At 63.8% G+C, this 56454-nt stretch carries 51 protein-coding genes, 1 tRNA gene and 2 pseudogenes (2 of these 54 only partly in view); 27 read left to right on the top strand and 27 right to left on the bottom strand.

The window, feature by feature from the left end; genetic code table 11:
* The 7 genes from AC1DHL_RS18725 to argA all read right to left on the bottom strand — a co-directional run.
* On the bottom strand, positions 1–303 hold the beginning of the coding sequence (locus AC1DHL_RS18725) for an ABC-F family ATP-binding cassette domain-containing protein (RefSeq protein WP_478102860.1). It extends 1722 nt beyond the left edge of the window; only the first 303 of its 2025 coding nucleotides appear in the window; it begins with the start codon at positions 301–303; the stop codon falls past the left edge of the window.
* Positions 304–460: 157 nt separating this feature from the next.
* Complete coding sequence (prmB, locus tag AC1DHL_RS18720; protein WP_478162931.1) at positions 461–1324, bottom strand: 50S ribosomal protein L3 N(5)-glutamine methyltransferase; 864 nt, start codon at positions 1322–1324, stop codon at positions 461–463.
* A complete protein-coding gene (gene dapE, locus AC1DHL_RS18715) occupies positions 1321–2496 on the bottom strand; it encodes a succinyl-diaminopimelate desuccinylase (protein ID WP_478162930.1) in 1176 nt (391 codons plus the stop codon). The genes prmB and dapE overlap by 4 nt, the downstream gene beginning before the upstream one ends.
* A gap of 16 nt (positions 2497–2512) precedes the next feature.
* On the bottom strand, positions 2513–3661 hold the full coding sequence (locus AC1DHL_RS18710; protein ID WP_478102866.1) for a PilT/PilU family type 4a pilus ATPase: 1149 nt from the start codon (positions 3659–3661) through the stop codon (positions 2513–2515).
* 81 nt (positions 3662–3742) lie between these two features.
* The gene (gene dapD / locus AC1DHL_RS18705) at positions 3743–4567 is read right to left on the bottom strand and encodes a 2,3,4,5-tetrahydropyridine-2,6-dicarboxylate N-succinyltransferase (protein WP_478162929.1); all 825 of its coding nucleotides are present in this window, start codon (positions 4565–4567) and stop codon (positions 3743–3745) included.
* A gap of 8 nt (positions 4568–4575) precedes the next feature.
* On the bottom strand, positions 4576–5775 hold the full coding sequence (gene dapC, locus AC1DHL_RS18700) for a succinyldiaminopimelate transaminase (RefSeq protein ID WP_478102869.1): 1200 nt from the start codon (positions 5773–5775) through the stop codon (positions 4576–4578).
* Positions 5776–5927: 152 nt separating this feature from the next.
* Positions 5928–7274: an amino-acid N-acetyltransferase gene (argA, locus tag AC1DHL_RS18695; RefSeq protein ID WP_478162928.1), complete on the bottom strand. Its 1347-nt coding sequence runs from the start codon at positions 7272–7274 to the stop codon at positions 5928–5930.
* 136 nt (positions 7275–7410) lie between these two features.
* Between argA and hrpA the strand changes: the two genes are divergently transcribed.
* Positions 7411–11196, top strand: coding sequence for an ATP-dependent RNA helicase HrpA (gene hrpA / locus AC1DHL_RS18690; protein WP_478162927.1), 3786 nt, complete (start codon positions 7411–7413; stop codon positions 11194–11196).
* A 48-nt stretch (positions 11197–11244) separates the two neighbouring features.
* Here hrpA and AC1DHL_RS18685 read toward each other — a convergent pair whose 3' ends face one another.
* From AC1DHL_RS18685 to lptF, 6 genes are all read right to left on the bottom strand, one after another.
* Positions 11245–11403 carry a DUF3309 family protein gene (locus AC1DHL_RS18685; protein ID WP_478102873.1) on the bottom strand — a complete coding sequence of 53 codons (159 nt, stop codon included), beginning with the start codon at positions 11401–11403 and terminating at the stop codon, positions 11245–11247.
* 110 nt (positions 11404–11513) lie between these two features.
* Positions 11514–12686, bottom strand: coding sequence for a pyridoxal phosphate-dependent aminotransferase (locus tag AC1DHL_RS18680; protein WP_478162926.1), 1173 nt, complete (start codon positions 12684–12686; stop codon positions 11514–11516).
* Positions 12683–13624: a CysB family HTH-type transcriptional regulator gene (locus AC1DHL_RS18675; protein ID WP_478102876.1), complete on the bottom strand. Its 942-nt coding sequence runs from the start codon at positions 13622–13624 to the stop codon at positions 12683–12685. The genes AC1DHL_RS18680 and AC1DHL_RS18675 overlap by 4 nt, the downstream gene beginning before the upstream one ends.
* Before the next feature lie 64 nt (positions 13625–13688).
* Entirely contained in the window at positions 13689–14057 is a 369-nt protein-coding gene (locus tag AC1DHL_RS18670; protein WP_478162925.1) for a sirohydrochlorin chelatase, read from the bottom strand.
* Between the two features lie 12 nt (positions 14058–14069).
* Positions 14070–15176: an LPS export ABC transporter permease LptG gene (lptG, locus tag AC1DHL_RS18665; protein WP_478102880.1), complete on the bottom strand. Its 1107-nt coding sequence runs from the start codon at positions 15174–15176 to the stop codon at positions 14070–14072.
* Positions 15173–16279: an LPS export ABC transporter permease LptF gene (lptF, locus tag AC1DHL_RS18660; RefSeq protein ID WP_478102881.1), complete on the bottom strand. Its 1107-nt coding sequence runs from the start codon at positions 16277–16279 to the stop codon at positions 15173–15175. Before lptF ends, lptG begins: the two co-directional genes overlap by 4 nt.
* A 21-nt stretch (positions 16280–16300) precedes the next feature.
* Between lptF and AC1DHL_RS18655 the strand changes: the two genes are divergently transcribed.
* From AC1DHL_RS18655 to AC1DHL_RS18640, 4 genes are all read left to right on the top strand, one after another.
* On the top strand, positions 16301–17806 hold the full coding sequence (locus tag AC1DHL_RS18655) for a leucyl aminopeptidase (protein WP_478162924.1): 1506 nt from the start codon (positions 16301–16303) through the stop codon (positions 17804–17806).
* Positions 17803–18240 (top strand): DNA polymerase III subunit chi, encoded by a 438-nt coding sequence (locus AC1DHL_RS18650; RefSeq protein WP_478102884.1) that lies wholly within the window; start codon positions 17803–17805, stop codon positions 18238–18240. Before AC1DHL_RS18655 ends, AC1DHL_RS18650 begins: the two co-directional genes overlap by 4 nt.
* Complete coding sequence (locus AC1DHL_RS18645) at positions 18240–18659, top strand: hypothetical protein (RefSeq protein ID WP_478162923.1); 420 nt, start codon at positions 18240–18242, stop codon at positions 18657–18659. Before AC1DHL_RS18650 ends, AC1DHL_RS18645 begins: the two co-directional genes overlap by 1 nt.
* A 121-nt stretch (positions 18660–18780) precedes the next feature.
* Positions 18781–19998, top strand: coding sequence for a branched-chain amino acid ABC transporter substrate-binding protein (locus tag AC1DHL_RS18640; RefSeq protein WP_478102887.1), 1218 nt, complete (start codon positions 18781–18783; stop codon positions 19996–19998).
* 87 nt (positions 19999–20085) lie between these two features.
* Here AC1DHL_RS18640 and AC1DHL_RS18635 read toward each other — a convergent pair whose 3' ends face one another.
* The 4 genes from AC1DHL_RS18635 to AC1DHL_RS18620 form a co-directional block, all read right to left on the bottom strand.
* The gene (locus AC1DHL_RS18635; RefSeq protein ID WP_478162922.1) at positions 20086–20421 is read right to left on the bottom strand and encodes a hypothetical protein; all 336 of its coding nucleotides are present in this window, start codon (positions 20419–20421) and stop codon (positions 20086–20088) included.
* Positions 20422–20589: 168 nt separating this feature from the next.
* Positions 20590–20680 (bottom strand) — tRNA-Ser (locus AC1DHL_RS18630).
* A 59-nt stretch (positions 20681–20739) separates the two neighbouring features.
* Entirely contained in the window at positions 20740–21672 is a 933-nt protein-coding gene (locus AC1DHL_RS18625) for an SPFH domain-containing protein (protein ID WP_478162921.1), read from the bottom strand.
* 36 nt (positions 21673–21708) lie between these two features.
* On the bottom strand, positions 21709–22140 hold the full coding sequence (locus AC1DHL_RS18620; protein WP_478102899.1) for an NfeD family protein: 432 nt from the start codon (positions 22138–22140) through the stop codon (positions 21709–21711).
* A 108-nt stretch (positions 22141–22248) separates the two neighbouring features.
* On the opposite strand from AC1DHL_RS18620, the gene AC1DHL_RS18615 reads away from it, so the two are divergent.
* Positions 22249–24519 (top strand): Orn/Lys/Arg family decarboxylase, encoded by a 2271-nt coding sequence (locus AC1DHL_RS18615; protein ID WP_478102900.1) that lies wholly within the window; start codon positions 22249–22251, stop codon positions 24517–24519.
* A 106-nt stretch (positions 24520–24625) separates the two neighbouring features.
* Entirely contained in the window at positions 24626–25180 is a 555-nt protein-coding gene (locus AC1DHL_RS18610) for a fasciclin domain-containing protein (protein ID WP_478102902.1), read from the top strand.
* Between the two features lie 21 nt (positions 25181–25201).
* Here the strand turns inward: AC1DHL_RS18610 and AC1DHL_RS18605 are convergent, their stop codons facing one another.
* Both AC1DHL_RS18605 and fabI read right to left on the bottom strand, forming a co-directional pair.
* Complete coding sequence (locus AC1DHL_RS18605) at positions 25202–26116, bottom strand: DNA ligase (protein WP_478162973.1); 915 nt, start codon at positions 26114–26116, stop codon at positions 25202–25204.
* A 63-nt stretch (positions 26117–26179) separates the two neighbouring features.
* Positions 26180–26968, bottom strand: a complete 789-nt coding sequence (gene fabI / locus AC1DHL_RS18600; RefSeq protein WP_478162920.1) for an enoyl-ACP reductase FabI — start codon at positions 26966–26968, stop codon at positions 26180–26182.
* A 37-nt stretch (positions 26969–27005) separates the two neighbouring features.
* Here fabI and AC1DHL_RS18595 point away from each other — a divergent pair, with 37 nt between their 5' ends.
* The 13 genes and pseudogenes from AC1DHL_RS18595 to AC1DHL_RS18535 all read left to right on the top strand — a co-directional run bounded on the left by AC1DHL_RS18595 (position 27006) and on the right by AC1DHL_RS18535 (position 43554).
* Positions 27006–28805: an extracellular solute-binding protein gene (locus AC1DHL_RS18595; protein ID WP_478162919.1), complete on the top strand. Its 1800-nt coding sequence runs from the start codon at positions 27006–27008 to the stop codon at positions 28803–28805.
* Between the two features lie 28 nt (positions 28806–28833).
* Positions 28834–29862: a microcin C ABC transporter permease YejB gene (locus AC1DHL_RS18590; protein WP_478102906.1), complete on the top strand. Its 1029-nt coding sequence runs from the start codon at positions 28834–28836 to the stop codon at positions 29860–29862.
* Positions 29855–30907, top strand: a complete 1053-nt coding sequence (locus AC1DHL_RS18585; RefSeq protein ID WP_478162918.1) for an ABC transporter permease — start codon at positions 29855–29857, stop codon at positions 30905–30907. Before AC1DHL_RS18590 ends, AC1DHL_RS18585 begins: the two co-directional genes overlap by 8 nt.
* Positions 30904–32517, top strand: a complete 1614-nt coding sequence (locus AC1DHL_RS18580; protein ID WP_478102910.1) for an ABC transporter ATP-binding protein — start codon at positions 30904–30906, stop codon at positions 32515–32517. The genes AC1DHL_RS18585 and AC1DHL_RS18580 overlap by 4 nt, the downstream gene beginning before the upstream one ends.
* A gap of 20 nt (positions 32518–32537) precedes the next feature.
* Positions 32538–33760, top strand: a pseudogene (locus tag AC1DHL_RS18575) (YbfB/YjiJ family MFS transporter).
* A 149-nt stretch (positions 33761–33909) separates the two neighbouring features.
* Entirely contained in the window at positions 33910–34533 is a 624-nt protein-coding gene (rimP, locus tag AC1DHL_RS18570; RefSeq protein WP_478103038.1) for a ribosome maturation factor RimP, read from the top strand.
* Between the two features lie 17 nt (positions 34534–34550).
* Entirely contained in the window at positions 34551–36035 is a 1485-nt protein-coding gene (gene nusA / locus AC1DHL_RS18565) for a transcription termination factor NusA (RefSeq protein WP_478102912.1), read from the top strand.
* A 24-nt stretch (positions 36036–36059) separates the two neighbouring features.
* Entirely contained in the window at positions 36060–38984 is a 2925-nt protein-coding gene (infB, locus tag AC1DHL_RS18560; protein ID WP_478162917.1) for a translation initiation factor IF-2, read from the top strand.
* A gap of 21 nt (positions 38985–39005) precedes the next feature.
* On the top strand, positions 39006–39377 hold the full coding sequence (rbfA, locus tag AC1DHL_RS18555) for a 30S ribosome-binding factor RbfA (protein ID WP_478102915.1): 372 nt from the start codon (positions 39006–39008) through the stop codon (positions 39375–39377).
* Between the two features lie 2 nt (positions 39378–39379).
* Positions 39380–40324 (top strand): tRNA pseudouridine(55) synthase TruB, encoded by a 945-nt coding sequence (gene truB, locus AC1DHL_RS18550; RefSeq protein WP_478102916.1) that lies wholly within the window; start codon positions 39380–39382, stop codon positions 40322–40324.
* Positions 40321–42153 (top strand): translational GTPase TypA, encoded by a 1833-nt coding sequence (gene typA, locus AC1DHL_RS18545; RefSeq protein ID WP_478102918.1) that lies wholly within the window; start codon positions 40321–40323, stop codon positions 42151–42153. Before truB ends, typA begins: the two co-directional genes overlap by 4 nt.
* A complete protein-coding gene (locus tag AC1DHL_RS18540) occupies positions 42153–43073 on the top strand; it encodes a DMT family transporter (protein WP_478102919.1) in 921 nt (306 codons plus the stop codon). Before typA ends, AC1DHL_RS18540 begins: the two co-directional genes overlap by 1 nt.
* 67 nt (positions 43074–43140) lie before the next feature.
* Complete coding sequence (locus AC1DHL_RS18535) at positions 43141–43554, top strand: YXWGXW repeat-containing protein (RefSeq protein WP_478162916.1); 414 nt, start codon at positions 43141–43143, stop codon at positions 43552–43554.
* Between the two features lie 66 nt (positions 43555–43620).
* On the opposite strand, the gene AC1DHL_RS18530 is transcribed toward AC1DHL_RS18535, so the two are convergent.
* The 5 genes from AC1DHL_RS18530 to smpB all read right to left on the bottom strand — a co-directional run bounded on the left by AC1DHL_RS18530 (position 43621) and on the right by smpB (position 46614).
* Positions 43621–44001, bottom strand: coding sequence for a COG4315 family predicted lipoprotein (locus tag AC1DHL_RS18530; protein WP_478102922.1), 381 nt, complete (start codon positions 43999–44001; stop codon positions 43621–43623).
* A gap of 44 nt (positions 44002–44045) precedes the next feature.
* The gene (locus AC1DHL_RS18525) at positions 44046–44777 is read right to left on the bottom strand and encodes an anti-sigma factor family protein (RefSeq protein ID WP_478162915.1); all 732 of its coding nucleotides are present in this window, start codon (positions 44775–44777) and stop codon (positions 44046–44048) included.
* A 13-nt stretch (positions 44778–44790) separates the two neighbouring features.
* Entirely contained in the window at positions 44791–45297 is a 507-nt protein-coding gene (locus AC1DHL_RS18520) for a sigma-70 family RNA polymerase sigma factor (RefSeq protein ID WP_478162914.1), read from the bottom strand.
* A 226-nt stretch (positions 45298–45523) separates the two neighbouring features.
* Positions 45524–46123, bottom strand: coding sequence for an LbetaH domain-containing protein (locus AC1DHL_RS18515; RefSeq protein WP_478102926.1), 600 nt, complete (start codon positions 46121–46123; stop codon positions 45524–45526).
* Positions 46124–46134: 11 nt separating this feature from the next.
* The gene (smpB, locus tag AC1DHL_RS18510) at positions 46135–46614 is read right to left on the bottom strand and encodes an SsrA-binding protein SmpB (RefSeq protein WP_478102927.1); all 480 of its coding nucleotides are present in this window, start codon (positions 46612–46614) and stop codon (positions 46135–46137) included.
* A 62-nt stretch (positions 46615–46676) separates the two neighbouring features.
* Between smpB and AC1DHL_RS18505 the strand changes: the two genes are divergently transcribed.
* Both AC1DHL_RS18505 and AC1DHL_RS18500 read left to right on the top strand, forming a co-directional pair.
* Positions 46677–47123 (top strand): type II toxin-antitoxin system RatA family toxin, encoded by a 447-nt coding sequence (locus tag AC1DHL_RS18505; RefSeq protein ID WP_478162913.1) that lies wholly within the window; start codon positions 46677–46679, stop codon positions 47121–47123.
* A complete protein-coding gene (locus AC1DHL_RS18500) occupies positions 47123–47458 on the top strand; it encodes an RnfH family protein (RefSeq protein WP_478162912.1) in 336 nt (111 codons plus the stop codon). The genes AC1DHL_RS18505 and AC1DHL_RS18500 overlap by 1 nt, the downstream gene beginning before the upstream one ends.
* Positions 47459–47470: 12 nt before the next feature.
* On the opposite strand, the gene AC1DHL_RS18495 is transcribed toward AC1DHL_RS18500, so the two are convergent.
* Positions 47471–47980: a DUF4124 domain-containing protein gene (locus tag AC1DHL_RS18495; protein WP_478162911.1), complete on the bottom strand. Its 510-nt coding sequence runs from the start codon at positions 47978–47980 to the stop codon at positions 47471–47473.
* A 171-nt stretch (positions 47981–48151) separates the two neighbouring features.
* On the opposite strand from AC1DHL_RS18495, the gene guaB reads away from it, so the two are divergent.
* Together guaB and guaA are read left to right on the top strand one after the other, a co-directional pair.
* On the top strand, positions 48152–49621 hold the full coding sequence (guaB, locus tag AC1DHL_RS18490) for an IMP dehydrogenase (protein WP_478162910.1): 1470 nt from the start codon (positions 48152–48154) through the stop codon (positions 49619–49621).
* 10 nt (positions 49622–49631) lie between these two features.
* Positions 49632–51245, top strand: a complete 1614-nt coding sequence (gene guaA, locus AC1DHL_RS18485) for a glutamine-hydrolyzing GMP synthase (protein WP_478162909.1) — start codon at positions 49632–49634, stop codon at positions 51243–51245.
* A gap of 21 nt (positions 51246–51266) precedes the next feature.
* On the opposite strand, the gene AC1DHL_RS18480 is transcribed toward guaA, so the two are convergent.
* Together AC1DHL_RS18480 and AC1DHL_RS18475 are read right to left on the bottom strand one after the other, a co-directional pair.
* Entirely contained in the window at positions 51267–51704 is a 438-nt protein-coding gene (locus tag AC1DHL_RS18480) for a PaaI family thioesterase (RefSeq protein WP_478162908.1), read from the bottom strand.
* Between the two features lie 91 nt (positions 51705–51795).
* Positions 51796–53188: pseudogene (locus tag AC1DHL_RS18475) on the bottom strand (L-serine ammonia-lyase).
* Between the two features lie 106 nt (positions 53189–53294).
* Between AC1DHL_RS18475 and AC1DHL_RS18470 the strand changes: the two are divergent.
* The 3 genes in view from AC1DHL_RS18470 to AC1DHL_RS18460 are tightly spaced (at most 25 nt apart) and all read left to right on the top strand, a layout consistent with a single transcriptional unit that may run on beyond the window.
* Positions 53295–54113, top strand: a complete 819-nt coding sequence (locus tag AC1DHL_RS18470) for a type IV toxin-antitoxin system AbiEi family antitoxin domain-containing protein (protein WP_478162907.1) — start codon at positions 53295–53297, stop codon at positions 54111–54113.
* Positions 54110–54976 carry a nucleotidyl transferase AbiEii/AbiGii toxin family protein gene (locus AC1DHL_RS18465; protein WP_478162906.1) on the top strand — a complete coding sequence of 289 codons (867 nt, stop codon included), beginning with the start codon at positions 54110–54112 and terminating at the stop codon, positions 54974–54976. Before AC1DHL_RS18470 ends, AC1DHL_RS18465 begins: the two co-directional genes overlap by 4 nt.
* Positions 54977–55001: 25 nt before the next feature.
* A protein-coding gene (locus AC1DHL_RS18460; RefSeq protein WP_478162905.1) for a type I restriction-modification system subunit M crosses the window boundary here: on the top strand, positions 55002–56454 show its 5' portion. The gene runs 947 nt beyond the window's last position; only the first 1453 of its 2400 coding nucleotides appear in the window; its start codon is at positions 55002–55004; its stop codon lies off the right edge, out of view.

The following is a 56454-nucleotide window of genomic DNA, read 5'->3' as shown; positions in this document are numbered from 1 at the left end:
GGCGAGGGCGAGCGCCTCGCGCAACTCGACCAGCCGGGTGTCGCCGCCAACCACGAAATCGGTCGCGGACTCGTCGGTTTCGGGCATGTTCTGCGCGACCTGCGCCATGCGCCACTGCTTCGGCAGGGAGAAGTCGCCCCCATCTTCATGAAGCGAGCCGTTGAAAAGCGCGAACAAGGTCGACTTGCCGGCGCCGTTGCGCCCCACCAGGCCGACCTTTTCGCCGGGATTGATGGTGACGCTGGCGCCGTCGAGCAGCACTTTGGCGCTGCGGCGCAGGATGACGTTCTTGAGGGTGATCATTTCAGTTTTCCACCACGCATCGTGCGATGTGAGACGCATGAGACTGGCGCGCGCGAGGCCAGAAATACCGCGGAGCCGGCTCCGCCGGGCCGCTGGTGTTGCCCCCGGCCGGGGGGTGGCGAAGCGACACGAAGTGCGCGCAGCCTGGGGGCGAGCTTCATTTGAGAGACTCGCGCGGGACCAGCAGGACGTGGTCTTCTCCCGCGCTCGTAGGGAGCCACATCACTTCGAGCTGCGGAAAGGCCGCTTCGAAGTAGGGGCGTTCGTTGCCGATCTCGAGGACCAGCACGGCGGATTCGCTCATCCGGGCCGGCGCTTCGGCGAGCAGCCGGCGGATGAAATCCATGCCGTCGGCGCCTCCGGCCAGGGCCAGTTCGGGCTCGGCGCGATATTCGGCGGGAAGGGCGCTCATGCTCTGCGCGTTGACGTAGGGCGGATTGCAGAGGATGAGGTCGTAGGGGCCGCGCACGCCGGCCAGGCCGTCGGATTCAATCAGCGTGATGCGCGCGTCGAGCTGATGCCGCGTCACGTTGATCGCAGCGACTTCGAGCGCCGTGGTGGAAAGATCGGCGGCATCGACGGTGACGTCCGGATAGGTCATCGCCGCCAGCACCGCGAGGCTGCCGTTGCCGGTGCACAGGTCGAGCACGTTGCGCGTATGTTCGCCGAGCCACGGGTCGATGCTGCCGTCGGCCAGCAGTTCGGCGATGAAGCTTCGCGGGACGATGGCGCGCTCGTCGACGTAGAAGGGCATGCCTTGCAGCCACGCTTCCCTGGTCAGATAGGCGGCGGGCTTTCGCGTCTCGATGCGTTGCGCAAAGAGCGCGGCGATGCGCGCAGCGTCGGCAGGCGCCACAGGGCGATCCGCGACGCCGTCCAGATCGTCGAGCGGCAGGCCAAGGCGCCAAAGTACGAGCCAGACGGCTTCGTCGAACGCGTTGCTCGTACCGTGCCCAAAGGAAACGCCCGCATCGGCCAGCTGCTGGGCACCGGCCTCGATCAGTTCGATGACAGTGCTCATACGTGAAGCAGTGCTTCGAGCCTGTCCAGGGTGCGGCGGTAGATGTTCTTGAGCGGCTCGATCTCGGCGACCGCGATGTGCTCGTCGATCTTGTGGATGCTGGCGTTGGTCGGCCCCAGTTCCACCACCTGCTTGCAGATCTTGGCGATGAATCGCGCATCGCTGGTGCCGCCGCTCGTCGACAGTTCGGTCTCGATGCCGGTTTCGTCGCGGATGGCCTGCTGCACCGCCTCGACCAGTTCGCCCGGCGTCGTGAGAAAGGGCAGGCCGCCGATGGTCCAGGCGAGGGTGTAGTCCAGGCCGTGCGTATCGAGCACCGCGTGGACGCGTTGTTGCAGCGATTCGGGTGTGGATTCGGTCGAAAAGCGGAAATTGAAGTCGATCACCGCCGCGCCCGGAATCACATTACTGGCGCCGGTGCCTGCGTGGATGTTGCTGATCTGCCAGCTGGTCGGCTGGAAGTAGGCGTTGCCGCTGTCCCAGCCGCCGGCCTGGTTGATGGCGACCAGTTCGGCCAGGGCCGGCGCGAACGCGTGCACGGGGTTCTTCGCCAGATGCGGATAGGCGATATGCCCCTGCACGCCCTTGATGGTCAGCTTGCCGCTCATGGTGCCGCGGCGGCCGTTCTTGATCATGTCGCCGCAGCGCTCGACGGCGGTGGGTTCGCCGACGATGCAGTAGTCGATGCGCTCGCCGCGCGCAGCCAGCGCGTTGCAAACCACGACGGTACCGTCGTTCGCGGGGCCTTCCTCATCGCTGGTCAGCAGCAGGGCCAGGGACAGGCGAGGGTTCGGCGTGGCGGCGAGGAATTCCTCGATCGCGACGACGAAGGCAGCCAGCGACGTCTTCATGTCGCAAGCGCCGCGGCCGTAGAGCTTGCCGTCGCGGTGCGTGGGTGTGAAAGGATGGCTGGTCCACTGTTCGAGCGGACCGGTTGGCACGACGTCGGTATGGCCCGCAAAGGCGATCGTGCGCGACTCGCTGCCTGCAGCGCCGGGGCGCACCGCCCACAAGTTGGTCACCCGGAAGTCCGAAGGGCCGCTTTCGATGGTTTCGAGCTGGAATCCAAGCCGTGCCAGGCGTTCGCCGAGTAGGCCCTGGCACCCCGCGTCGTCGGGGGTGACCGAGGGTCGTGAAATCAGTTGTTCGGCAAGCTGGAGCGTTCGGGACATCGAAAGGGCAGTTGGCTCACAGACGCACGTCGAGCGTGATGTCAGTGAATGTGGGTTCCTCGACCTGGTCGAGGATGGAGCGTTCTTCGTGCCGCGCGGCGGGTGCCTTGCGGTTCTGCAGGCGCCACATCAGGTTGGTCGGCGAATCGGCTTGCGCCAAGCCTTCCTCGCGGGTGACGAGATTTTCGGTGATCAGGCGGGCGATGTCTTCCTCGAAGGTCTGAGACCCTTCGGCCATGGACTGCTCCATGGCTTCCTTGACCGCCGAGAAGTCGCCCTTGCCGATGTGCTCGGCCACCAGCGCGGTGTTCAGCAGCACTTCGAGCGCCGGCACGCGCGCGCCGTTCGGCGTGCGCAACAGGCGTTGGGCGACGATGGCGCGCAAGGCGCCGCCGAGGTCCCCCAGCAGGGTGGCCCGTACTTCCACCGGATAGAAGCTCAGGATCCGGTTCAGCGCCCGATAGCTGTTGTTGGCGTGCAGCGTGGCGACGCAGAGGTGGCCCGATTGCGCGTAGGCGATCGCGGCCGTCATCGTCTCGCGATCGCGGATCTCGCCGATCTGGATCACGTCAGGCGCCTGGCGCAACGCGTTCTTGAGCGCGATCTGGAGCGACTGCGTGTCGCTACCCACGTCGCGCTGGTTCACCATCGACTTCTTGTTGGTGAAGGTGAATTCGATCGGTTCCTCGACCGTCAGGATGTGGCCGGTGGCATTCTCGTTGCGGTAGTCGAGCATCGAAGCCAGCGTGGTGCTCTTGCCGGCGCCGGTCGAGCCGACCATGAGGATGAGCCCGCGCTTTTCCATCACGAGCGTCTTGAGAATCTCGGGCAGGTTCAGGTCTTCGAAGGACGGAATGACCGAGGCGATGTGCCGCACCACCACGGCATAACTGCCCCGCTGGCGCATCGCGCTGATGCGGAAGTTGCCGGCACCGTCGAGGCCGATCGCCATGTTGAGCTCGCCGGTGCGTTCCAGCTCGGCGATGCGGCTTTCGTGCACGACTTCGGCCAGCAGGCTGAGGGGGGCTTCGGGGGGAAGCACCTGCGCGTTGATCGGCATACAGTTGCCGTTGATCCGGATCAACGCCGGAGAGTTGGCCGAAAGGTAGATATCAGACGCCTTGCGTTCTGCCATCAAACGAAGAATTCGCTCCATCGTGTTCATCGGCTCTCTCTCCTCGACTCTTGGTTGTAAAACTGGCCTCGCATCGGGCCGCCCCCTCAGGCGGCCGTCCGCGTACTTTTCTTAGTCGCGCAGCAAATCGTTGAGCGACGTCTTTGCGCGGGTTTGCGCATCGACGCGCTTGACGATGATTGCTGCGTACAGGCTGTACTTGCCGTTGTCCTTCGGCAAGGTGCCGCTGATGACGACCGAGCCTGCCGGCACGCGGCCATAGGTCACTTCGCCCGTGGTGCGGTCATAAATCGGCGTGCTCTGGCCGATGTAGACGCCCATCGACAGCACCGAGTTTTCCTCGATCACCACGCCTTCGACCACTTCGGAGCGCGCACCGATGAAGCAGTTGTCCTCGATGATGGTCGGGCCGGCCTGCAGCGGCTCCAGCACGCCGCCGATGCCGACGCCGCCGGACAGGTGTACGTTGGCGCCGATCTGCGCGCAGGAGCCGACGGTGGCCCAGGTGTCGACCATGGTGCCTTCGCCGACATAGGCCCCGATGTTCACGTACGAAGGCATCAGGATCGCGCCCTTGGCGATGTAGCTGCCGCGGCGCGCGACGGCCGGCGGCACGATGCGCACGCCGGCTTCCTTCAGTTCGCCGGCCGACAGGTGCGAGAACTTGGTCGGCACCTTGTCGTAGAAGCCGAGCGAGCCGGCCTGCATCTGCTCGTTGTCACGCAGGCGGAACGACAGCAACACGGCCTTCTTGATCCACTGGTGCACGGTCCATTGACCGACGCTTTCGCGGGTTGCGACGCGCAGGGTGCCGTTGTTGAGATCGGCGATCACGTGCTCGACCGCATCGCGGACTTCCTTCGGCGCACTGGTGGCGGAGATGTTGGCGCGGTCTTCCCACGCGGCGTCGATGATCTGCTGGAGTTGTTGGGTCATGGAAAAGCTCAGTTCTGGATGAATTTCACGATGCGCTCGGCGGCTTCTGTGCACTCGGCCGTATCGGCTACCAGCGCCATCCGGATGCGCCCGCGGCCGGGATTGGTGCCGGCCACGTCGCGGGCGAGATAGCTGCCGGGCAGCACCGTCACATTGTATTGAGCGTAGAGCGCCCGGGCGAAGGCCGGGTCGTCGCCTTGCCACGAGGCAGGGACGCCGGCCCAGAGATAGAAGCTCGCGTCGGGCAGGCGCATGTCGAGCACCGGCTCGAGCAGCGGCGTCACGGCGGCGAACTTGGCACGGTATTGGGCACGGTTCTCGACCACGTGGGCTTCGTCGTTCCAGGCGGCGATGCTGGCCGCGGCCACCGTGCCGCTCATCGCGCTGCCGTGATAGGTGCGATAGAGCAGGAAGGACTTGATGATGGAGGCGTCACCCGCCACGAAGCCGCTGCGCAGGCCCGGCACGTTGCTGCGCTTGGACAGCGAGGTGAGGGCGATGAGGTTGCGGAAATCGCCACGACCAAGCTTCGCGGCCGCTTCGAGTCCGCCCAGCGGCGGTTCGTCGCGGAAGTAGATTTCGCTGTAGCACTCGTCGGCGGCGATCACGAAGCCGTACCGGTCCGACAGGGCGAAGAGCTTTTGCCACTCGTCCAGCGGCATCACGGCGCCGGTCGGATTGCCGGGCGAGCAGACGAACACGAGCTGCGTGCGCGCCCAGACGTCCGCCGGCACGCTGTCCCAGTCGACCGCGAAATTGCGCGACGGCACGCTGGGCACGTAGTACGGCTCGGCGCCCGACAGGAAGGCCGCGCCTTCGTAGATTTGATAGAACGGATTGGGCGACAGCACCACCGGGGTCGGCGATCGGGTCGCATCGACGACGGTCTGGGCCAGCGCGAAGAGCGCCTCGCGCGATCCATTGATGGGCAGCACCTGGGTGGCCGCGTCCAGGTCCAGCCCGTAACGGCGCTGCAGCCAGCCGGTGAAAGATTGGCGCAGCTTGAGTTCGCCGGCAGTCGCCGGATACACCGCGAGGGCGCCCAGGCTGTTGGAGAGTGTCTCCTTGATGAAGGAGGGCGTCGGATGCTTGGGCTCGCCGATGCCCAGGCTGATGGGCGCGAATTCGGGGTTCGGCGTGACGCCCGCAAAAAGTTGGCGCAGCCGCTCGAAGGGGTAAGGCTGCAGTTTGGCGAGCAGGGGATTCATGGGCTCGAATTATCAGGGAGCGTGGGTAGCAAAGTGCCAACTGATTCGACCCTCCGGGGAACACCGCGGAACCGGCTTTGCCGGGCCGCCGGTGTTGCCCCCGGCAGGGGGTTGGCGAAGCGACACGAAGTGCGCGGAGCCTGGGGGCGAGCTCAAAGTTTCTTGACCAGCACCAGGCTCTTGCGGTCCCAGTTGTACTTGCGCTTGCGTGCCTCGGGCAGCCAGTCGGGGTTCACCTGCTGGAAGCCCCGCTTCAGGAACCAGTGCATGGTGCGCGTCGTCAGCACGAAGATGCTTTCGAGTCCCTGGGCCTTGGCGCGCTGCTCGACGCGCTTGAGGATGCGCTCGCCGTCGCCCTGCGCCTGCGACTGTGGCGACACGGTCAGCGCCGCCATTTCGGCCGTCTTGGCTTCCGGATAGGGATACAGCGCCGCGCAGCCGAAGATCACGCCGTCGTGCTCGATCACCGTGTACTGGCCGACGTCGCGCTCGATTTCCGTGCGGCTGCGCTTCACCAGCGTGCCGTCGCGCTCGAAGGGCTCGATCAACTGCAGGATGCCGCCGATGTCGTCCGCCGTCGCTTCGCGCAGCGATTCGAGCTTTTCGTCGATCACCATGGTGCCAATGCCGTCGTGCACGTAGACCTCCAGCAACAGCGATCCATCCACGCTGAACGGCAGGATGTGGTTGCGCTCGACGCCGGCCTCGCAGGCCTTCACGCAATGCTGCAGATAGAAGGCTGCGTCCGTCGGTCGCTGCGGCCGCGAGAGGGTGGCGAGCAGCTTTTTCGCCTCGTCGAGCGGCAATTCGGTGTCGACCGGGTTGTCTTCGCTGACTGGCAGGCTGGTGTCGACCGGAATGCCCGGAATCTCGGTCAGGAAGATCAGCTTGTCCGCCTGGATCGAGATCGCCACGCTGGTCGCGACTTCTTCCATGGTCAGGTTGAAGGCTTCACCGGTCGGCGAGAAGCCGAAAGGCGACATCAGCACCATCGCACCGAATTCAAGCGCGCGGCGGATTCCGGCGGCGTCGACCTTGCGCACGAGACCCGAGTGCTGGAAATCGACGCCGTCGACCACGCCGACCGGCCGCGCGGTGATGAAATTGCCCGAGATCACGCGGATCGTCGAGCCTGCCATCGGCGTGTTGGGCAGGCCTTGGCTGAAGGCGGCCTCGATCTCGTAACGCAGTTGCCCCGCGGCTTCCTGGGCGCAGTCCAGCGCGACCCCGTCGGTGATGCGGATACCGTGCGAGTACCTCGCCTCGTGGCCCTTGGCATGCAGTTGTTCGTTGACCTGGGGCCGGAATCCGTGCACCAGGACCACCTTGACACCCATGCTCTGGATCAGCGCCAGGTCCTGCGCGATGTTCTGCAACTTGCCGGCTGCAATCGCCTCGCCGGCCATGGCGACCACGAAGGTCTTGCCACGGTGCATGTGAATGTAGGGCGCGACCGAGCGAAACCAGGGCACGAAAGTGAAGTTGAAGACGGTGGACATTGGCAGGAGCAGGAGGACGAAAAGGCCGGTCGCAAGATAATCGGCGATTTTCCCCGAACTGCCCGCCTTGTCTTCGTCTCCTCTTCGAATCGAGTTCCCTGAATCCCTGCCGGTGTCGGCCCGGCGCGACGAAATCATGGCCGCCATCGACGCGCACCAGGTCGTGATCGTCTGCGGCGAGACGGGTTCGGGCAAAACCACCCAGTTGCCAAAGATTGCCCTGGCGCTGGGTCGGGGCAAACTCAATGCGCCGCCCGGCAAGGGCCGGCTGATCGGCCATACGCAGCCGCGCCGCATCGCCGCTTCGTCCGTCGCCAAGCGCATCGCCGAAGAATTGAAGACCCCGCTGGGCGATGTGGTCGGCTTCAAGGTGCGATTCCAGGATCGCCTGTCGCGCGATGCATCGGTCAAGCTGATGACCGACGGGATCCTGCTGGCGGAAACGCAGACCGATCCGCTGCTCAAGGCCTACGACACGCTCATCATCGACGAGGCGCACGAGCGCTCGCTCAACATCGACTTCCTGCTGGGCTACCTGCGCGAAATCCTCCCGCGCCGGCCGGACCTGAAGGTGATCGTGACCTCAGCCACGATCGATGCCGATCGATTTGCGCAGCATTTCGCCTCGGCGAAGGGGCCTGCGCCGACGATCATGGTGTCGGGGCGGACCTATCCGGTGGAGCAGCGCTACCGGCCCTTCGAGGAATCGCGGGACTACGACCTCAACGATGCCATCGCCGACGGCGTCGACGAACTCTGGCGCGATCCGCACAACGCCGGCGACATCCTCGTCTTCCTGCCCGGCGAGCGCGAAATCCGCGAGGCGGCCGACCATTTGCGCAAGCACCTGAGCCACCAACCGGTGATGCGCAACGCCGAAGTGCTGCCGCTGTTCGCACGGCTCTCCCAAGCAGAGCAGGATCGCATCTTCGACGGCCACACCGGCCGGCGGATCGTGCTGGCGACCAACGTTGCCGAAACGTCGCTGACCGTGCCGGGCATTCGCTACGTCATCGACGCCGGCACGGCGCGCGTCAAGCGCTACAGCTTCCGCAGCAAGGTCGAGCAGTTGCTGGTCGAGCCGATCAGCCAGGCCGCGGCCAACCAGCGCGCGGGACGCTGCGGCCGGGTGGCCGACGGTATTTGCATCCGCCTGTACGACGAGAAGGACTTCGAGGGCCGGCCGCGCTTCACCGACCCGGAAATCCTGCGCTCATCGCTGGCGGGCGTGATCCTGCGCATGAAGTCGCTGCACTTGGGCGACGTCGAGCGCTTTCCCTTTCTGGAAGCGCCGCAGCGGCGCGCGATCGCCGACGGCTATCAGTTGCTCAACGAACTGGGCGCCGTGGATGACGCCAATGAGCTGACGGCCACCGGCGCAGAACTGTCCAAGCTGCCGCTCGATCCTCGGGTGGGGCGGATGATCCTGGAGGCGCGCGCGCGCGGCGCGCTGGAAGAAGTGCTGGTGATCGCGAGCGCCTTGTCGGTGCAGGATGTCCGCGACCGGCCGATGGACGCCCAGCAGCAGGCTGACCAGGCACATGCCAAGTTCGACGACGAGAAGAGCGAGTTCAGCGGCTATCTGCGCCTCTGGAAGTGGATTCACGACGCGCGCGGCGGCCATGGCGACACGCACAAGCTCAGCAACCGGCAGTACGAACAACTGCTGCGCCAGAACTTCATCAACGTCCGGCGCGTGCGCGAATGGCGCGATATCCATTCGCAGTTGCTCACGGTGGTGACGGAGCACAAGTGGCGCATCAACGCCCAGCCAGCCGGCTACGAGGCATTGCATTTCTCGATGCTCTCGGGCCTGCTCGGCAATGTCGGCTGGAAGCTCGAAGACGACGAGGCCTACCTCGGTGCGCGCGGCATCAAGTTCTACCGGCATCCCGGCGCGCATCTCAAGAAAAAGCCCGGGCGCTGGATCGTCTGCGCGGAACTGGTCGAGACCACGCGCCTCTTCGGCCGCGGCATCGCGAATATCGAGCCGCAATGGCTCGAGCAGGTCGCAGGCCATCTGCTGAAAAAGCAATTGCTCGATCCGCACTGGGAGAAGAAGGGCGCACAGGTTGCCGCGCTGGAACGCGCCACGCTCTACGGCTTGGTCGTCTACAGCGGGCGGCGTGTCGATTTCAGCAAGGTCGACCCTGTCGCCGCGCGCGAGATCTTCATGCGTGAGGCGCTGGTCGGTGGCCAGTGGGAGAGCAAGCTGCCTTTTCTCGCCGCCAACCGCAAGTTGGTGCGGGAGGTCGAAGGGCTGGAGCACAAGTCGCGGCGGCAGGACGTGTTGGTCGACGACGAACTGATCTACGCCTTCTACGACGCCCAACTACCGCCGGATGTGTCGAGCGGCATCACTTTCGAGAACTGGTACCGCGCGCAGTCGAGGGCCCAGCCACGGCTGCTCTACCTGACGCGCGACGAACTGATGCGGCACCAGGCCGCCGGCATCACCACGCAATCGTTTCCGCCGACCCTGCGACTGGGCGGCGTGGACTGCGCGGCGACCTATCTGCACGAACCGGGCGACGCCAAGGACGGGCTGACAGTCGCCGTCCCACTCTTCGTCCTGAACCAGGTGAGCGAAGAGCGTTGCGAATGGCTGGTGACCGGCATGCTGAAAGACAAAGTCCAGGCGTTGCTCAAGAGCCTGCCGCAGAAGCCGCGCGCCCGGCTGGTGCCGCTGCCTGAATCGGCCGCTCGCTTGGCGGATGAACTTTCCGCGGCCGAGGTCTTCGGCCACGGATCACTGACCGACGTCCTGCTGAAGCGCGTGCGCGACCACACCAGCCTCGATGTGAAGCGCGCCGACTTCAAGCTCGACATGCTGCCGCCGCACCTGTTCATGAACCTGCGTGTGGTCGACGAACACGGCCGCCAGCTTGGCATGGGCCGCAACCTCGGAGCCTTGAGGGCGGAACTGGGGGCACAGGCGCGAGGTGCTTTCCAAGCGTTGGCAGGGCTCAACGTCAAGGCCGCGCCGGCGCGGCCATCAGCTGCGGAGGGCGATGGCCAGGCGAAGAATTCGGAAAGACCGGACGTCCCTGCGGCGACGCCGGCCTTGCCAGCCGGGCAGCGCTACACGGCATGGGCCTTCGGCGAATTGCCGGAGCTCATGGAAGTGCGGCGAGGTTCGCAATCGCTGATCGGCTTCCCCGCGCTGGTCGACGGCGGTGACGCTGTGACGATCGAAGTCTTCGACGAGCCCGCCGTGGCAGCCGCGAAGCACCGCCATGGGCTGCGCCGCCTCTTCGCGCTGCAGATCAAGGACGCGCTCAAGTACCTCGAGAAGAACATTCCCGATCTGCAGAAAATGGCGGTCGCATACATGCCGTTGGGCACGTCCGAGGAACTGCGTGCGCAGATCATCGACGTGGCGCTCGACCGCGCGTTCATTCAGGACCCGTTGCCGACCGACGAGGCCGGCTTCAGGCGGCGAGTGGACGAGGGGCGCGGGCGACTCACGCTGATCGCCAACGAGGTTGCGCGGCTGGCGGGTGTCATCCTGGCCGAATACGCCGTCGCCGCGCGAAAGATCAAGGACACGAAGAATCAGCCCACTGCCACCGCCGATGCCATGCAGCAGTTGCAAAGGCTGGTCGGCAAGCGATTCATTGCCGATACGCCATGGTCGCGCCTGCAGCATTTCGCGCGCTACCTCAAGGCCATCACACTCCGGCTCGACAAGCTGCGCGGCGATCCGGCGCGCGATGCGCAGCGCCTGGCCGAACTGCGGCCACAGGAGCAGCGCTACTGGCGCCTGTTCGCGGAGCGCAAGGGCGCGGTCGACGAGCGGATGGGCGAGTTCCGCTGGTTGCTCGAAGAGTTGCGCGTGAGCTTCTTCGCACAGGAACTGCGCACGCCACAGCCGGTGAGCGTGAAGCGGCTCGACAAGCTCTGGGTGCAACTCGAAAGCTGAAAAAAAGCCCGCCGAAGCGGGCCTTGCCGGCGGATGCCGCGGCTGGATCTATATCCGTCCCATGAGGAGCAGCACGACCACGACCAAGAGCACCAGGCCCAAGCCGCCGCTGGGACCATAACCCCAACTGCGGCTGTAGCCCCAGCTCGGCAGCGCGCCCACCAGCATCAGGATCAGGATGATCAGCAGAATCAGTGAAAGAGACATGGACTTCTCCTAGGGCAGGATGTTTGCAGGAGTCCATGGTCTTTGCTGGCGGTCGAATCCATCGCCGGAAGGCGCCCCCTCCGGTGGTCAGGACTCTCCTACCGTTCGTGTCAGAGCCGCACCAGTCGGTCCAGGGCGGTTTGCAGCGTTTCGTCCTTCTTGGCGAAGCAGAAGCGCACAACGCGCTGGTCGAATGCGTCGCCGTAGAAGGCTGACAAGGGGATGGCGGCCACGCCGATCTCGCTCGTCAGCCAAAGGCAGAAGTCGGATTCGTTCAGGTCGCTCACCGCACTGATGTCGACGCATTGGAAGTACGTGCCGGCGCTCGGCAGCAGCTTGAGCCGCGTCTTCGCGAGCCCTGCGGCGAACAGGTCGCGCTTGCGCTGGTAGAAGGCCGGCAGCTCGAGGTAAGGCGCTGGATCGGCCATGTAACTGGCAAGCGCATGCTGCATCGGCGTGTTGACGGTGAACACGTTGAACTGATGCACCTTGCGGAACTCGGCCGTCAGCGATGCGGGTGCGGCCACGTAGCCGACCTTCCATCCGGTGACGTGATAGGTCTTGCCGAAGCTGCTGACGATGAAGGTGCGCGCGGCAAGGTCGGGAAAGCGGGCCACGCTTTCATGGCGAGCGCCGGTGTAGACCATGTGCTCATACACCTCGTCGCTGATCACCAGGACGTCGGTCGGCGCGAGCAACTCTTCGAGGCGGCGCATTTCGGCCTCCGTCCACACGGTGGCGCTCGGATTGTGCGGCGTGTTGACGATGATGGCGCGCGTGCGCGACGTGATGGCGGCAGCGATCTTGTCGAAGTCGGGCCGGAAGGTTCCGGGCGTGAGCGGCACGCGCACCACGGTGCCGCCGGCCAGTTCGATGTTGGGCACGTAGCTGTCGTAGCAGGGCTCCAGCACGATGACCTCGTCGCCCGGCCGCACCACGGCGAGGATGGCCGTGATGATGGCCTGCGTTGCACCCGCCGTGATGGTGATCTCGCTTTGCGGGTCATAGCTGCGGCCGTACAGCGTTGCGACCTTCGCGGCGATCGCCTCGCGCAGCGGAAGGATGCCGGGCATCGGCGGGTACTGGTTGTGGCCCGCGGCCATCGCATCCGTCACCGCCTGAAGCAGCTTGGGATCGCAGCCGAAGTCCGGGAAGCCCTGACCGAGGTTCACCGCGTTCTTTTCGGTCGCGAGCGCCGACATGACGGTGAAGATGGTCGTGCCGACGGCGGGCAGCTTGGTCTCGACTTGGGGTGTGCGGGCGGTCACGGTACGGGTGCTCACAGTTCGTAGTCTTGATGATGACCGCTCAATGCCTTGGCGATCAGGTTGCGATCGAGCCGGTCCGAAAGCAGCTCGGCGAATTTGAAGACGAAGTTGCGCAGGTAGGCGCTGCGCTTGAAAGCGACGCGGGCGATGTTGACGCCGATGATGTGACCCATCGGTCGCACCACCAGGTCGGCGTTGGAGTCGTCGCGTACCGCCATCTCGGCCACGATGCCCACGCCGAGACCGAGCCGCACATAGGTCTTGATCACGTCGGAATCGATGGCTTCCAGCGCGATGCGCGGGGTCAGTTTCTTCTGCGCGAAGGCATGGTCGATGCGCGTGCGGCCGGTGAACGAAGGGTGGTAGGTGATGATCGGCTCGGAGGCCAGGTCTTCGAGCGAGATGCGCTCCTTGTCCGCCAGCGGGTGCTCCTTGGGCAGCACCAGCACGTGCTGCCATTCGTAGCAGGGCATCGTCACGAGTTCGGTGTAGTCGGAGAGCGACTCGGTCGCGATGCCGATCTCGGCGATCTCGTCGATCACCATGCGAGCCACCTGATCGGGCGAGCCCTGGTGCAGGCTCACGTTCACTTTGGGATAGGCCTCGCGCAGCTTGGCCACCGGGACCGGCAACACATAGCGCGCTTGTGTGTGGGTCGTAGCGATGGAAAGAGTGCCGCTATCCTGAGCGCTGAACTGTTCGCCGATGCGTTTCAGGTTGCCGACTTCGCGCATGATCAGTTCGATGCTGGCGAGCACATGCTGTCCGGGCTCGGTCACGCGCTTCAGGCGCTTGCCATGACGCGCAAAAATTTCAACGCCCAGTTCTTCTTCGAGTTCGATGATGGCCTTGGACACGCCCGGCTGCGAGGTGTGTAGCGCCTTGGCGGCTTCCGTCAGATTGAGATTGCGCCGCACCGCCTCTTGAACGAACTTGAATTGGTGAAGATTCATAACAAATTCCGTCTTATTTAGGAATTCATTATGCCTTCGGAATCTATGAAAAATCAGCTGGGGATCAGGATTCCAGTGACTTGCGGGCGAGGAGTTCGATCACTTCAGGCTCTTCGCCGACCGCACCCGCGAGCACGAAAGCCACATCGGGATGCAGCGCACGCATTTCATCGAGCAGGCGGGGAAGATCCTCGCGCACATGCCGGCCCATGCCGAGGAAAAGTGGCACTACCCGGATCGCCGTGGCGCCGTCGCCGATCAGCGTGGCCGCCGCGGTGCGGAGGTCGGGGGCGATCAGATCAAGATAGGCGCATGCGACCTTGACCGACGGATCGAGCGCGGCAACGCGCCGGGCCACGGCCTCCACCGGCGCGCGCCAGCGTTCATCGCGCGATCCGTGCGCGAACAGGATGATGCCGCGAGAGGCCTGCATCGTCGCTGCGTGCTAGCGCCGCAACACCAGCCACGTGAAGGCGGCGAGCGACATCACCGAGTAGATCAGCCCGGGTGCGGCCGCCGTCATCCAGGGCAGCCAGTTGCCGAGGTTGCCCAGATAGCCGAAGACGTTGTTCAGCAGGAAGAAGCTGATGCCGATCATCACGCCAACGAAGACGTAGGTCGTGATACCCGACTGGCGGAAATGAAGGTAGGCAAAGGGCAATGCCAGCACGATCATCACGAGGCATGAGAGCGGATAGAACACCTTGCGCCAGAACTCGATCTCGTAGCGTTGCGCCGTCTGGCCGTTGGCATCGAGATGTCGGATGTAGTCGAACAAGTCGAGCGTCCGCATGCGATCCGGGCGAAGCAGGGCGACCGACACCATTTCCGGCGTGAGCGAAGTCGGCCATTCGACCATCGGGATCTTCGTCGTGATGATGCGGGCCTGGTCGACGCCGCGCGTGTCGTATTCCTGACGCTCGACGTCGACGAGTGTCCAGTGGCCGTCTTCGGCGCGCGCCGAGGCGGCACTCACTTGCGAGGTGATGAACCCTTTTTCGTCGAACTCGAAGATGCGCGGGTCTTTGAGCGTGCCGTTGCGCTCCATCGTGGCGACGTTGACCGCGAAGGAGATGTCGCCTTGCCTTTCCTTCAGCCACGCGCCGGTGTTGCCCACGAGCGAATAGGCATTCTGAAAACGCGCCTTGAGCAACTGTGCAGTCCGGTCGGTGAAAGGCGCGACATAGTCTCCGACCGCGAATGTCAGGATGACGAAGCCCAAGCCCAGCAAAAGCAGGGTTCGCAACGCACGCCAAGGGCCGAGCCCGCTGGTCCGCAAGATGGTGAATTCGGAACTCTGCGCAAGCCGTGCCATGACGAAGATCGTGCCGATCAGCACGGCGATCGGCAGCAATTCGTAGAGGTGGCTGGGAATCAGCATCGCCACGTAGGCAAGGGCCTGAGCCGCGGTATAGCCAAGCGTTTCAGGTCTGCCGATGGACTGCAGTTCGTCGACGAAGTCGAAGAAGAAGAACAGGCTCAGGAAACCGAGCGCCACGAAGCCCACGGACCTCATGACCTCCACGTAGATCAGACGACGGATTGTTTTCACGCGTTGGGTGTCTTTGCGGGCCGGGCGCGGCGTGCCATGAAGCCCCAATTGAAATGTCGTTTTGTGAGCCAGAGGAGGCCGAACGCCAGCGCGCCGCCATGGAGCGCGAGCATGAACCCACCCACGCTGTACTTGCCTGAACTCACCCAGTTCTGCCCCAGGTTGAGCATGTTGTAGTAGAGGATGAAGGCGAACAGCGCAAAAAGGTAGTTGCCGCTGCGGCCGACGCGCGGATTCACGCTGGAAAGGGCCAGCGCGAGAATCACGAAATTCGCCGCGCCAAACAGCATGCCGACACGCCAGGCGAATTCGCCCAGGTTGTCGCGCGTCGGGTCGCGCAGCAGGGTCAGGGTGGTGCGAGTGCGCACGGGGGCAGCGTCAGGCGAATCGCTTCCGCTGCCACCGACCTTGGCGCCATAGGTGTCGAATTCGCTGATCTTGATGCCGTCGGTCGGGGTGAGCGGCCGTTCCAGCCGTTGTCCGTTGCTCAGCAGCAAATATCGCTTGCCGTCGATGTCTTCCATGTGGCCGCGACGCGCCGACGTGATGATGTGCAGATTGCGTTCGATCGAAGAGATGAAGACGTTGTTCGCCGTGGCGCTGTCAGGCGCATCCTTGTCGATGAAGAACACGCGCAGCCGGCCGGCGGACTCGCGGAATTCGCCGGGCGCCACTCGCTCGATGTCGCTGCGGCTTTCGTAGCGCTGGCGCATGCCGTCGGTCTGCGAATTGGCCCACGGCCAGCCGACCAGGGCAAATAGCGCGACCAGCAGCAGGATCGGCCATGCGAAGCCGAAGAGTGGGCGCAAGAAGGCAACCAGCCCGCGACCGCTGGAAAACCAGATCGCCATCTCGCTGTCGCGGTACATGCGCGACAGCGTGCCGACGATCGCGATGAACAGGCAGAGACTCAGGATGGTGGGCATGTAGCCGAGCACCGTGTAGGTCATCACAAGGAAGACCTCGGAGGGATTCACGCTGCCCTTGGACGCCAATCCGAGCGTTCGGATCAGCATCATGGTCATCACGATGGTGACCAGCACCACCAGGGTGGCACCGAAGGTGCGTGACAGCTCCTTGCGTATGGAGGAATGGAATAACATCGTCTTGGGAAAAAAAGGATTATGGACTTTCAACTCAAGACCCTCTCCATCGCCCAGGCCGCCACCGAGAAAACGGACGTTCTCATCGTCCTCGTGGCTTCCGCAATCGGCACCTCCAAGGACGCACTCTCCACCCTGATCGCCGACGCCCGCAAGGCCGGGGACCTGCCCGACAAGGCCGGCAAGCTGCTCGCGCTCTATCGCCCGGCCGGGGTGTCCGCACCGCGCTTGCTACTGGTTTCGCTGGGCGACGGCAAGCCGGCGTCGGTCCGGACGGCGGTGACTGCGGCCATCGGCGCGGCCAAGGGGTCGAACCCCAAGCGCGTGACTGTCGTGGCCGCGCAGGCCATCGATGCGGCCGGGCTCGGCAGCGCGGTGATCGCGGCGGCTGACGCCAGCTACGTCTATGGCACCACCAAATCCAAGGCCGAGCTGAGGACGATCCGGCAACTGAGCTTCGGCGTGACGGATGCGGCGCCGCTGCGTCAGGCTTTCGATGAGGGGGCCGCCACGGTCTCAGGCATCGAGTTGGCCAAGGAGTGGGCGAATCGCCCGGCGAACTACTGCACGCCGACGATGTTGGCGGGCGTCGCGCAAGAACTCGCGAAGCTCCCGAACGTGAAATGCGAGGTGCTCGGCCCCAAGGAGGTCGCAAAGCTCGGAATGGGCGCGTTCTCGGCGGTGGCCCAAGGCTCGGCCGAGCCGCTGCGCTTCATCGTCCTGCGCTATCACGGCGCGCCCAAGAACCAGGCGCCCGTCGTGCTGGTCGGCAAAGGCATCACTTTCGACACCGGCGGCGTCTCGCTCAAGCCGGCCGCCGAAATGGACGAGATGAAGTTCGACATGTGCGGCGCCGCCAGCGTGCTGGGTGTGTTCCGTGCACTTGGCGATATCCAGCCCGCGATCAACGTTGTCGGCCTCATCCCTTCGTGCGAGAACATGAACGACGGGCGGGCCGTCAAGCCGGGTGATGTCGTGACCAGCATGGCGGGGCAGACGATCGAAGTGCTCAACACCGATGCGGAAGGCCGGCTGATCCTGTGCGATGCGCTGAACTACGCCAAGCGGTTCGAGCCCGCCGCTGTCATCGACATCGCCACGCTGACGGGCGCTTGCGTGATCGCGCTGGGTGGCGTGCGCAGCGGCCTGTTCTCGAGCGATGACGCGTTGGCGACGGCCTTGGGCGCCGCCGGCGAGGCCGCGCTCGACCGTTGCTGGCGCATGCCGCTCGATGACGACTATGCCGAAGGCCTCAAGAGCAACTTTGCCGACGTGGCCAACATCGCCGGTCGTGCGGGGGGTGCAATCACCGCCGCCAAGTTCCTTCAGCGATTCACCTCCGATTTCCCGTGGGCCCACCTGGACATTGCAGGCACTGCATGGAAGAGCGGGGCGGCCAAGGGTGCCAGCGGTCGGCCGGTCGGCTTGCTGTTGAACTACCTGATGACCCGGAGCCGCGAAGATGTCGCGAAGGCTGCACCACGCAAGGTCGTGAAGGCCGCAGCGAAGGGGCGGGCGAAGAAGTGACTGAGATCGACGGCCACTACAACATGCCGGACAAGGTGAGCTATGCCTGCCGTTTGCTGCGGAAGGCCGTCAGCGCTCACGGCGCGCGCCTGGTGGTGATGGCCGATGCGGCGACGCTGGACGCCATCGACCAGTCGCTATGGACGCTGCAGCCGAGTGAATTCATCGCTCATTGCCGTTGCGACGATGACGCTCACGTCGTGACGCGTTCTCCGGTATTGCTTGCTGAAAGTGGCACAGCATCGCTGCCGGACCGCCCCATCCTCGTGAATCTTGGTGCCGACCTGCCGGTGAGGTTCGAGCGGTTCGAGCGGCTGATCGACATCGTCGGCAGCGACGAAGCCGACAAGCTGGCGGGTCGGGCGCGTTGGCGGCACTACAAGGATCGCGGTTACGCCATCCGCACCTATCCTTATGCCGGGAGTGCGAACTGATGGTGTCCACGCAACGCACGCCGCCGCGTTTTGTTCCTACGCTGACCACGGTGGTCGAAGAAGCGCCGCAGCCAGCGCCTGTTGCTGAAGATGCGGCGCCTGTCGAGGTTGTGCCCGCTACGGTGGAGCCCTCGCAAGCCGTCGCGCTGAGCCCCGAGGTCAGGCTTTCGGAGGCCAGCGCCTTCCGCCTCGAAGAGCAATTGCTGCACCGCGTGCTGCAGCGCGTCGACCTGCAGATGGAGGATCGATTGAGCGATGTCGTGTCAGCTGCCGTTCAGCACCACCTCGACACCATGATCCCCGGTCTGCGCAAGGAAATCGAAGCGGTACTGCGTGCGCTGGTCAGCGAATCGCTGTCTCATGAGCTTTCGGAAAACCCAGGGTCTACGCCAACTTTCGGCCCTCATTCCTTGGGCTAAACTGCGCGCCAGGTCGAAAAGCGCGTGGGCGCTGAGCTTCGCGGCGCGATACTTGCTGAGTTAAAGCGCCCGGATCCAAAGACCGGTTTTCAACTCTACTTATTAAGTTCTGGAGGTTCCCATGCAATTGAAATGGACTGCGGTCGCTCTGGCTGCCATCGCGCTTGTGGCCTGTGGCAAGAAGGAAGAAGCCGCCGCTCCGGCCGCTACCCCCGCGCCGACCGCAGCGGCACCCGCACCGGCAGCACCTCCGGCTGACGCACTCGTCGTGAAGATCGGCCACGTTGGGCCGACCAGCGGTGCCATCGCCCACCTCGGCAAGGACAACGAACTCGGCGCACGCATGGCCATTGAGGACCTCAATGCCAAGGGCGTGAAGATCGGCGACAAGGTCGCCAAGTTCGAACTGCTCGCCGAAGACGACGCAGGCGATCCCAAGCAAGGCACGGCAGTGGCACAGAAGCTGGTCGACAGCAAAGTCAACGGTGTGGTCGGTCACCTGAATTCGGGCACGACCATCCCGGCCTCCAAGCTCTACAGCGACGCCGGCATTCCGCAGATCTCGCCGTCGGCGACCAACCCCAAGTACACGCGCCAAGGCTTCAAGACCACGTTCCGCGTGGTGGCTGACGACACGCAACTCGGTGGCACGCTGGGCAAGTACGCGGTCGAAACGCTCAAGGGTAAGAACATTGCCGTGATCGACGACCGCACCGCTTACGGCCAGGGCGTCGCCGAAGAATTCGAAAAGGCCGCAAAGGCTGCCGGCGGCACGATCGTCGGCCACGAATTCACGACCGACAAGTCGACCGACTTCAACGCCATCCTGACCAAGCTCAAGGGCACCAACCCCGACGTGCTGTTCTTCGGCGGCATGGACGCCGTGGGCGGCCCGATGCTCAAGCAGGTCAAGCAGCTTGGCATGACCGTCAAGTTCATGGGCGGCGACGGCCTGTGCACCGCAGAACTGGCCAAGCTGGCTGGCGATGCCATCGGTGAAGACATGGTCGTGTGCGCCGAAGCTGGCGGTGTCGAAGGCGACTTCAAGGCACCTCTGGAAGCCTGGAAGACCAAGTTCAAGGAAAAGAATGGCGTCGAAGTGCAGATCTATGCACCGTACGTCTATGACGCCGTGAACGTGCTGGCTGCAGCCATGGAAAAGGCCGGATCTTCCGATCCCGAGAAGTACCTGCCTGAAATCAGCAAGATCGAATACAAGGGCCTGACCGGTCCGATCTCGTTCGACGAAAAGGGCGACATCAAGAACGGTGCGCTGACGCTGTACACCTACAAGAATGGTACGCGTACGCAAATCGCCGTGGTGCGCGGAGCGAGCTGAGCGCTCACACGCCACATCTGAAAAAAGGGCCTTCGGGCCCTTTTTTCATGGCCGTACGAAGCTGTGTCTATGCAAATCCGGCCCCTCTCATTGGAGCACCCTGCAGTTGCCGAACTCGCAACGAATCGCGATCGAGCGGCCATTGCTGCAGGGCACGCTGTAGGTCTCGAAGCCGGGGCCCTTGTCACTCAGGCTTGCCAAGGGCTGGGCGGCGCAGGCCCGGTTCTTGGCGAGCTTCTCGGCGTTGTAGGTGTCCCGGCCGGTGGGCCTGGATGCAGGCACGTATGCGACCGGCATGGCTTGCGTTTGCGCTTGCGGGGGCGCGGCGCCACCCTCAGCTTGCGGGCCGTACTCGACCTCCGGCGTGCTCGGTGCTGCGCATCCTGCAAGCAGTGCGATCGCGGTAAGTGAAGAAGTGATCATCCGCATCGTCTACTCCTCGTAGCCAGGGTGCATCGTAGGGCAATGAGCGGAAACACGCGAGATCGGGAAGGCGATCATTTGCGGGTCGGCGCGTTGCGATTCGGACCCAAGTCCCCGAGGGAGGGTGCTTAGATTTTGAGCAAAAAAAATGGACCTGAAAAGGTCCACTGGCGGAGCAGGCGGGATTCGAACCCGCGGAGGGCTATTAACCCTCACACGCTTTCCAGGCGTGCGACTTAAACCGCTCATCCACCGCTCCGAAGCCCGCGATTGTAGCAGTGCGCGGGCCTGGTTCTTGGCCGTCGCGCGTGAACGGAGTCAGCCGCCGCTCGATGCCTTGCCGGCGTGCATCATGCGCATCGCGGAGGCGATAAGGGCGGCCGTTTCGTTCATGTTGCTTGGCACGATCAACGTGGTCGTGGCGTCGGCCGCGACCTTGCCGTAGGCGTCGACCGCGCGTTCCGCCACCTTGAGCTGCACGGCCTGTTCGCCGCCGGGCTGGCGAATCGCGGCAGCCACGCGCTCGATGGCACCCGCCGTTGCCTCGGCCACGGCGGTGATGGCAGCCGCCTGGCCTTGCGCGTTGTTGATCTGCGCCTGCTTTTCGCCTTCGGAACGTGCGATGAAAGCTTCGCGCTCGCCGGTAGCGATGTTGATCTGCTCCTGGCGCCGGCCTTCGGAAGCCGCGATCAATGCGCGCTTCTCGCGCTCGGCGGTGATCTGGCGCTGCATGGCGTGGAGGATCTCGTTGGGCGGCGTCAGGTCCTTGATTTCGTAGCGCAAGACTTTCACGCCCCAATTCAGCGCCGCTTCGTCGATCGCGGCGACGACCTGCGCGTTGATGATGTCGCGCTCTTCGAAAGTCTTGTCAAGTTCGAGCTTGCCGATGACGCTGCGCAGCGAAGTCTGTGCGAGTTGGGTCACGGCCAAGATGTAGTTCGACGAACCGTAGCTTGCCCGCATCGGGTCGGTCACCTGGAAATAAAGGATGCCGTCGACTTGCAGTTGCGTGTTGTCGCGCGTGATGCAGACCTGGCTCGGCACATCGAGGGGGATTTCCTTCAGGCTGTGCTTGTAGGCGACCCTGTCGATGAAGGGGATGAGGAAGTTGGGGCCCGGCGTCATGGTGCCGTGGTATTTGCCGAGGCGCTCGCGCACCCAGGCGTTCTGTTGCGGAACGAACTTGATCGTTTGCGTGATGACGATGATCGCGATGATCAGGAGGACCAGGGGGACGGCTGCGTATTCCATTGAATTCTCTCTTTGCTCTCTTTGGGGATGTCCGATTCAGACCTTCTCGACGACCAGGCGGCTGCCGATCACCTGGGTCACCTTGTGCTCGCCGGCCGAGGGCGTACTGCCGGGTCGGGCGACCACGGTCCATTGCGCGCCACGGTAGCGGACTGTGGCAGTGCCGTCCTCATTCCATGCATCGACGTGGACGTGTTCGCCGATGTCCATGTTGACGTTGGGATTGGCGCCGGTCGGCGGCTCTGGAGGGCGCTTGCGACGAATCGCGTGCCAGGCGATCACGGCCGACACGCTGACCACCGCCGCTACGATCAATTGCGTGTCGAACCCGGCGCCGGCATGTGCGGAAAGCGCCGCAGCGGCGAAGCCGACGCCCATCAGCAGCAGGTAGAGCGTGCCGGTCCCGGACAGCAGTTCGAGGACGACGGCCGCACCCGCAATCAGCCACCAAATGGTGGAACTCGCCATGACGATTCCTCTCTTTGTTTCAGGTGCAGGGGATTGTGTCAAAGCTGAACGTCAGCTTCATCCGAATTCCGTACACTTCGCGCCTATTTGCCCGTCCGGAGCCTGTTCATGAAATTTCGCTTCCCCATCGTCATCATTGACGAGGACTTCCGCTCCGAGAACACCTCGGGGCTCGGCATCCGCGCACTGGCGCACGCCTTCGAGAGCGAGGGCTTCGAGGTGCTTGGCGTCACCAGCTACGGTGATTTGAGCCAATTCGCGCAGCAGCAGAGCCGCGCGAGCGCTTTCATCCTGTCGATCGACGACGAGGAATTCACGGTCGGCCCCGATCTTGATCCGGCCGTGCTCAATCTGCGCAATTTCATTGGCGAAGTGCGGCGCAAGAACGCCGACGTGCCGATCTACATCTACGGCGAAACCAAGACCTCGCGGCACATTCCCAACGACATCCTGCGCGAACTGCACGGCTTCATCCACATGTTCGAGGACACGCCGGAGTTCGTGGCGCGCCACATCATCCGCGAGGCCAAGAGCTACCTGGAAGGCGTGCAGCCGCCATTCTTCAAGGCGCTGATCGATTACGCGGAAGACGGCTCCTATTCGTGGCACTGCCCGGGTCATTCGGGCGGCGTGGCGTTCCTGAAGAGCCCGGTCGGGCAGATGTTCCACCAGTTCTTCGGCGAGAACATGCTGCGGGCGGACGTGTGCAATGCGGTCGAAGAACTCGGCCAGTTGCTCGATCACACCGGCCCGGTCGCGGCCAGCGAGCGCAATGCGGCGCGCATCTTCAATGCCGACCACTGCTTCTTCGTCACCAACGGCACCAGCACCAGCAACAAGATGGTCTGGCACCACACCGTGGCGCCGGACGACGTGGTGGTGGTCGACCGCAACTGCCACAAGTCGATCCTCCACGCGATCATCATGACGGGCGCCATTCCGGTTTTCATGAAGCCGACGCGCAATCACTTCGGCATCATCGGCCCGATTCCGAAGAGTGAATTCGAGCCTGCGGCCATCAAGGCCAAGATTCGCGCCAATCCGCTGCTCTCGCACGTGGATGCCGACAAGGTCAAGCCGCGCGTCATGACGTTGACACAATCGACCTACGACGGCGTGATCTACAACACCGAGACGATCAAGGGCATGCTCGACGGCTACGTCGACACGCTGCACTTCGATGAGGCCTGGTTGCCGCATGCGGCTTTCCATCCGTTCTACGGCGCCTATCACGCGATGGGCAAGCGCCGCGTGCGGCCCAAGGATTCGCTGGTGTTCGCCACCCAGTCGACCCACAAGCTGCTTGCCGGTATCAGCCAGGCCAGCCACGTGCTGGTGCAGGACTCGCAGAATCGTGCGCTCGACCGCGATCTGTTCAACGAGGCTTACCTGATGCACTCGTCGACCAGCCCGCAGTACGCGATCATCGCCAGTTGCGACGTTGCGGCCGCAATGATGGAGCCGCCCGGCGGTACCGCGCTGGTGGAGGAGAGCATCCTCGAAGCGCTGGACTTCCGTCGCGCCATGCGCAAGGTCGAGGAAGAGTTCGGCAAGGACGAATGGTGGTTCAAGGTCTGGGGCCCCGAGAAGCTCGTCGACGAGGGCATCGGCCGTGCCGACGACTGGATCATCAAGGGCGAATCCCGCACTGCGAAGTGGCACGGTTTCGGCAAGCTGGCCGACGGCTTCAACATGCTCGACCCGATCAAGTCGACCATCGTGACGCCGGGATTGGACCTCAACGGGAAGTTCGCGCCGACCGGTATTCCGGCCGCCGTTGTCACCAAGTTCCTGGCTGAGCACGGCGTGATCGTGGAGAAGACCGGCCTCTACAGCTTCTTCATCATGTTCACAATCGGCATCACCAAGGGCCGGTGGAACACGCTGCTCACCGCGCTGCAGCAGTTCAAGGACGACTACGCGCGCAATCAGCCGATGTGGCGGATCATGCCGGAGTTCTGCCAGCAGCATCCAGGCTACGAGCGTCTCGGCTTGCGCGACCTGTGCCAGCACATCCACCAGCTCTACGCACGCTTCGACGTCGCGCGTCTGACCACCGAGATGTACCTGAGCGACCTGACGCCGGCGATGAAGCCGAGCGACGCCTTCGCGCACATCGCGCATCGCAAGACCGAGCGCGTGGAGATCGACCAGCTGGAAGGGCGCATCACCACGAGCCTGATCACCCCGTACCCGCCCGGCATTCCGCTGCTGATCCCGGGCGAAGTCTTCAACAAGAAGATCGTCGACTACCTGAAGTTCGCGCGGGAGTTCAACACCCAATGCCCGGGTTTCGAAACCGACATCCACGGGCTGGTTGGGCGGGTCGACGACTCGGGCAAGAAGCGCTACTACGCCGACTGCGTGCGAGCGGCGTAAGTCGGGGCCGGCTGGGCCCTGAGGATTGAATCCGATATGGAAGGCGCCGCGTATTGGTTGCAGCCGTTGCGCCTTCTGCAGCGGTATCAACCTTCAGGAGCCTTTCATGAAGAGCAGCACCCATCGCTTCGCGTCGATCACCCTTGCCGTCGCCATGGCAGCCGGCGCCTCCGCCTTTGCACAGGTCATGGTCGGCGGTGCGCCGATGTACCCGACCAAGGACATCATCGACAACGCCGTCAATTCAAAGGATCACACCACGCTGGTCGCGGCAGTGAAGGCCGCAGGCTTGGTCGACACCCTCAAGGGCCCTGGCCCATTCACGGTGTTCGCGCCGACGAACGACGCCTTCGCGGCATTGCCTGACGGCACGGTCGACATGCTGCTCAAACCGGAGAACAAGGCCAAGCTCACGACCATCCTGACCTACCACGTCGTGCCCGGCAAGCTGGACGCCGCCACGTTGATGAAGCAGATCATGGCCGGGAAGGGCATGGCGCCACTGAAGACGGCCTCGGGCGGCACGCTCGTCGCCAAGTCGAGCGGCGGCAAGGTGATGGTTACCGACGAGAACGGAAACACCGCAACGGTGACGACGGCCGACGTGATCCAGTCGAACGGCGTCATTCACGTGGTCGACAAGGTGCTGTTGCCCAAGTAGCGCACCGCTTGACGGAACGCTTCAGAAATCGGCGTCGTCGCGCACGCGGACAAAGCGCGCAAACCTCGGCAGGCCGGACGAGGTCTTGCCGTTGTAGCGATAGGTCACCCAGGTGCCGATGGCCGGCGGCTTCTCGCGCTCCGCGTCGCTGAAGCCGCCGCCCAGCTTGAAGCGCTTGCCGTCGGGCGTTTCGACCAGCATGGCACCCATTCGGCCGGCGTGCTTGCCACGTCCGCCGACGTAGGCGACGACGCGCGCCTCCGCATCGTCATGGGGCTTGACCTTGAGGAGGTCAGTGCTTCGATCCGTTCTATACAGCGATGCGCCACGATGGAGCATCAGGCCTTCGCCGCCCATCGTGATCGTCTTGTCAAGCAAAGCGTCGAGTTCCTCCGAAGTCGTGGCGCGCTGCTGCGGCACGGCCACCACCCAGGGGACGGTGGTAATGGGAAACAGTTGGCGCAGGTGCGCGAGTCGTGTCGTGAAGTCGCCGGGCTCGGCGGGGAGGTCGAACACCATGTAGCGCATCTCGCGCCACGCGGCATCCGACGGGTCCTGGCTTCGCACGGTCGAGACTGCATGAGAAAAACGGCCGCGGCCAGCCCACAGTTCGCCGTCCAGCGGTATCCGGGGCAGCGCCTCCACGAACCATCTCGGCGCGGCGATCCGCTCGCCGCTGCGGGTTCGCAGTTCATGGCCATCCCAGTATCCGCGCACGCCGTCGTATTTCTCGCTGACCCAGTAGTCGCTGAGCGACATGCCGTGGCGATAGACCTCGGCCAGCATGAGAGGCGGCGGCGTCTTGGGGGTGCTCTGCGCGCGGGCATCGCCCGGCCTCGAAAGCCCGAATGCGGCGCCAAGGGCCGCGAGCAACAGCGTGCGGCGCGGCAGCGCCACGGACGTGGCTCCGCCCTTGCCGCTCTTGCGAATAGAAATACTCAAGTCAACTCCCTGGCATTTTTGGTATGCCAGGATTATGAAACGCGGCGGCGCGCCGGTTCAGGCAGATTCCGAGATGCCCCCGACGACGTTGCTGAAGCCGCCGTCGACATAGGTGATCTCCGCGGTGACGCCGCTCGCGAGGTCGCTCAGCAAGAAGGCTGCGACGTTGCCGACTTCCTCGATCGTGACGTTGCGCCGCATCGGCGCCACCTTGGAGATCGCAGCGAGGAGCTTGCCGAAGTCCTTGATGCCGCTGGCAGCCAGCGTCTTGATCGGACCGGCGCTGATGCCGTTGACGCGCATGCCCTTGGGACCGAGCGATTCGGCGAGGTAACGCACCGAGGCTTCGAGCGAAGCCTTGGCGAGACCCATGGTGTTGTAGTTGGGCAGGGCGCGGATCGCCCCGAGGTAGGTCAGCGTCAACAGCGCCGACTTGTCGTTGAGATAGGGCAGGGCCGCCTTTGCCATGGCCGGGAAGCTGTAGGCACTGATGTCGTGCGCGATCTTGAAAGACTCGCGCGACAAGCCGTCGAGGAAGTCGCCGGCGATCGCCTCACGCGGCGCGAAGCCGATGCTGTGCACGAAGCCGTCGAACTTGGGCCAGGTCTGCGAAAGATCGGCGAAGAGTTTCTCGATCTGTGCGTCGTCGCCGACATCGCAGTCGAAGACCAGCTTCGAACCGAAGTCGGCGGCGAATTCGGTGATGCGATCCTTGAAGCGCTCGCCCACGTAGCTGAACGCCAGTTCGGCGCCTTGCGCGTGGCAGGCCTTGGCGATGCCGTAGGCGATGGAGCGGTTGCTCAGCACGCCGGTGATCAGAAGTTTTTTGCCAGAAAGAAAGCCCATGGAACGACCTCGTGAAAATCTTGGGCAGAATTCTCGCATGCGGGTTCTCTGGTTCTGCTGGTTGCTGATGTGTGCGGTTCCCGCATGGGCGGCGCATGGCTATGCCATGTGGGACGACCTCAAGTACCCGCCCGGCTTCAAGGCCTTCGACTACGTCAACGTCGACGCGCCACGGGGCGGAGAGTTGCGGCTGGTCAGCAACCTGCGTTATTCCACCTTCGACAAGTACAACCCTTTCACGATCAAGGGCGCGGCACCGGCGTATCTGGCCAGCCTGATGTTCGATTCGCTGCTGGTCGGCTCGATGGACGAGACGGCGTCCGGTTATGGTCTTCTGGCCGAGGATGTGGTCGTTTCGCCCGATCGGCTCAGCGCAACCTTCAGACTCCGGCCGGAGGCGCGCTTTCACGATGGCACGCCGGTCGAGGCGGCCGACGTCAAGTACAGCTATGACACCCTGATCGGCCCCTATGTGTCTCCGGGCTTCAAGACCATGCTCGAAGATGTCGAAAGTGCCGAAGTGATCGATGCCCGCACCATTCGCTACAAGTTCAAGAAGCCGAATCGCGAACTTCCGCTGACCGTCGGTGGATTGCCCGTCTTCAGCCGCCGATGGGGCATGGAGAATGGCAAGGCCAAGCCTTTCGACCAGGTGGTCATGGACATCCCGATCGGAAGCGGCCCCTACAAGATCGGACCTGTGCGTTTCGGCAAGGACATCACCTACGTGCGCGACCCCAACTATTGGGCGCGCGACCTTGCCGTTCGGCGCGGCACGAACAATTTCGACCGCATCACCATCAAGATCTACAAGGACAACACGGCGCGTCTGGAGGCATTCAAGGCCGGCGAGTTCGACATGATGAGCTTCTATTCGGCGGGCGACTGGGCGCGCCGCGTGACGGGGAAGCGCTTCGATACCGGCGAGCTGGTCAAGCGCGAATTTGCCCATCGGCTGCCTTCGGGATTCCAGAGTTTCGTGCTCAATAGCCGGCGTCCGCTGCTGCAGGACCGGCGAGTCCGGCAGGCGCTAGGGCTGGCGCTCGACTACGAATGGATGAACCGCCAGATGTTCTACGGCGGCTATCCGCGCGTGAGGGACCTGTTCGGCAACACCGATTGCGCGGCCGAGGGCAAACCCTCCGAGCAGGAACTCAAGCTGCTGGAGCCCTGGCGCGGAAAGGTCCCCGACGAGGTGTTCGGGCCGATGTATGAACCGCCAACGACCGAAGGACGCGGGGAATCGCTGCGCAACAACTTGCGCCGTGCGCAGGATCTGCTCAAGCAGGCCGGGTGGGAATATCGCGACGGCGCCTTGCGCAACGCACAGGGCGAGCCGATGGAACTCGAATACCTGGACAGCAAGGAGGGCGGAGCGCGAACCGTGTCGCCGTGGGTGCGCAATCTCGAGAAGCTCGGCGTCACGCTGAAGTTCGCTTCGGTCGACTTCGCGCTCTACCAGCAGCGCCTGGACAAGTTCGAGTTCGACATCACGACCATCAACTTCCCGGGCACGAACAATCCCGGCCAGCAACTTGCGGACATCTTCGGCAGCAAGGCAGCGACGACGGAGAGTTCGGGCAACTACATGGGCGTGAGCAGTCCGGCGGTCGACGCGTTGGTCACCGAAATCGTGCGCGCGGAGACCAAGGCCGAACTTCTTCCGGCCTGCCGGGCGCTCGATCGCGTGATCATGCACAGCCATTACCTGATCCCGCAGTGGACGTTGACTGCGCATCGCCTCGCCTATAACGCCTGGCGTCTGGCCTACAAGGCACCGATGCCACCGTATGCAGCGGCCGAAGACTGGGTCATGTCGACCTGGTGGGCCAAATAGGAAATAGGAAACAGGAGCCCGAGACGCCATGCTGTCCTATGTCCTCAAGCGGCTGCTGCTGTTCATCCCGACGCTGCTCGGCGTGCTGTTGGTGACCTTCTTCGTGATCCAGTTCGTGCCGGGGGGGCCGGTGGAGCAGTACCTCGCCGAAGCGAAGGCGGGCGGGCGCGGGGGCGTCGAATCGGGCGGCTCCAACTACCGTGGCAATCAAGGGGTCGATCCCAAGCGGCTGGCGGAGATCAAGGCGCTCTACGGCTTCGACAAGCCGGCGCACGAGCGGCTGTTCCAAATGCTGGGCCAGTTCGCCCGTTTCGACCTGGGCCGCAGCTTCTTCCAGAACAAGGATGTGTGGTCGCTGATCCTTGAAAAACTCCCCGTCTCGATCAGCCTCGGGCTCTGGACCTTCTTCATCAGCTACGGCGTCGCGGTGCCGCTGGGTGTCGCCAAGGCGGTGCGCGCAGGCACGCGCTTCGATCTCGTCACTACCTTGCTGATCCTCGTGGGCTATGCGATTCCGGGATTCGTGCTCGGGGTGGCGCTGCTGGTGGTCTTCGGCGGACAGCTGCAATGGTTTCCGCTGCGCGGCCTGACTTCTGCCAACTGGGACGACCTCGGTTGGGGTGCGCGCATCGTCGACTATCTCTGGCACATCACTTTGCCGGTGACCGCCATGGTGCTGGGCAGCTTCGCCGTGACGTCGATGCTGACCAAGAACGCCTTCCTGGAGGAGATCCGCAAGCAATACGTCCTGACCGCACGGGCCAAGGGCCTGGGCGAGCGGCAGGTGTTGTGGAAGCACGTGTTTCGCAATGCGCTGATTCCGATCGTCACCGGCCTCCCGGCGGCTTTCATCGGCGCCTTCTTCACCGGCTCGCTGCTCATCGAGACACTGTTTTCGCTCGACGGGCTCGGCCTGCTGGGCTACGAAAGCGTGATCCGGCGCGACTACCCGGTCGTGCTCGGCACGCTCTATCTCTTCACGCTGATCGGCTTGCTGACCAAGCTCATTTCCGATCTCTGCTACGTATGGGTCGATCCGAGGGTGAAGTTTGACTAGCGCCCGCACCGCCCAGCCCGTGTCGCTGAGTCCGGGACGCCGCGCGTGGCTGCGTTTCAAGCGTGATCGCCTGGGCTATTGGAGCCTGGTGCTGTTCGTCGTCATGGTTGTCCTGAGCCTCTTCGCCGAAGTGCTCTCGACCGACCGGCCGCTCGTCATGCGCTATGAGGGAAAGATGTATTTCCCGGTCCTTCGCGACTATTCCGAAAAGACCTTCGGCGGCGATTTCGAGACCCCGACCGACTACCTCGACCCCTTCATCCGCGAACGCATCACGCGAGGCGGCAACTGGGCGATCTACGCGCCCAACCCGTACGGCCCGAAGACGCTCAACTACTTCGCCAAGTCGCCGAGTCCAGCGGCACCGACGCGCGACAACTGGCTGGGCACCGACGACCGCGGCCGCGACCTGCTGGCGCAGTTGATCTACGGGTTCCGGGTGAGCGTGCTGTTCGGCCTCGCACTCACAGCCATCGGAACCGTGCTCGGCGTGGCGGCGGGCGCCGTGCAGGGCTACTTTGCAGGCAAGACCGACCTCGCGTTCCAGCGCTTCATCGAGATCTGGGGTTCGATGCCCGAGCTTTACTTGCTCATCATCTTCAGCGCCGTCTTCGCGCCGAGTGTCGCGCTGCTGTTGATTCTGCTGAGCCTGTTCGGCTGGATGGGCCTTTCCGACTACGTGCGCGCCGAGTTCCTTCGCAATCGGCAGATGGACTACGTGCGCGCCGCACGCGCGCTCGGCGTGGGCAACCTGCACATCATGTGGCGGCACATCCTGCCCAACAGCATGACGCCGGTTGTGACCTTTCTGCCGTTTCGCATGAGTGCGGCGATCCTGGCTTTGACTTCGCTCGATTTCCTGGGCCTCGGCGTGCCGCCTGGCACTCCATCACTCGGCGAACTGTTGAGCCAGGGCAAGGCCAATATCGACGCCTGGTGGATCTCGTTGTCCACCTTCGGGGTGCTCGTGGTCACGCTGATGCTGCTGACCTTCATGGGCGACGCGCTGCGCGACGCGCTCGATCCGCGAAAGGCCGACAGATGACGCCCTTGCTGAAGGTCGAGGGGCTCAGGGTCTCCTTCGGCGACAAGGAAGTGGTGCATGGCATCGACTTCAGCATCGCGCAGGGCGAAAAGCTGGCACTGGTCGGCGAATCGGGTTCGGGCAAGACCGTCACCGCCCTGAGCCTGCTGCGACTGGTGCAAAACGCAGACATCTCGGGAGTCGCCGACTTTGCCGGAGAGGAATCCGCGGGTTCCCGGCGTGACCTGCTGTCTCTGCCCGAGCCTCGGCTGCGTGGCATCCGCGGCAAGGAGATCGCGATGATCTTCCAGGAGCCGATGACCGCACTCAATGCGCTCTACACGGTGGGCGACCAGATTGCCGAGGTGCTCGAACTGCATCAGGCGTTGTCCGCCAAGGCGGCGCACGAAGCCTCGGTGCAGTTGCTGGCAGATACCGGCATTCCCGAGCCGGCCCGGCGGGCGAGGGCATTTCCGCATCAGTTGTCCGGCGGGCAGCGCCAGCGCGCCATGATCGCGATGGCGCTGGCTTGCAGGCCGCGACTGCTGCTGGCCGACGAGCCAACCACGGCGCTCGATGTCACGGTCCGGGCGCAGATCCTCGAACTGCTGGCGGAACTGCAGCGGAAGTACGGCATGGCAGTGCTGCTCATCACCCACGATCTCAATCTGGTGCACCGATTCGCGGACCGCGTGGCGGTCATGGAAGACGGCCACATCGTCGAGCATGGTGCCGTGTCGACCGTGTTCGGCGCGCCTCGCCACCCTTACACACGCAAGCTGATCGACAGCCGGCCGACGCGGGATGTGGATCCTGTCCCGGCAGGAAGCAGCACGCCGGTATTGACTGCCAAGGGGCTGCGCGTGAGCTATCCAGTCTCAAGGCCGGGTGTGACTGGCTGGTTTCGCAAGGGCGAGTTCATCGCGGTGCAAGGCGCCGACTTCAGCATCGCGCCCGGCGAAACCCTGGGTGTCGTCGGCGAGTCCGGCTCGGGCAAATCCACACTGGCGCTGGCGGCGCTCGGGCTGCTGAAGCACCAAGGCGAACTGGACGTCGCCGGTCGGCGCTGGGATAAGGGCGGAGCCAGCAATCGCGCGCTGCGTCGGGTCATGCAAGTGGTCTTTCAGGACCCGTTCTCGTCACTGTCACCGCGCATGACGGTCGAGCAGATCGTCGCCGAGGGCCTGACCGTCCACGCGCCTGAGCTCGTTCCGGCGGAACGTCGAACACGGGCGCTTCAGGCGCTGGCAGACGTGGGATTGACCGAGGCGCAATTCCCGGCGCTCCTGGACCGCTATCCGCACGAATTCTCCGGCGGGCAGCGGCAGCGTCTCGCGGTTGCGCGGGCGCTGATCGTCGATCCGAGCCTGCTGGTGCTCGACGAACCCACGAGTGCGCTCGATGTGACCATCCAGAAACAGGTGCTGGGTCTGTTGCAGCGTCTGCAGCGTGAACGCGGCCTGAGCTATCTGCTGATCACGCACGACGTGGAGGTGATCCGCGCGATGGCGCATCAGGTCATCGTGATGAAAGATGGTGCGATCCTCGAGTCCGGCCCGGTTGAGCGTGTGCTCGACGCACCCGAACACCCCTACACGCAGAAGTTGGTTGCTGCAGCACTGGCTGATTAGAAACGATTCGAGAACGCCAAATGTCGCTGATCAGCAAGGACAGGCGAGAAGCCTGGCGCGCAGCGCTCGCCGGCATGGTCGCTCTGGCCGTGGTGATGGGTTTGGGGCGCTTCGCATTCACGCCCATGCTTCCCATCATGCTGCGCGAAGGCAAGCTGGACCTGCAGGCCGGCGGCGTGCTCGCATCGCTCAACTACCTCGGCTATTTCGTGGGTGCGCTCAGTTGTGCCCTGATTCGGGCAAAGCCCGCCAGCATGATTCGCGGCAGTCTCGTCGCCACGGCGGCGCTGCTGTTCGGCATGGGGGTGCTCCATGGGTTCCCCGCATGGGGCGTCGTGCGCCTGGCAGCTGGCGTCATGAGTGCCTGGGCCTTCGTCTTTGCTTCCGGATGGGGGCTGCGGCGGCTGGCTGAAACAAGAGCGCCGGCCTTGGCCGGTGTCATCTACGGTGGGCCGGCATCGGCATCGCGATCTCCGGTCTTCTGGCTGGGGCGACGGGACGCTGGGGGTCCGAGGCTGGTTGGATCGGCTTCGGCCTGCTGTCGGCGGTGCTGATCGCCCTGATCTGGCGCATCTTCGCGGACGGTGAAGCGACCCACGTCGATGCGCATGCACGGCCGACGGGTGCACCTACGTCCGCTGAGCCGCCTACCGACCGCAGCGACGCCCGCTGGTTGGTGGCGCTCTACGGGCTGGCAGGCTTCGGATACATCATTACCGCGACGTTTCTCCCAGTGATCGCGCATCAGGCGCTGCCGGGCTCTTCCTGGCCAGATTTTTTCTGGCCGCTTTTTGGCTTGGCGGTTGTTCCCGGTGCGCTCATTGGGGCACGTGCACCGACTCATTGGGATAACCGCTTGCTGCTTGCGGTCGGCTATACGCTGCAGGCATTGGGCGCAGTACTGTCGGTGACATGGCCGACGATCGAAGGGCTCGCCCTGAGCAGCCTGCTGCTCGGAATGCCCTTCACGGCCATTACTCTTTTCGCCATGCGGGAAGCGCGTCGCCTGCGCGGAAATTCCTCTGCTGGTCTGATTGGTTATGCGACAGGCTCGTATGGCGCCGGCCAGATTCTTGGCCCTTTGTTCGCGGCGCCGCTGGCGCAACGCACTGGGTCATTTGCGGTACCCCTGTTGGGCGCGGCGGCCGCTCTGGGTATTGGCGCGGCGCTTTTTACGCACGTTTGGTGGCATTCGCAAGGGGCCAAACAACGGTCTGGAGCTCAGAAAACGCTGAATTCGTAACGCGTTTGGCATATAATTCGAGGCTCACGACCAAACGGGCGGGTACCAACCGCCCGTTTTTTATTGGTCGAAGCATTTTCTTGATGTCGCAAAAGCGGGCGGCGGCATCGGGCACAGACATCTGGTACATCAAGGGCGCAAACAGACACGTGGCATTGCAGCAGACAGTGGAACAAACCGTGGCCGGACTCGGCTACGACCTGGTCGAGATCGAGCGGTCGGCCGGGGGATTGCTGCGCGTTACGATTGATTTGCCCTGGGGTGGCCCCAAATCTGTAGATGCGGCCGCCGGGGCGCCCGAACCCTTCGTGACCGTCGAGGATTGCGAAAAGGTCACGCGGCAGTTGCAATTCGCGCTCGAGGTGGATGGCGCTGACTACAAGCGGCTCGAGGTGTCGTCTCCAGGTATTGACCGACCGTTGCGCAATGAGCAGGATTTTGAGCGTTTTGCCGGCGAGGTGATCGACATCACGCTCAAGGCGCCGATGGGTGCCGCGGCGGGTGGCCACGTGGCGGCCAATCGCAAGAAATTTCGCGGCACGCTGGAGCGCGTCGCAGGGACTGATGGCTCGCATGGGTGGCAGATCGTCTGGACCCAGGAGCCCGAAGGCAGACCGGCGCCGAAGCCCGGCCAGAAGATCAGCAAGAAGCGCGCGCCTGCGCCGATGCAGGCGCTGGGTTTTGCCTTGGACGAGTTGCGCGAGGCGCGGCTCGCCCCGATAGTGGATTTCAAGGGGCGCAGGCCCAAACCTGGCACGGTGGTGTCGGACTGAACGAGGAGAGTGGTGGCATGAATCGCGAAATGTTGATGTTGGTGGATGCGATCTCGCGCGAGAAGAACGTCGAACGTGACGTCGTCTTCGGCGCTGTCGAGTCTGCCTTGGCGCAAGCTACCAAGAAGCTCTACCAGGGCGACGTGGACATTCGCGTCGCCGTCGACCGTGACAGCGGTGACTACGAGACCTTCCGCCGTTGGCATGTGGTCCCCGACGAGGCCGGTCTGCAATTGCCCGATCAGGAAATCCTGCTGTTCGAAGCCAAGGAAGAGATGCCCGACATCGAGGTCGACGAGTACATCGAAGAGGCCGTGGATTCGGTGCCGATCGGCCGTATCGGCGCGATGGCCGCCAAGCAGGTCATTCTTCAAAAAATCCGCGATGCGGAGCGCGAAATGCTGCTCAACGACTTCATGTCGCGCGGCGAGAAGATCTTTACCGGCACCGTCAAGCGGCTGGACAAGGGCGACATCATCGTCGAGGCCGGCCGTGTCGAAGGGCGTCTGCGCCGCAGCGAAATGATCGCCAAGGAAAATCTCCGCAACGGTGATCGCGTGCGCGCCATGATCATGGAAGTCGACCTGACGCTGCGCGGCGCACCGATCATCCTGTCACGCGCCGCGCCCGAATTCATGATCGAGCTCTTCCGCCAGGAAGTCCCTGAGATCGAGCAAGGTCTGCTCGAAATCAAGAGCTGCGCCCGTGACCCCGGCTCACGCGCCAAGATCGCCGTGCTGTCGCATGACAAGCGGGTCGATCCGATCGGCACCTGCGTGGGCGTTCGCGGTACGCGCGTCAATGCCGTGACCAACGAACTCGCCGGAGAGCGCGTCGACATCGTGCTCTGGAGCGAGGATCCCGCCCAATTCGTGATCGGTGCGTTGGCCCCGGCCAATGTCACATCCATCGTGGTCGACGAAGAGAAGCATGCGATGGACGTCGTGGTCGACGAGGAAAACCTTGCGATCGCGATCGGCCGTGGTGGCCAGAACGTGCGGCTGGCTTCCGACCTGACCGGTTGGAAGATCAACATCATGGACGCCAACGAATCGGCTCAGAAGCAGGCGACCGAAACCGATGCCAGCCGCAAGCTCTTCATGGAAAAGCTGGATGTCGACGAAGAAATCGCGGACATCCTGATTTCCGAAGGCTTCACAAGCCTGGAAGAAGTGGCCTATGTGCCGATTTCCGAACTGCTCGAGATCGAAAGCTTCGACGAAGATACGATCAACGAACTGCGGTCGCGCGCCAAGGATGCGCTGCTGACCATGGAGATCGCCCGCGAAGAGAACGTGGAGAGTGTTTCGCAGGATCTGCGCGACCTCGCCGGTCTAGACCCGGCACTTATTCCGAAATTGGCCGAGGCGGGTGTGCACACTCGCGACGACCTGGCCGACCTTGCGGTCGATGAACTCACCGAGATCACCGGCCAGAGCGCCGATGACGCCAAGAACCTCATCTTGAAAGCCCGCGAACATTGGTTCGCCGGCCAAGAGTGATGGTCATGGAGGCACGAAACCAATATGTCCAGTACCACTGTCGCCGAGTTCGCGAACGAACTCAAGAAGACTCCCGAAATCCTGCTTGACCAGCTCAAGAGTGCCGGGGTGCCCAAGCAGGCGCCAACCGACGCGCTCACCGAGGCCGACAAGCAGCGATTGCTCGGCTTTCTGAAGGCCAGCCATGGCACGGTCGAGCCCGAGCGCAAGAAGATCACGCTGACGAAGAAATCGACCAGCGAAATCAAGCAGGCCGACGCCACCGGCCGCGCCCGCACGATCCAGGTCGAAGTGCGCAAGAAGCGCACCTTCATCCAGCGCGACGAAGGTCATCCGGCAGCTGCCGAACCGGCGGCGCACGCCGAGGCCCCCGCCGTCGCGCAGCCCGCAGCTCCCCAGATCGATGAAGCTGAACTCACCCGCCGTGAGGAAGAAGCGCGTCGTCAAGCCGAGCTGATCCGCCGTCAGGAAGAAGAGCTGATCGAGAAGCGTCGCTTGCGCGAAGAAGCCGAGGCGCGTGAGCGCGCGCAGGCTGAGCAAGCCGAACGCGCTGAACAGGAAGCCAAGGCAGCCGCCAAGAAGAAGGCTGCCGAAGCGGCCGCGGCAGCCACGGTCACGGAAGGCGCTCCGGAAGCGCCGGAAGAGACTCCCGCCGTGACGGATCGCAAGGCCGCCGCAGAGGCCGCTGCTGCGCAGGCCAAGGACGACGCCAAGGCCAAGGCCGCCGCCGAGTCGAAGGCACGTGCAGATGAAGAAGCTGCGCGCGCCAGGGACCTGGACGAACGCCGTCGCAAGGCCTTGGCTGAAGCCGAGGCCATCCGCGCCATGATGAATGCGCCGGCCCGCGTGCTGGTGCCGCACAAGGCGCCAGAGAAGCCCGCCGCCGATCCGGCCAAGGGTGGCGTGAAGGGTACGTTGCACAAGCCCACCGCGCCTGCAGCCCGTGCCGGTGCACCTGCCGCACCTGGAGCTGCGGCGCCTGCAGGCGGTCCCGGTGCAGGCAAGGAAGTCAAATCGGCCAAGCTCTCGTCGAGCTGGGCTGGTGACACGGCCAAGAAGAAGGAAATCAAGACCCGCGGCGATGCCAGCGGCGGCGTCGGTCGCGGCAATTGGCGCGGAGGCCCTCGCGGCCGTCGCGGCGGCGACCGCAACGGACAAGAAGAACGCGCACCGGCGGCGCCGGTCGAGGCCCGCGTTCTCGAGGTGCATGTTCCTGAAACCATCACAGTCTCGGAACTTGCGCACAAGATGGCCGTGAAGGCGTCGGAAGTCATCAAGCAGTTGATGAAGCTCGGCCAGATGGCGACCATCAACCAGTCGTTGGACCAGGATACCGCGATGATCATCGTGGAGGAAATGGGCCACAACGCAGTAGTTGCCGCGCTGGACGATCCCGAAGCCTTCACCGACGAGGACGTGTCGGCGCAACAGGCCGAGGCGCTGCCTCGCGCACCGGTCGTGACCGTGATGGGTCACGTCGACCACGGCAAGACCTCGTTGCTGGACTACATCCGTCGCGCCAAGGTCGCAGCGGGCGAAGCCGGCGGCATTACGCAGCACATTGGTGCCTACCATGTGCAGACGGCACGTGGCATGGTGTCCTTCCTCGACACGCCCGGCCACGAGGCGTTCACCGCCATGCGTGCCCGTGGTGCGCAAGCGACCGATATCGTGATCCTGGTGGTTGCCGCGGACGACGGCGTCATGCCGCAGACCAAGGAAGCCATCAAGCACGCGAAGGCGGCGAAGGTGCCGATCGTGGTGGCAATCAACAAGATCGACAAGCCCGATGCCAACCTCGAACGCGTCAAGCAGGAACTGGTCGCTGAAGAAGTCGTGCCCGAAGAATACGGCGGTGACACGCCCTTCGTGCCCGTGTCCGCAAAGACGGGGCAGGGCGTGGATGACCTGCTCGAACAGGTCCTGCTGCAGGCTGAAGTCCTGGAACTCAAGGCGCCGGTAGATGCCGCCGCCAAGGGTCTGGTGATCGAAGCTCAACTCGACAAGGGTCGCGGCCCGGTCGCGACCGTGCTGGTTCAGTCCGGCACGCTCAAGACCGGTGACGTGGTGCTGGCCGGTTCGACCTATGGCCGCGTGCGCGCCATGATCGACGAGGACGGCAAGACCATCAAGACTGCAGGCCCGTCGATCCCGGTCGAGATCCAGGGCTTGACCGAAGTCCCGCAAGCCGGCGACGAGTTCATGGTGATGGGCGACGAGCGCCGCGCGCGTGAGATCGCGACGTATCGTGCGGGCAAGTTCCGCAACACCAAGCTGGCAAAGCAGCAGGCCGCCAAGATGGAGAACATGTTCTCCGACCTGACCGCCGGCGAGGTCAAGATGGTGCCGATCATCATCAAGGCCGACGTCCAGGGTTCGCAGGAAGCGCTTGCGCAGTCGCTGCTCAAGCTTTCCAACGACGAGGTCAAAGTGCAGGTGGTCTACGCGGCAGTGGGCGGCATCAGCGAGTCGGACATCAATCTTGCAATCGCTTCCAAGGCGATGGTCATCGGCTTCAACGTGCGTGCCGACGCAGGTGCGCGCAAGCTCGCCGAAGGCAACAACATCGGCATCCACTACTACAGCATCATCTATGACGCCGTGGATGAGCTCAAGACGGCGATGGCCGGCATGCTGGCGCCCGAGCGCCGCGAAGAAATCATCGGCTCCGCCGAGATCCGCACCGTGTTCGTGGCTTCGAAGATCGGTACTGTCGCGGGTTGTATGGTCACCTCCGGGTCGGTCAACCGTAGCGCGCATTTCCGCCTGCTGCGCGACAACGTGGTGGTTTACACCGGCGAGATCGACTCGCTCAAGCGCATGAAGGACGACGTTCGCGAAGTCCGCGAAGGCTTCGAGTGCGGTATCAAGCTCAAGAACTACAACGACATCAAGGAAGGTGATCAGCTGGAGTTCTTCGAGATCAAGGAAATCGCCCGGACGCTGTAAGCACCTGGATCGACCTCATCCATGCCCAAAAGAAAGACCGCAACCCCCAACCGCGCCTTCAAGGTGGCCGATCAGATCCAGCGCGATCTGACCGAGTTGATCGCGCGCGAGTTGAAGGACCCGCGTGTGGGCATGGTGACGATCCAGGCGGTCGAGGTCACGCCGGACTACGCGCATGCGAAGGTTTTCTTCAGCCTGCTCGTGGGTGATCCGGTCGAGACCACCGAGGCCCTCAACCAGGCCGCAGGCTTCCTGCGCAACGGCCTGTTCAAGCGCCTGCACATCCACACGGTGCCGACGCTGCACTTCCAGTTCGATCGCACGACCGAACGCGCTGCCGACATGAACGCACTGATCGCGCAGGCCGTCGCGTCGCGCTCCAAAGACGACTGACGATGAACGCGCCACGCACACGGGTGCAGCGGCGCCCTGTGCATGGGGTGTTGTTGCTCGACAAGCCGCTGGGTCTCTCCAGCAACCAAGCCTTGCAGAAGGCCAAATGGTTGCTGCGCGCCGAAAAGGCAGGGCACACCGGTACGCTCGATCCGCTCGCGACCGGCGTGCTGCCGTTGTGCTTCGGTGCCGCCACCAAGTTCAGCCAACTTCATCTTGATGCCGACAAGATCTATGAAGCTCGCGCCCTTCTTGGCGTGAAGACCTCTACCGGGGATGCCGAAGGCGAAGTCATCGCCGAGCGCCCGGTGTCGATCACGGCGGATGATCTTGTGCGCGTTGAAGCAAAGTTCACCGGGCCGATTTCCCAAGTGCCGCCGATGCACAGCGCGCTCAAGAAGGACGGCAAGGCCCTGTACGAATACGCGCGCGAGGGCATCGAGATCGAGCGCGCAGTGCGCGACGTCGTCATCCATGAACTCACGCTGAAGGCCGAGACGGCCGACACCATTCACATCCGCGCTGCGGTCAGCAAGGGCACCTATATTCGTGTGCTCGGCGAAGACATCGGCGAAGCGCTCGGCTGCGGCGCGCATCTGACCTTCTTGCGCCGGGTCGCGACCGGTGGCTTCGACATTTCCCAATGCGTGACGCTCGAAGCGCTCGAAGCCATGAGTGAAGAAGAGCGCCTGATGCAGCTTTTGCCTTCCGAGGCGCTTGTTGCCGGCCATACGACCGTCACGATCGGCGCCGAAGATGCGGCACGGTTCCTTTCGGGCCTGCGCCGCCGCGGCAACTGGCCCGACGCACCGCAGGTGGCCGTATATGGCCGCGAGCCGCACGCGTTCCTGGGCACGGCCCATGTCACGGCGGGCGAATTGATTCCGGGGCGCTTGCTGAACCCCATCGAAATCCAGCAGACACTTTTGACCGAAGCGACACCATGAGCACCAACCAGATCCGCAACATCGCCATCATTGCCCACGTGGACCATGGCAAGACCACGATGGTCGACCAATTGCTGCGCCAGTCCGGCACCTTTGCCGAGCACGAGAAAGTGGTCGACACCGTGATGGACAACAACGCCATCGAAAAAGAGCGGGGCATCACGATCCTGGCCAAGAACTGTGCGGTCACGTGGAAGGGCATGCACATCAACATCGTCGACACCCCCGGCCACGCGGACTTCGGCGGCGAAGTCGAACGCGCACTGAGCATGGTCGACGGCGTGGTGCTGTTGATCGACGCGCAGGAAGGCCCCATGCCCCAGACTCGCTTCGTGACCAAGAAGGCGCTGGCCCTTGGCCTCAAGCCCATCCTGGTGGTGAACAAGGTCGACAAGCCCGGCGCGCGTCCCGACCACGTGGTCAACGCCGCCTTCGACCTGTTCGACAAGCTCGGCGCCACCGACGAGCAGCTCGACTTCCCCGTCGTCTACGCATCGGGCATCAACGGCTGGTCGTCGTTGGAAGAGGGCGAGCACGGCGAGCAGTGGGGTCCCGATATGTCGGCGCTGTTCGACACCATCCTCAAGCACGTGCCGGCGCATGACGGTGATCCTGAGGCGCCTCTGCAGCTTCAGATTTCCGCCATCGACTTCTCGACCTTCGTGGGCCGGATCGGCGTCGGTCGCATCAATGCGGGCACTATCAAGCCCATGATGGATGTCGTCGTGATGGAAGGACCGGACGGCAAGGCGATCAAGGGCCGCGTCAACCAGGTTCTGACCTTCCAGGGTCTCGAACGCGTTCAGGCCACCGAGGCGGGTCCGGGTGAAATCGTGCTGATCAATGGCATCCCCGAGATCGGCATCGGCGTCACGGTGACCGATCCTGTGGATCCCACACCTCTGCCGATGCTCAAGGTCGACGAGCCGACCCTGACGATGAATTTCTGCGTCAACACAAGCCCTCTGGCTGGCCGTGAAGGCAAGTTCGTCACCAGCCGCCAGATCTGGGACCGCCTGCAGAAGGAGTTGCAGCACAACGTGGCCCTGCGTGTGAAGGAAACCGACGAAGAAGGCGTCTTCGAGGTCATGGGTCGCGGCGAACTGCACTTGACAATCCTGCTGGAAAACATGCGTCGCGAAGGCTATGAGATGGCCGTGTCGAAGCCGCGCGTGGTGTTCCGCGACATCGACGGCGTGAAGAACGAGCCGATCGAACTGGTGACGGCCGACATCGAAGAGCAGCACCAGGGCGGGGTCATGCAAGCCTTGGGCGAGCGCAAGGGCGAACTCGTCAATATGGAACCAGACGGCCGTGGCCGCGTGCGCCTCGAATACCGCATTCCGGCACGAGGCCTGATCGGCTTCACGAATGAATTCCTGAACCTGACGCGCGGATCGGGCCTGATCTCCAACATCTTCGACAGCTACGAGCCGCACAAGGGCGAAATCGGCAGCCGCAAGAACGGCGTGTTGATCTCCATGGACGACGGTGAGATCTTCACCTATGCCCTGGGCAAGCTGGACGATCGCGGCCGCATGTTCGTGCGTGCGAACGACCCGGTCTACGAAGGCATGATCGTCGGCATACACAGCCGCGACAACGACCTCGTGGTCAATGCGACGCGCACCAAGCAGCTGACCAATTTCCGCGTGTCGGGCAAGGAAGACGCGATCAAGATCACGCCGCCAATCGATCTCACGCTGGAATACGGCGTGGAATTCATCGAGGACGACGAGTTGGTCGAAATCACGCCCAAGAGCGTGCGCCTGCGCAAGCGCTACCTCAAGGAACACGAGCGCAAGCGCGCTTCCCGCGAGAGCGCCTGATGCAATCCGCCGGCGGCCGTGGACTGACGCACGGCCGTGCAGCCTGGCTGATGGTTGTCGTGACCCTCATGTGGGCCACGGCGGGTGTCGTCACGCGCCATCTGGAGCATGCGCGCAGCTTCGAGGTGACTTTCTGGAGAAGCTTCTTCACGGTCGTTTCGCTGCTGGTGATCCTGCCGATATGGCGGGGAAGGGCGGTCTTTTCCAGAATCCGGCATGGCGGTCGCGAGCTATGGATCTCCGGCGTCTGCTGGAGCGTGATGTTCACGGCCTTCATGGTCGCGCTCACCATGACGAGTGTTGCCAATGTGCTCGTCACGATGGCCCTGGGGCCGCTGTTCACTGCAATGGGGGCACGAATCTTCATCGGACATCGGCTCGCAGCGCGCACCTGGGGCGCCATCATCGTGGCCGGCCTCGGCATCGGCTGGATGTACGGCGCGCAGATCGTTGAAGGCTCGCTGCTCGGCACATTCGTGGCGCTGGGCGTACCGCTTGCCGCAGCCTGCAACTGGACAGTGGTTCAGCACGCTCATGCAAAGGGCCATGACGTCGATCTCGTTCCCGCCGTGTTGATCGGCGCCATGATTTCCTCCCTCGTCACGCTGCCGCTGGCGTGGCCGTTGCAGGCCGACGTGCATGACCTCGGCTTGCTGGCCTTCCTCGGACTTTTCCAACTCGCGATTCCCTGCGTCCTTTCGGTGATGTGCGCGCGCATCCTGAAGGCACCAGAGGTATCGCTTCTGGGCCTCCTTGAGGTGATCTTCGGCATCGCGCTGGCCTGGATCGGTGCAGGCGAGGAGCCGGAGTCGAGCGTTCTCGCAGGCGGCGCCTTGGTCATCGGCGCGCTGGTGTTCAACGAACTTCTGGGCATGCGCGAGCGGCGCGTGCCAGCTGCCGCCTTGTCCGGCACATCTTGAAATCAGGTGAATCACTGACGGCGGGGGTCAGCCCTCGGCGTTGAATCGTTTTAGGACCCCACAGCAGATGCGACTTTCAGCAACTCTCCTTGCCTGCGCCCTGGGCGCCGCGCCGTTCTGCGCTTCGGCGCAGGTGTCGATCAACATCAACGTGCCCGGGCTTGTTGCCGTAGCGCCCCCGCCTGCGCGCATCGAGCCTTTGCCGCCGCCGCGTCCGGGCTATGTCTGGGTGCCGGGCAACTGGCGGTATCGCGAGAACGCTTACGCGTGGAACCAGGGGTACTGGCAGCCCGCACGTCCCGACTACGAATATGCGCCGGGTCGCTGGGTGCGCGCCGACGGCGGATGGCGTTGGGTCGAGCCGAACTGGAAACCGGTCAAGTACAAGAAGGGCCATGATCATCACGGTCACGGCCACGACGGGGACGACGATGACCACTATCACTGCCCGCCCGGTCAGGCCAAGAAGGGTCGCTGCTGATCGTCCCTCGCGGCTAGAAAAGAAAAGGGCCGACGCAGGCCGGCCCCAATCGATCGTTCGCCCAGGTCAGGGACGCGCGACCTTCCAGACCCCATTGAATCCGTCACCGGTCTTGTCACCGGCCTTCGTATCCTTGGACCAGTAGTAGAGCGGTGCGCCCTTGTAGGCCCATTGCTTCTTGCCATCATCGCGCACGATGATGGTGTAGGCACCCATCGGCTTGGCCGTGTCTGCGACCGTCAGCGGCGGCCAAGCGGTGGCGCACGGACCATTGCAGGCGGACTTGCCGCTCCCGACGGCGTCGCGGTTGAAGGTGTACAGCGTCATGCCGGTCGGGCCGATCAGTACGCCGTCGGCGGTGCGCGTGGGCGTGTCCGGCGCAGGCGACATGCTTCCGCATCCAGCAAGCAGGGCAGCGGCAAGGATCGAGGCGCTGAGCAGTTTCATGAAGTTTTCTCCTTCGGTTAAAAAAACAAGTGCGAGTGGACAGTCTATCCGCCGGCTTTTTCAAGCTGACGGTATACGACGGTGGCGATGCTGAGCAACGTGTCGTGTGAAAGCGGCCCGGTCAGTGCATAGCCGAACCCTCGGTCGACCCAATAGAAGGTCGGCACCGGACCGTCCGTCGAATACCGGAACGCTGTTTCATCCGGGCGTGAGGCCTTTTCGGGCGCGCCCAGACTGCCGATGTAGAGCGTGACACGCTCCCCGGTCGCGCGTTCGAACATGAATTGCGCGCGTGCGCCTTCGCTGCCCGGCAGCAGGCGTCCACCAACGAGGGCGTAGCCCTGTGCCGATAGATCCGGCACCTTGAGCGGCCGGTCGAGGCGCTTGGAAAGCCATTGCGCGAGATGCTGCTGGTCTGCGGCGGCCACTTCGACGGGATGTCGCTTCTCGGGCACATAGACCGCATGAGCCACAGCCGCGGCGTGGACGAATTCGCGCGTTGCGGGTCCCCGAGCCAAAAGCGATCCGGTCTGAGATGTCCACTGAGTGTTGGCCAGCCATCCAGCCGCGAACGCAACGACGATGCCAGCGGCCATACCGCCCCATCGCATCCAGCGGGCTTGCCGGGCGTGATGCCGGGCGGCAAGCCCGGCGGCGGCCAGCAACGCAGGCGGAACCGGTTCGTCGAGGACTTCACGATGCAACTGACGCAACGCTTCGCGCTGGGCGTCCCAGCCGGGCAGATCGTCGTCGATGGGGGGAGTGGGCGTTTTCATGGCAATGGGCCGGTTACTTGAGGCGACGCAGGCCCGGGCGATGGGCCGGTGTCGTCGTCCCTTCCATCAGATCCTGCAGGCGACTGCGCGCCCGTGAGAGCCGCGACATGACCGTGCCGACCGGGACGCCGAGCACCTTGGCAACCTGGGCGTAAGAAAGATCCTCGAGTGCCACCAGCAGCAGCACGGCGCGCTGGTCCTCGGGCAGAAGCAGCAGGCAGCGCTGGAGATCGATCGCCTCATCGCGATGCGAATCGACACTGCGCAGTTCGTGAACCACATCGTCCACATCCACCGAAGCGCGCGGCGGCGCACGACGGACCTGGCTTGCGAACACGTTGTGCATGATCGTGAAGAGCCAGGCCCGCAAGTCGGTTCCGACGATCCACAAACGCCATTTGCTGCAGGCCCGCTCGAGCGTGTCCTGCACGAGATCATCAGCCGCCCAGCGGTCACCGGTGAGCGCACGGGCATAGCGCCGCAGGCTCGGGATCTGTTCGACGATGGCGCTTGAATCCATGGCCCTGGGGTTTTCAGTGCTGGATGGCCCGGCAGATCGGCGCCGGATGATCCGGATCACAAACAGCCAGGTAGCCGCTCAGGATCGTGACGTATGCGACCAGGACGGCAAGCGGCAGATTGATGGGCGACATGGAAGTTCTTCCTTGAAACAGGTCAACCGTCTTCGGTTGCTTGCCTCATGAACGCCGCCGCCACGGCGTTTATTCCATCCGCCTCGAAATAAATCAGGCCGCACCGCCGGGATTGCTGCCGGTCCCGTCGCGCAGCACGCGGCGCTTGAGCGGCTTGGCGGGGTTCCCGCCGTAGACGGTCCATGGATCGAGCGATCGGAAAGCGACGCTTCGCGCCCCCAGAACCGCACCTTCGCCCACGTCGACACCCGGCCCGACGAAAGCTTCGGCCGCGATCCAGGCCCGCGGGCCGATGTTGATCGGCTGGGCCGTCAATTGAAAATCCGCCGAAGAAATGTCGTGGCTGCCGGCGCAGAGGTGCGCACCCTGCGAGACCAGCGCTCCGCGGCCGAGGGAGATCGGCGCCATGTTGTAGCAAATCACGCGCTCAGCCAGCATGGCGCGGTCTGCCAAGTGGAGGTGAGGGGGATACCAGACCCGGGCACTGCCGCGCACATCGCAGGACTCGCCCAAGTGTGCGCCGAAGCGCTTCAACAGAAAGCACCGCCAGAAGTGCAACTGTGGCGGCGTCCACGAGGCGAACAGGGCCCAGGTGAGGTTCCACACGGCGCGCGATATCCGGTTGCCCAGCGAAAAGCTCGGGCCGCCCTGAAGCGGATTGACGCGCGTAGCGTCGAGGGGTTGGAGCGCCATGGGTGGTTCCTTCAGCGACTTCGACTCTTCATCGCGCGCTCGACCTCGCGCTTGCCTTCACGGTCCTTGATGGTGTCACGCTTGTCATGCTCGGCCTTGCCCTTCGCCAGTGCAATTTCGCATTTCACCTTGCCGGCCTTCCAGTGGAGGTTGAGCGGCACGAGCGTATAGCCTTTTTGCTCCACCTTGCCGATCAGCCGGCGGATCTGCTCCTTGTGCAAGAGGAGCTTCTTGGTGCGCACCGAATCGGGAGTGACGTGCGTTGACGCGGAGCGCAGCGGGTTGATCTGGCAGCCGATCACGAAGAGTTCGCCGTCGCGGATCACGACATAGCCATCGGTCAGTTGCACCTTGCCTTCACGCAGCGACTTGACCTCCCAGCCCTCGAGCACCATCCCGGCCTCGAAGCGCTCCTCGAAGAAGTAGTTGTATGCGGCTTTCTTGTTGTCCGCGATCCGGGAGGATGTGTCTTGCTTTTTTTTGGTGGCCATGGTGAATCAGGTGAGGTCTGCATGGCTTCAATACAATCCGTCGCGCACGCTGTGCCGATTCTATGAAAACCGTCCACAAGTCCGTTCTGATCTGGTACAGCGCCGACGAGATGTATGCCCTGGTCACCGACGTCGCGAAGTATCCGGAGTTTCTGCCGTGGTGCGACCGCTCGAAGGTGATCGAGCAGGACGACTTCGGCATGACCGCCGAAGTCGGGCTCGCGTTCAGCGGTTTTCACCACAGTTTCGCCACGCGCAACACCCATGTGCCGGGCCGCGAAGTCCATCTGAAGCTCGTTGACGGGCCTTTCTCCAATCTCGATGGCGTCTGGAAGTTCACGCCGGTTGGCGACGATGGCGAGCGTGCATGTCGCGTCGAGTTGAATCTCAGCTACGGCTTCAACAATTTCGCGCTCCAGGCGCTGGTTGGCCCCGTCTTCGACAAGATCGCTTCGAACCTGGTGGAGGCCTTCGTCAAGCGCGCCGAGCACATCTACGGCGCAGCCTGATGCCGCTGCAAGTGATCGTGGTGTGTTCGCCCGCACCCCGAGAGGTGTTCGAGCAGGTCGTGCGCGTGCCCGAGGGTTCCTCGGTGAGGGATGCGGTACTCGCCACCGGCCTCGCCACAGCCTTTCCGCAATTCGATTGGCAAGCGGCCACGCCGGGTATCTGGGGACGGCAAGTGGCATGGAGCCAGGTCGTGGCCGATCTTGATCGCATCGAACTCTGCCGCCCGCTCACGGTCGACCCCAAGGTGGCGCGGCGCGAACGATTCAAGCAGCAAGGCGCGCGCGGAACGGGCCTGTTCGCTCGCCGCCGCAAAGGCGGCAAAGCAGGGTACTAATAAAGCTCCGCGCTACTTGCAGTCTGAGTTGATGACGGCCTGCAGGCGCTGTTGCTCGGCCGCGCGGGCGTCGTCGTCAATGATCTCGCGCTCGCCCTGGGCATTGATGCGCGCCACGCGAATGCCGCTGTCCATGGTTGCCTTGCCCTGGCGCGCGCGATCGCAGTTCTCGGCCTTGGCCTGCGCGATTCTCTGAGTCTCGGCGGCCTGTTTGGCTTTCTCGGCTTCCTCGGCCTTGCGCGTTTTCTCTTCAAGATCCTTGTCGACGCCCGACGGCTTGGGGGCGGCGGGCGGTGCCGCGGCTGGCGCGCCAGGTTCGGCGGGCGCTGCCGGAGTGCTGAAATTCACGCGCTTGGAAGGCGTGTTCGGCCTGTGAAGGATGTTCTTGTCAGGAATGTCGACCGGCGGCGGTTGATCGCTGAACACCTTCTTGTTGTCCTTGTCGATCCACTGCCATTGCGCCTGGGCACCCAGGGGCAGAAGGAAGATCGATCCAATGACAACAAGGTGCGCGAGTTTCATGGCGGGCAGTTTAGCGCCGCCTTACGTTTTGCAACGTGGCGGCTGGCGTTTTTGCAACATTGAGCACCGTTTCGGCCGCGTTTCCAGTCGAATGCGTGCGAGAAAGCGCAATTCCCACGGCATCGGGAGGCGTCGAGCCATCGTTACAATCCGTCTTTTGGAGCTTCACCCATGCGCCTTCTCGGCAAAGCGCTCACCTTCGACGATGTGTTGCTGGTGCCAGCGTACTCCCAAGTCCTTCCCAAGGACACCTCTCTCGCCACCCGGTTCTCCCGAAACATCACGCTCAATCTCCCGCTGGTCTCTGCCGCGATGGATACGGTGACCGAGGCCCGCCTCGCGATCGCCATGGCGCAGGAAGGGGGCATCGGGATCGTCCACAAGAACTTCACCGCTGCAGAGCAGGCCGCCCAGGTCGCCAAGGTCAAGCGCTACGAGTCGGGCGTGCTGCGCGACCCCGTCGTGATCACCCCGACGCATACCGTCCGGCAGGTGATGGCGCTCTCGGAGCAGCTCGGCATCTCCGGATTCCCGGTTTGCGATGCCGGCAGGGTGGTCGGCATCGTGACGGGCCGCGATCTGCGCTTCGAGAGCCGCTACGACGCTCCGGTCAGCGAGATCATGACCCGGCGCGACAAGCTCATCACCGTGCCCGACGGCACCACGCTCGCCGACGCCAAGGCCCTGCTCAACAAGCACAAGCTCGAACGCCTGCTCGTGATCAATGATTCCTGGGAGCTCAAGGGCCTGATTACCGTCAAGGACATCACCAAGCAGACCAGCTTCCCCAACGCGGCACGCGACGCCAGCGGTCGCCTGCGCGTGGGCGCCGCGGTCGGCGTGGGCGAGGGCACCGAAGAGCGCGTCGAGGCGCTCGTGAAGGCCGGCGTCGATGCGATCGTCGTCGACACCGCACATGGCCACAGCGCCGGCGTGATCGAGCGGGTTCGCTGGGTCAAGAAGAACTATCCGCAGGTCGACGTGATCGGCGGCAACATCGCCACCGGCGACGCAGCCCGCGCGCTGGCTGATGCGGGTGCCGATGCAGTCAAGGTCGGTATCGGCCCGGGCTCGATCTGCACCACCCGGATCGTGGCCGGCGTCGGCGTGCCGCAGATCATGGCGGTGGACAACGTCGCGACCGCATTGCAGGGCACCGGCATTCCGCTCATCGCCGACGGCGGCATCCGCTATTCGGGCGACATTGCGAAGGCCATTGCCGCCGGCGCGAGCACGGTGATGATGGGCGGCATGTTCGCCGGCACCGAGGAGGCACCGGGCGAGATCGTGCTGTTCCAGGGCCGCAGCTACAAGAGCTATCGCGGGATGGGTTCCATTGGTGCGATGCAGCAGGGCAGTGCTGACCGCTACTTCCAGGAATCCACCACCGGCAATCCCAACGCCGACAAGCTCGTGCCTGAAGGCATCGAGGGCCGGGTTCCCTACAAGGGCTCGATGGTGTCCATCGTCTATCAGATGTCCGGCGGCCTGCGGGCCAGCATGGGCTACTGCGGCTGCGCCACGATCGAGGACATGAAGAACAAGGCCGAGTTCGTCGAAATCACCACCGCAGGCATTCGCGAGAGCCACGTGCACGACGTGCAGATCACGAAGGAAGCGCCCAATTACCGCGCCGAGTGATCGGTCAGTCATGCAACACCAGAAGATCCTGATTCTCGATTTCGGCTCGCAAGTCACGCAACTGATTGCCCGTCGCGTGCGCGAGGCGCACGTGCTGAGCGAGGTGCACCCCTGCGACGTCACGGACGCGTGGATTCGCGACTACGCGAAAGACGGCAGCCTGAAGGGCGTCATCCTTTCGGGTAGCCACGCCAGCGTCTACGAAGACACGACCGACAAGGCGCCGCAGGCGGTGTTCGAACTCGGCGTGCCGGTGCTGGGCATCTGCTACGGCATGCAGACCATGGCGCACCAGTTGGGCGGCAAGGTCGAGGGCGGGCACAAGCGCGAATTCGGCTTTGCGGCTGTTCGGGCGCGCGGCCATACCGAACTGCTCAAGGACATCGTCGATTTCACGACCGACGAAGGTCACGGCATGCTCAACGTCTGGATGAGCCACGGCGACAAGGTCACCGAGTTGCCGCCCGGCTTCAAGTTGATGGCGTCGACCGAAAGCTGCCCGATCGCCGGCATGGCCGACGAGGACAGGCATTTCTACGCCGTGCAGTTCCACCCCGAAGTCACGCACACGCAGCAGGGCAAGGCAATCCTCGATCGCTTCGTGCTCGGGATCTGCGGTGCACGTCCCGACTGGGTCATGCGCGATCACATCGCGGAAGCCGTCGAAGCCATCCGCCAGCAGGTGGGCGACGAGGAGGTCATCCTCGGACTTTCGGGCGGCGTCGACTCGTCGGTGGCTGCTGCGCTGATCCATCGCGCGATCGGCGACCAGCTCACCTGCGTCTTCGTTGACCACGGCCTGCTGCGGCTGAACGAAGGTGACATGGTCATGGACATGTTCGTCGGCAAGCTGCACGCCAAGGTGATCCGTGTCGACGCGAGCGAGCTCTTCCTCGGTAAGCTGGCGGGTGTCAGTGATCCGGAAGCCAAACGCAAGATCATCGGCGGCGAGTTCGTCACCGTGTTCAAGCAGGAGGCGGCCAAGCTCACCAGCGCGGGCGCGAAGGGCGCCAAGTGGCTGGCCCAGGGCACCATCTACCCGGACGTGATCGAGTCCGGCGGCGCCAAGAGCAAGAAGGCTGTCACGATCAAGAGCCACCACAACGTCGGCGGCCTCCCCGAGCAACTGGGCCTGAAGCTGCTGGAGCCGCTGCGCGACCTGTTCAAGGACGAAGTGCGCGAGTTGGGCGTGGCGCTGGGCCTGCCGCCGGAGATGGTCTATCGCCATCCGTTCCCGGGCCCTGGGCTGGGTGTGCGGATCCTCGGCGAGGTGAAGAAGGAATACGCCGACCTGCTGCGCCGTGCCGATGCGATCTTCATCGAGGAACTGCGCAACTTCATCGATCCCGCTACCGGCAAGAGCTGGTACGACCTCACGAGCCAGGCTTTTACCGTCTTCCTGCCGGTGAAGAGCGTAGGCGTGATGGGCGACGGGCGCACCTACGACTATGTCGTGGCGTTGCGCGCCGTGCAGACCAGCGACTTCATGACGGCGGACTGGGCCGAATTGCCCTATGCGCTGCTCAAGAAGGTGTCGGGCCGCATCATCAATGAGGTGCGCGGCATCAATCGCGTGACGTACGACGTGAGCAGCAAGCCGCCGGCGACGATCGAGTGGGAGTGATCCGAGACCCCCGGCTCGCGATCACGGCGCCGTAGCCGCATCGATGTTCCGGGCGGTCCCCAGCAAGGTGGCGCACAGCGTTTCCTTGCCACCATCCACGGCAAACACATCGGCCGCGCACACTGTGAGCGTGCGCGAAGCCTTCACCACGCGCCCTCGCGCGACCAGGTGACTGCCACGCGCAGGCGCCACGAGCTTCAACGATGCATCAATCGTCGCGTTGATAAAGCCCGGCGGCAACAGCGTACCGGCCGCCGACACCGCCGCGAAATCGGCTGCGGCGAAGATCGCGGTGGCCTGGAGCTGCCCAGGTCGAAAACACCAGGCGTCCTGCACCGGAATCTCCAGTTCCACATCACCGGGTTCGATTCGGCGAAACGCAAGCTTCAGCGTTTGCGCCATTGGCATGGCGAGTACCGAGCGGCGTACCTGCTCGGTCATGGATTCGGTCGTGTTCATGCTGGGCAACCTCCGAAACACTCATGCATCGCAGCTTAGCGAGCTTCGCCCTGCTCGAAGGTTGCGGACGCGACAGTTGCGCCTCTCGTGGTCAGCACTCCACGACGTTGACCGCCAGACCGCCCAGCGACGTTTCCTTGTACTTCGACTTCATGTCCTCGCCAGTCTGCATCATGGTGCGGATCACCGCGTCGAGCGACACATAGTGGCTGCCGTCGCCGCGCAGGGCCATGCGCGCGGCATTGATGGCCTTGACGGCGCCCATCGCATTGCGTTCGATGCAGGGGATCTGCACCATCCCGCCGACCGGGTCGCAAGTGAGGCCGAGGTTGTGCTCCATGCCGATCTCGGCGGCATTCTCGACCTGCGCCGGCGTGCCCCCCATCGCGGCCGCGAGGGCGCCGGCTGCCATCGAGCAGGCGACGCCGACCTCGCCCTGGCAGCCGACTTCCGCGCCCGAGATGGACGCATTGGCCTTGTAGAGCATGCCGATGGCAGCAGCGGTGAGCAGGAATTCGACGATGCCGTCTTCCGATGCACCCCGGCCGAACTTGTCGTAGTAGTGCAGCACGGCAGGCACGACGCCCGCTGCGCCGTTGGTCGGCGCCGTGACGACGCGTCCGCCTGCTGCGTTTTCTTCGTTGGCGGCCATCGCGAAGGCGTTGATCCAATCCATCGCCGCCAGCGGATCGGCGCCTTCGATGCCGCCGTCGCGCGCCAGCAATTCGCGGTGGAGCTGCGGCGCACGACGACGGATGTTGAGCGAGCCGGGCAGGCGATCGGAAGCGGCGGCGTTGTCGATGCCGAAGCCGCGTCGCACGCATTCCTGCATCACGCGCCAGATGCGCAAAACCCGTGCGGACCTCCGCCGGTGTGCGCCAGACGCTCTCATTGGCGAGCATGAGCTGCGCGATCGACAAGCCGCTGGCCTTGGCCTGCGACATCAGTTCGTCGCCCGTTTGAAAGGGATACGGCCAAGCGAGAACACCCGATGTTTCCGCGAGCCCGGCGGCGGCGCCGCGTTCCACCACGAAGCCGCCGCCGACGGAAAAGTAACAGCGCTCCGTCAGCACCATGCCATCGGCGGCGAGCGCGGCCAGTCGCATTCCATTGGGGTGCTCGATCAGGGATTCGTCGCCCGCAAACTCGATGTCGCGCAGTTGCTGAAACGCAACCGGATGACGCCCGAGCAACATCAGCTCGCCCGAGTGCCGCATGGCATTGATCCGAGGCTGCACCGCCGCGGGGTCGACGGTGTCCGGCGCCTCGCCGAGCAAGCCGAGGATGACGCCCACGTCGGTCGCGTGGCCGCGACCGGTCGCGCCAAGCGAACCGTAGAGGATCACATGGACGCGTGCAGTCCGCGCCAGCAATCCTTCGCGTTCCAGCGTGTCCGCGAACATGCGCGCGCCGCGCATTGGACCGACCGTGTGCGAACTCGACGGCCCGATGCCGATTTTGAAGATGTCGAAGACGGAGAGCATCCGCGCACTATGCAACCGGAAGCTGCTGTTTGACCAGCGCGCCCGGCTTATTCCAAATCGTATGCAAAAAACGACGAATTGTGTAGAGTTTTGCGTATGATTCGGAATGCCTTCGCTAGGCCACTTTCTTGACGCTCAACTCGAACACGGTCGCGGCTACTTCTCCCAGGAGGAAGCACTGACCGCTCTCGGCGTTCAGCCTAGAACCCTTGCCGCATCCATTACGCGATTGACGAAGAAGCGGCGGCTGGCCAATCCGCGACACGGGTTCTATCTCATTCTTCGCCCCGAAGACCAGATCGCCGGTGCGCCGGATCCGGCGCAATGGATCGGCCCCCTGATGAAGCACCAGAATCTCGACTATCGCGTTTCGTTGCTTAGGGCGGCTGCGTTCCACGGCTCCTCTCATCAGGCGGCCATGGTTTTCCAGGTGGTCGTGCCTCGGCAACTGCGGGACTTCGAGATCGGTCGCCATCGCCTCCAGTTTCTCTACCAGACCCCCACGGCGTTTGAGCAGGTCAACCGGCCCGAGTATCTGGCGAAACTGAAAAGCGCTGCCGGCTTTGCCAAAGTTGCCGGCGTCGAGTTGACCTTGCTGGATTCCGCCCGCTACCTGCACAAGGCCGCCGGCATCAGCGGTGTCGCGCAGATCGCGAGTGACATCGGCGCCCAGGCCGACCCGCGTTTGCTGGCTCGCATTGCCAATGCCTATGAAAACGCTTCGGTCTGCCGGCTCGGCTATCTGCTGGAACGAGCCGGTCACGAACGACAAGCCCGGGCGCTCGAATCCTTCGCCAAGAAAGCCAGGACGCTCGTTCCTCTGGATCCCTCTGTGAAACCGCTGATCGAATCGCTCCCCGACCTCCAAGAGAAGGATTCGAGATGGAAGCTGATCATCAATGAAACCCTGGAAGTCGACACTTGATCCCCTCTGCATACATTCAGGCCTGGAGCGCGGGGACGCCTTGGCCAGATCCACGACAGGTCGAGCAGGACCTGATCATCTGCCGCGCGTTGTGCGACCTGTTCAATGCACCCGCCCTGGCCGGCAAGATCGCGTTTCGCGGCGGGACGGCCATTCACAAACTCCTGTTCAAGCAGCCGCTGCGTTACTCTGAAGACATCGACCTGGTGCAGACCCGGCCCGCGCCCATCGGGCCGACCATCGACGCCATCCGCGATGCCCTGTCATGGCTCGGAAAATGCAACCGCGAGCAGGCCGGACATTCCATGCATCTGATCTTCAGGTTCGCACCCGAGGCCGATCCGCAGGCCGTCCTGAAGCTCAAGGTCGAGATCAATACCCGTGAGCATGACCATCTGTTCGGCATCAAGCCGTACCCCTTTGCGGTAGACAGCGACTGGTATCAAGCAAAGGCCGAAATTGCCTCCTTCGAGCCCGAAGAACTATTCGGTACAAAGCTCCGTGCTTTCTTGCAGCGGCGCAAGAACCGCGACCTGTTCGACCTCCATCACGGCCTTGATCAACTCACGCTGAACGCGGACAAGCTGGTTGCCTGCTTCGAGCACTACCTTGCGCTCGAAGGCAACCCGATCACGCGCGCGATGGCCGAGCAGCGAATGCTGCAAAAGCTCACACGCAGCCTTACCGAAGACATCGAACCCCTCTTGCCCGCAGGCATCCGCTTCAACGAACTGGACGCGGTCGGCGCATTCAACCGCGTTTGGAACCAGCTCGTCACCAGACTCAAGGGCGACCCCTGGAAATCCACTGACGACGCCGTTGCCCAGCTTCGCGCGAAGAAATATTCAACCCTGCTGACCTAGCAACCTCGCACTGAACAAGCCGCACATGGCCATCAAGAAATCCGAACTCTATTCATCCCTCTGGTCGAGCTGCGACGAGTTGCGCGGCGGCATGGACGCCAGCCAGTACAAGGACTATGTCCTCGTGCTGCTCTTCGTCAAATACGTCAGCGACAAGTACGACGGCCAGATGTACGGCCCCATCACGATCCCCAAGGGCGCCAGCTTCAAGAACATGGTCGCGCTCAAAGGCCAGAGCGACATCGGCGACAAGATCAACAAGAAGATCATCGCCCCGCTGGCCAAGGCCAACGAGCTGTTCGACCTGCCCGACTTCAACGACGCCAGCAAGCTCGGCAGCGGCAAGGAGATGGTCGAACGCCTCACCAACCTCATCGCCATCTTCGAGAACAAGGCGCTCGACTTCTCCCGGAACCGCGCCGACGGCGACGACATCCTCGGCGACGCCTACGAATACCTCATGCGGCACTTCGCCACCGAGAGTGGCAAGAGCAAAGGGCAGTTCTACACGCCGGCCGAAGTCAGCCGCGTCGTCGCCCAGGTCCTCGGCATCCGTCACGTCGAGACGGGACCGCGCACCACCATCTATGACCCGACATGCGGGTCCGGATCGCTCTTGCTGAAGGTCGCCGACGAGGCGCGGGGCGATGTCACCCTCTATGGGCAGGAAAAAGACTCCGCCACCAGCGGCCTCGCCCGCATGAACATGATCCTGCACAACAACCCGACCGCACTCATCGCGCAGGGCAACACGCTGGCCGATCCCAAGTTCATGGAAGGCAACTCCCTCAAGACCTTCGACTACGTCGTCGCCAATCCGCCGTTCTCCGACAAGCGATGGAGCACTGGCCTCGACCCGCTCAACGACCGCTGGCAACGCTTCGACCCCTTCGGCGTACCGCCGGACAAGCAGGGCGACTTCGCCTACCTGCTGCACATCGTCCGCTCGCTCAAGACCACCGGCAAGGGCGCATGCATCTTGCCGCATGGCGTGTTGTTCCGTGGCAATGCCGAAGCCGACATCCGCCGCGCGCTCATTCGCAAGGGCTACATCAAAGGCATCATCGGGCTGCCCGCCAACCTTTTCTACGGCACCGGCATCCCCGCATGCATCGTGGTGCTCGACAAGGAAGGTGCACACACGCGCAAAGGCATCTTCATGATCGACGCCAGCCAAGGCTTCATGAAGGACGGCCCCAAGAACCGCCTGCGTGACAAAGACATCCACAAGATCGTCGACGTGTTCATGCGTGGCCTCGAACTGCCCGGCTACTCGCGCATGGTCAGCTTCGACGACATCGAGAAGAATGACCACAACCTTAACCTGCCACGCTACATCGCCAATCAGCAGACTGAAGACAGGCAGGACATCGCAGGCCACCTGCAAGGCGGCATTCCCGTCGAAGACATCGAGGCGCTGGCACGGTACTGGCGGGTCTGCCCGCAACTTCGACAGACCCTCTTCAAGCCAAACCGGC

It is taken from the genome of Variovorax sp. 10L426 (assembly GCF_056395305.1).
The sequence above is the reverse complement of the archived record's forward strand: the minus strand, read 5'-3'. Positions and strand labels throughout refer to the sequence as shown.

Excerpts from the sequence above, each read along its gene's own strand:
- AC1DHL_RS18595 (WP_478162919.1), top strand. The coding sequence starts at position 27,006 with ATGCGGGTTCTCTGGTTCTGCTGGTTGCTGATGTGTGCGGTTCCCGCA.
- AC1DHL_RS18675 (WP_478102876.1), bottom strand. The coding sequence starts at position 13,624 with ATGAATCTTCACCAATTCAAGTTCGTTCAAGAGGCGGTGCGGCGCAAT.
- AC1DHL_RS18640 (WP_478102887.1), top strand. The coding sequence starts at position 18,781 with ATGCAATTGAAATGGACTGCGGTCGCTCTGGCTGCCATCGCGCTTGTG.
- AC1DHL_RS18540 (WP_478102919.1), top strand. The coding sequence starts at position 42,153 with ATGCAATCCGCCGGCGGCCGTGGACTGACGCACGGCCGTGCAGCCTGG.
- guaB (WP_478162910.1), top strand. The coding sequence starts at position 48,152 with ATGCGCCTTCTCGGCAAAGCGCTCACCTTCGACGATGTGTTGCTGGTG.
- dapE (WP_478162930.1), bottom strand. The coding sequence starts at position 2,496 with ATGTCCCGAACGCTCCAGCTTGCCGAACAACTGATTTCACGACCCTCG.
- AC1DHL_RS18530 (WP_478102922.1), bottom strand. The coding sequence starts at position 44,001 with ATGAAACTGCTCAGCGCCTCGATCCTTGCCGCTGCCCTGCTTGCTGGA.
- AC1DHL_RS18470 (WP_478162907.1), top strand. The coding sequence starts at position 53,295 with ATGCCTTCGCTAGGCCACTTTCTTGACGCTCAACTCGAACACGGTCGC.
- AC1DHL_RS18525 (WP_478162915.1), bottom strand. The coding sequence starts at position 44,777 with ATGAAAACGCCCACTCCCCCCATCGACGACGATCTGCCCGGCTGGGAC.
- infB (WP_478162917.1), top strand. The coding sequence starts at position 36,060 with ATGTCCAGTACCACTGTCGCCGAGTTCGCGAACGAACTCAAGAAGACT.
- AC1DHL_RS18635 (WP_478162922.1), bottom strand. The coding sequence starts at position 20,421 with ATGATCACTTCTTCACTTACCGCGATCGCACTGCTTGCAGGATGCGCA.
- AC1DHL_RS18535 (WP_478162916.1), top strand. The coding sequence starts at position 43,141 with ATGCGACTTTCAGCAACTCTCCTTGCCTGCGCCCTGGGCGCCGCGCCG.
- AC1DHL_RS18505 (WP_478162913.1), top strand. The coding sequence starts at position 46,677 with ATGAAAACCGTCCACAAGTCCGTTCTGATCTGGTACAGCGCCGACGAG.
- truB (WP_478102916.1), top strand. The coding sequence starts at position 39,380 with ATGAACGCGCCACGCACACGGGTGCAGCGGCGCCCTGTGCATGGGGTG.
- typA (WP_478102918.1), top strand. The coding sequence starts at position 40,321 with ATGAGCACCAACCAGATCCGCAACATCGCCATCATTGCCCACGTGGAC.
- lptF (WP_478102881.1), bottom strand. The coding sequence starts at position 16,279 with ATGTTATTCCATTCCTCCATACGCAAGGAGCTGTCACGCACCTTCGGT.
- guaA (WP_478162909.1), top strand. The coding sequence starts at position 49,632 with ATGCAACACCAGAAGATCCTGATTCTCGATTTCGGCTCGCAAGTCACG.
- AC1DHL_RS18645 (WP_478162923.1), top strand. The coding sequence starts at position 18,240 with ATGGTGTCCACGCAACGCACGCCGCCGCGTTTTGTTCCTACGCTGACC.
- smpB (WP_478102927.1), bottom strand. The coding sequence starts at position 46,614 with ATGGCCACCAAAAAAAAGCAAGACACATCCTCCCGGATCGCGGACAAC.
- dapC (WP_478102869.1), bottom strand. The coding sequence starts at position 5,775 with ATGAATCCCCTGCTCGCCAAACTGCAGCCTTACCCCTTCGAGCGGCTG.
- nusA (WP_478102912.1), top strand. The coding sequence starts at position 34,551 with ATGAATCGCGAAATGTTGATGTTGGTGGATGCGATCTCGCGCGAGAAG.
- fabI (WP_478162920.1), bottom strand. The coding sequence starts at position 26,968 with ATGGGCTTTCTTTCTGGCAAAAAACTTCTGATCACCGGCGTGCTGAGC.
- rbfA (WP_478102915.1), top strand. The coding sequence starts at position 39,006 with ATGCCCAAAAGAAAGACCGCAACCCCCAACCGCGCCTTCAAGGTGGCC.
- dapD (WP_478162929.1), bottom strand. The coding sequence starts at position 4,567 with ATGACCCAACAACTCCAGCAGATCATCGACGCCGCGTGGGAAGACCGC.
- AC1DHL_RS18580 (WP_478102910.1), top strand. The coding sequence starts at position 30,904 with ATGACGCCCTTGCTGAAGGTCGAGGGGCTCAGGGTCTCCTTCGGCGAC.
- AC1DHL_RS18480 (WP_478162908.1), bottom strand. The coding sequence starts at position 51,704 with ATGAACACGACCGAATCCATGACCGAGCAGGTACGCCGCTCGGTACTC.
- AC1DHL_RS18670 (WP_478162925.1), bottom strand. The coding sequence starts at position 14,057 with ATGCAGGCCTCTCGCGGCATCATCCTGTTCGCGCACGGATCGCGCGAT.
- AC1DHL_RS18610 (WP_478102902.1), top strand. The coding sequence starts at position 24,626 with ATGAAGAGCAGCACCCATCGCTTCGCGTCGATCACCCTTGCCGTCGCC.
- AC1DHL_RS18620 (WP_478102899.1), bottom strand. The coding sequence starts at position 22,140 with ATGGCGAGTTCCACCATTTGGTGGCTGATTGCGGGTGCGGCCGTCGTC.
- AC1DHL_RS18520 (WP_478162914.1), bottom strand. The coding sequence starts at position 45,297 with ATGGATTCAAGCGCCATCGTCGAACAGATCCCGAGCCTGCGGCGCTAT.
- argA (WP_478162928.1), bottom strand. The coding sequence starts at position 7,274 with ATGTCCACCGTCTTCAACTTCACTTTCGTGCCCTGGTTTCGCTCGGTC.
- prmB (WP_478162931.1), bottom strand. The coding sequence starts at position 1,324 with ATGAGCACTGTCATCGAACTGATCGAGGCCGGTGCCCAGCAGCTGGCC.
- AC1DHL_RS18515 (WP_478102926.1), bottom strand. The coding sequence starts at position 46,123 with ATGGCGCTCCAACCCCTCGACGCTACGCGCGTCAATCCGCTTCAGGGC.
- hrpA (WP_478162927.1), top strand. The coding sequence starts at position 7,411 with ATGGCCGCCATCGACGCGCACCAGGTCGTGATCGTCTGCGGCGAGACG.
- AC1DHL_RS18590 (WP_478102906.1), top strand. The coding sequence starts at position 28,834 with ATGCTGTCCTATGTCCTCAAGCGGCTGCTGCTGTTCATCCCGACGCTG.
- AC1DHL_RS18615 (WP_478102900.1), top strand. The coding sequence starts at position 22,249 with ATGAAATTTCGCTTCCCCATCGTCATCATTGACGAGGACTTCCGCTCC.
- AC1DHL_RS18495 (WP_478162911.1), bottom strand. The coding sequence starts at position 47,980 with ATGAAACTCGCGCACCTTGTTGTCATTGGATCGATCTTCCTTCTGCCC.
- AC1DHL_RS18500 (WP_478162912.1), top strand. The coding sequence starts at position 47,123 with ATGCCGCTGCAAGTGATCGTGGTGTGTTCGCCCGCACCCCGAGAGGTG.
- AC1DHL_RS18625 (WP_478162921.1), bottom strand. The coding sequence starts at position 21,672 with ATGGAATACGCAGCCGTCCCCCTGGTCCTCCTGATCATCGCGATCATC.
- AC1DHL_RS18685 (WP_478102873.1), bottom strand. The coding sequence starts at position 11,403 with ATGTCTCTTTCACTGATTCTGCTGATCATCCTGATCCTGATGCTGGTG.
- AC1DHL_RS18710 (WP_478102866.1), bottom strand. The coding sequence starts at position 3,661 with ATGAACACGATGGAGCGAATTCTTCGTTTGATGGCAGAACGCAAGGCG.
- AC1DHL_RS18655 (WP_478162924.1), top strand. The coding sequence starts at position 16,301 with ATGGACTTTCAACTCAAGACCCTCTCCATCGCCCAGGCCGCCACCGAG.